This is a genomic window from Caballeronia sp. GAFFF2 (assembly GCF_023631485.1).
Taxonomy (GTDB): Bacteria; Pseudomonadota; Gammaproteobacteria; order Burkholderiales; family Burkholderiaceae; genus Caballeronia.
Window position 1 is genome coordinate 57,136 of the sequence record NZ_JALQDA010000003.1, and the last position, 57,671, is coordinate 114,806.

Sequence of the window (57,671 nt, forward strand, 5' to 3'; positions counted from 1 at the left end):
CGCGATGAAGCGCGTGCCCATGTAAGCGAGGTCCGCGCCCATGGCCTGCGCGGCGAGAATCGAGCCGCCGTTGGCGATGGAGCCTGACAGCACGATGGGGCCGTCGAACATGCGCCGCACTTCGCCGACGAGCGCGAACGGCGAGATCGTGCCGGCGTGGCCGCCCGCGCCCGCCGCCACGAGAATCAGCCCGTCGACGCCCGCTTCGAGCGCCTTTTGCGCGTGCCGCAAGTTGATCACGTCATGCAGCACGATCCCGCCGTACGAATGCACCGCATCGATCATTTCCTTTACCGGTGCGCGCAGGCTCGTGATGAAGATCGGCACCTTGTGCTCGACGCACACGCGAATGTCCTGTTCGAGTCGCGCGTTCGACTGGTGGATGATCTGATTCACCGCGATCGGCCCGATGACCGCATTCGGGTTCGCGGCCTTGTGTTCGGAGAGCGATGCCTGAATCTGCGTGAGCCATTCGTCGAGCAATTCGGCGGGACGCGCGTTGAGCGCCGGAAACGAACCGACGATGCCCGCTTTGCATTGCGCAAGCACGAGTTCGGGATAGCTGACGATGAACATCGGCGAGCCGACGACGGGCAATGCAAGGTTCTGCAGTACGGCGGGAAGTGCCATGGCGCGAGTCTCCGGGATTTCGTACTTATTTTACGGTTGGGGAGTCGTCTTCGAGCGGCTAAATTGAGACGCACGATCGTTCGATTATAGGCACAGGCGCCGCGGCCCTGTCATCCTCCGATTCCCGAGGAAATCCTCGGTTTTACTGTTTGTGTGCACGTTGCTCATCGAGCATTCGGAATGCCGCGCCTACAATGGACCGCTACGCCACGAACAAGAAAACACCATGTCCTTCAGAGGCTACGAGCCGTTTCGCGTGAATGCGGCGGGCGTCGAGATCGTCGGCGAGAAGGGCGGAGACGGCCCGCCGCTTTTGCTTTTGCATGGCTATCCGCAAACGCACGAGATCTGGCATTCATGCGCCGATGAACTCGCGCGGCACTTCACCGTGATCGCCACCGACTTGCGCGGCTATGGCGCATCGGCCAAGCCGCCGAGCGACGAACGCCACGCGCCTTACTCCAAACGCGCCATGGCCGCCGATCAAGTCGCGGTCATGCGTCACTTCGGCTTCGAACGTTTTCTCGTGTGCGCGCACGATCGCGGAGCGCGCGTCGCGCATCGCATGGCGATCGATTTTCCCGATGCCGTCGATCGCCTGATGCTGCTCGATATTGTGCCGACGCTTGCGATGTTCGAAGCCACTGACCGCGCGTTGTTGAGCGCCAACTTCCACTGGTTCCTGATGAACCAGCCATCGCCCTTTCCGGAAAAGATGATCGGCGCCGATACGACCGGGTTCATCGAACACTTGATGGGCCGTGGCCGTGCGGGTCTTGCGCCGTTCGCGCCGCACGCGCTGCAGGCATATCGCGATGCACTGGCCGCGCCCGATGCGGTGTTTGCGACATGCGAGGACTATCGCGCGTCGGCGGGCATCGACCTCGAACACGACCGGGACGACACCGAGCGCGGCGTGAAGATAGCGTGCCCAATGCGCGTGCTGTGGGGCGAGCAAGGCGTGCTCGAGCGCGCGTTCGATGTGCTTGGTCAATGGCGGCGCGTCGCGCGCGACGTAAGCGGCCGCGCGCTCGATTGCGGCCATTACGTGCCGGAGGAAGTGCCGCAGGAGTTACTCGTGGAGATGCGTGCGTTCTTCGAAGCAGAGTTCTGCTGACAAAGAGCCGATGATCTCAGACGCGGCGGCCTTACGCATGCGTCGAAAGTGCTTGGTTGGCTTCGGCCCGGACTTGTTCTATATCGGACGCCGCCAGCCAGTGGCAATAACCACCCAGCGTGGACCTGTCGATGTCCTGCAGCGCAATGTGGTTGTACGCGCCTTCGCGATACTTCAATTTCGACCAGTACTCTTCTGTTTGCCACGCATGAATATTCAGGACATCGCTGCCATGCGTAAGCGACGCGTAGGGGAAATGGTCGAGAAGTCCTATGGAGCAACGCTGCGGATACGTGCGGCGTAGCGCTAGCTCTCCTGCATACATGGTGATCACGTTTCTGCACCAGCCTGGCCACTCTCCACGGAAGTCTTTGAACTCCTCGTCGAGCAGGCGGATGCAACAGTCCATTTGAGCCGGCAAAAAGTCGCACACCATTGTCGATGGCCCCAGCACCGACGCACCGATATTGTGTAAGCCGGAATGAGGAAATCCCCACCGGGCACTGCATTCGTTAAGTTTCTGTCGGACCGACGCCTCATATGCGTAGGCTCCGAAACCAAAGCAAAGGCCGGCAGGATGAAACTTCGACAGCGCGGGCGTCACAAAGGTGTCGCAATCTGTTTTCAGAATGTAATCGAACTGCCGACAAACGTCTAAAACTGCTTTATCGCAGAGATTGGCGACAGAATTGATGTATCCATAATCCGACCATTCGCTGTTTTTCTGAGAATAAGGAATACTCGGAATAGCGACTATATTACTGTCTCGCGGCAGTTTAGATGTTGCTTCCGGATGGCACACGACAATTAACGTGCTTCGGTCAAACAAGCCTGTATGGATGATGCTCTTATAGAGCCAGCCAAATTCCTCAATGTTACTCGGAACATTGTCTACATACACCAGTATGCCGATATCTTTTCGTGCTTGATTCAAGAAAGACCTTTAACGATATATTTATTCAGTGCCAGCGGCGAAGTTGGCCTGCGCTTGCCGGCACTTGGCACTTCTGCTCGCTTAGATCACGGGAAAGATAGTAACGGGACCGCTACAGTGGATGCAGATACGATTTTTCTACGATTAATGTCCATTATGATTTTTATTGAGTTGTAAAAATGGAGGCTCAAAATTACTTAAATTCAAGTAATCTCGGGCGTTTTAATCGTAACGGAAGCAATTGCCTGCATCAATGCCGATTTTTCTTATTACTTGAGCAAAGTCGTGCCTGTTTTGTCCTTGAGCTTACGGCGTTATGCATCGCTTTGCCGCACATGCAAATCGCATTAAACGGCATTAAAATGAGTGTCGATAGCGCGAACATGGTTGCCTTTAGTGTGCGCGTGTCGTCAACTTACTGTAGGGAAAGCACCGATGCACGTGATATAGCGGCGGGTTACGATGGCGTCGACGTTGATCACGTCCATACTATTCCGCCGCTTGCCGTAGCTGACAAGCGGCTTTCTTTTTGCGCGCGGAGTTCATACCGCCGAGAGCATGTCGCCATCCACGTTGAGCGATCCGCCGCGCGCCAATTCCCCGACGATCTTCTCCAGCAATGCGCGATGTTGCGCGGGCGCGGCAAGCGCGTTCGCGGCGGCGCGCATGGCGCGGGCAGATGCGGTCATCGCGAGCAAGGTGTCGAAGGACATCGAACGCACGTCCATCAACTTGAAGACGATCAGCACTTTCAGCGCGTTCTTTGCGTTGCGGGCAGGGTCGGCACGCAGATAGTCGAGCCGCGACGCGGCCACGTCGAGTGCGCGCGCGACATCGGTGAAAGGCGCGCCGTGGCCCGGAACGACGACATCGACATCGAGTTGCGCGATGAGATCGAGCACCGCGCGTTCTTCCGCAAAACCGCTTTCGCCTTCGAGTTCCGGAAAAATCACGCCAAAGCCGTTTTCCCACAACGCGTCCGCGCTGATGAGGATGCGCGCCTCGGCGCAATACAGCATGAGCGAGTGCGGATCGTGGCCCGGCGCGCCCAGCACGGACCATTCGAAGCCGCCGAGCATGAGCGTGGCGCCATTCTCGACCGTGCCGTCGAACGTGAACCGGTCACAACGCTGCGCCGTGGCGTGAAACGTCAGCGCCTCTTCGTCCCAGACACGCACCGCGTGCGCTTCACTTTGCGGGATCAGCGTATTGCACGCATAGGTGCGTTGCAGCAGTGCGTTGCCGCCGCAGTGATCCGAATGCAAGTGCGTGTTGACGATCAGATCGAGCTTGCGCGTGCCGAGCGCGTGCTGCACGAGCGCCAGCGTTTGCGGCGCGTGCGAGACGTAGCCCGTGTCGATCAACGCCGTGCCCTCCTCGCTCGCGAAGAGCACGTTGTTCGACGACAACCAGCCGCGCTCGAACACCGTCATGGAAGCGGGCAGCGCGATCACGCCTGCTCCTTCGGCATGACGACGATAGTCGCCGTCGCCTCGATCACCGTCTCGCCAAGCTGATTCACCGCGCGGCCCGCGAGCTTCACCAGGTCGCCGCGAAGGCTCGTCTTCCACTTTGCATCGAGCACTTGCCAGCGCATGGCGAGCACGTCGCCGGCCTTCACCGCGCGCGTGAGCTTGATGCCGAACTCCAGTCCAAGCGGTTGCGCGTAAGTCGAGAAGTGTTCGGCGATCATCGCCATGAGATGCGCGGTCGGTTGCGTGCCCGACGCGATCAGCGAGCCGAAACGGCTGGCGCGCGCATACGCTTCGTCGTGATGCAGCGGGTTGGTGTCGTTGACGAGCGTGGCGAAGTGGCGAATGGAGTCCGCCGGCAAGGCAAGCGTCGCTTCGAACGATTCGCCGATACGCACCACGCGCGCGCCGCGACGACGGCTTTCGCCACGCGCGAGCACGTCGCGTTTCGCGTCATCGTCAATGGATGACCACGCCGCGATTTCGTCGATGGTGCGCAGGCAGCCGTCGCAATAGCCCGTCTCCGGATTCATGCGGCAGACGTCCACGCACGGCGACGCGACTTCGCCTTTCATGACGCGCGCAAGGCGACATCGACAACCGGCGCGCCCGTCAGCGACACGAGTTCTTGCGGCGTCAGATTGAACACCGCGTGCGGATGACCCGCCGCCGCCCACAGGCTTTCGAGCGTGAGCAAGTCTTCGTCGATGAGCGTCACGGGTTCGGTCGCATGACCGATCGGACATACGCCGCCAATGGCATAGCCGGTTTTCTCGCGCACGAACTTCGCATCCGCGCGCGCCAGTTCGCCGACGTGCGCCGCGACCTTCGCTTCGTCCACGCGATTCGCGCCGCTTGCGATCACGAGCACGGGCGCGTCGTCGTCGCGGCGCCGGAAGAGAATGGACTTGGCGATCTGCGCCACGGAACAGTTCAATCCCGCCGCCGCTTCCGCCGATGTCTTGCCGGTTTCCGGCAGCATCACGACGGGCCGCGCGTGACCGCGTTCCTGCAACAGAAGCGCGACGCGGCGCGCGGAATCGGGGAGGTCATCGAGATTCTGTACTTCGGTCATTGCTTTCCTTTCCATCGAACGATCAACGGGTCAGACGCAGGCGGCAACGGCGTCGCGCTGCTTGGCGAGCAGCGCCTTGCCCGCACGCGACGAACTCGGCTTGCCGATGGCGCGCGAAATGAAGTCGCCTGTCTCGACCAGTCGATCCAGGTCGATGCCCGTCTGGATGCCGAGTCCATTCATCAGATACACGACGTCTTCGGTCGCGACGTTGCCTGTCGCGCCCTTGGCATACGGACAGCCGCCGAGCCCCGCAACCGACGCATGAAATATCTCGATGCCTTCGAGCAGCGCCGCATAAATGTTGCCGATGGCCTGCCCATAAGTATCGTGGAAATGTCCTGACAGGCGTTCGCGCGGAAACGCTTTCGACGCCGCCGCCAACACTTCGCGCGTGCGCTTGGGCGTGCCGACGCCGATGGTATCCGCGATATCGATTTCGTCGCAGCCGAGCGCCTTCATGCGCTCGACGACATCCACCACCGACGCCACGCTCACCTCGCCCTGATACGGACAGCCGAGCGCGCACGAGATGCTGCCGCGCAGACGCAAGCCTGCGTCCTTCGCGGCTTTCGCGACCGGCTCGAAGCGCGCGATGCTTTCCGCGATGCTGCAATTGATATTCCTTTGCGAGAACGCCTCGCTCGCCGCGCCGAAGATGACGATCTCGTCGGCCTTTGCTTCGAGCGCGCCCTCGAAGCCGCGCAGATTCGGCGTGAGCACGGAGTAAATGGTGCCCGCGCGACGCTCGATGCCCGCCATCAACGCGCTGGCATCCGCCATTTGCGGCACCCATTTCGGCGAGACGAACGAAGTCGATTCCACATTGACGATGCCCGCACGCGCGAGCCGGTTCACGAGCTCGATCTTGGTTTCCGTGGCGACGAATTCCTTCTCGTTCTGCAAGCCGTCGCGCGGCCCGACTTCGACGATTTTTACTTGAGTGGGGATCATGTCTGTCTCCTTGCGATTCTCTGACGTCGGTTCGTTGCGTCAGCCAGTTTGCCACATCGGAAGCGAGCGCAAATGTCTGCTTGATTCAAGTAGCTTGGATGTATTGATTGCCGGATGGCAGTTAATGCTTTGATTGAATTGTAGTTTTTTGGCGTTTCACTTCTTTAACGAAAGGCCTGCTAACTATCATGGGCAGCCGAGAATGCCAGCCGGTCCGGGCGAGCGCGACGAGGCGAGGCGACTGGCTCGGTCACTTAGTCCCAAGGAACAACGCCGAACGGCAGAAGGTCATCATGAAGTTCGAAACTTATCCGCTTTCCCGAACGCAGGCGCGTGCGGCGAAGCAAACCGCCGCGGCACGCAATCTGTGCGCGGTCTTTCGACTGGACAACGTTCCCGACAGCGCGCGACTGGCGCGCGCGGTGGCGCGCGTGGCGCGGCACTCGCAACCGTTGCGCTGGCGCGTGATCCACGGCGACGATGGTCCGCGCTATCTGCTGCATGAAATCGGGTTGGCAGAACTCGAAGTCGTCGATATCGACGATGCCGATGAAGCCAGCGCATCCTCCATCATTCAGATGCTGTGCGCACGTCCGCTTCGGATAGACGCCGGCGCGCCTTGGGCGCTCACGTTGTTGCGCGGCGCATCTCGCGGCTATCTGGTCTTCGCCTGCCATCCCGCGCTGCTGGACCGCTTCTCATTGCAGCCGTTGTTCGCGGCGATCTCGCGCTCGTACGCGGGCGAGACGCTCGCAGGCGAGCTTTCGCTGGATCAGCGCGGCGTGCTCGTTGCGGAGCGCGCGTCGATGGAAGCGGAGCAATGGCGCGGCGATCTCGCGTTCTGGGTTCGGCAACTGGCCGATGGCGAATTCGCCTGGCAGCCGCCGCGCGTGGAAGGCGCGCCCGGCGAAGCGAGCTTTACGATGGCGCTCGGCGCCGCTACGAGTGGAGCGTTGCGTGAACAGGCCCGCGTGCTCGGACTGAGTATCGAATTTCTGCTGCAGAGTTGCCTGCATGTGCTGCTGCAGAAGATGTCGCGACAGTCGGCGGTGATTACGGCGCATCATCGGCGCGGGCGGGAGCAGTCATACGAGACGATGGGGCACGACGAGCGTCTGCGCTTCATCTGCAGCGAGTTCGACGACGCCATGACGTTGCGCCAGTATCTGCATCATGCGGCGTCGCGATTGGCGATGGCGGATTTCCACGGCAACATTCCCGCAGGCGATATCTTCGACGAACTCAAGCGCCTGCGTCCGGAATACGAACGCGCGACCACTGTGCTGTGCGAGCGCGATCATCTGCCGCATGACGCGCTCGTTCTCGGCGGCGCTCGCGGCGTGCTGCTCACGCGCTTCTGCCGCCGGCCCAAACGGCAGGACGTGGCGATCTATCTGCACGTGAGCGAGGACATCACGCTGCATGTGCAATTGCGTCATCCGCAAGCTTCGAACGGCCTTTCCATCGCCCTCGAACACTACGCGGCATTGTTGTCGGGACTCGCGGTACAACTCGACACGCCTGTCGGCGAGCTCGGTTTCGACACCGCATCGCTCGATGCGCGCCGTCGCGCGTGGTCGCATGGCGCGCCGCTTGCATCGCCGCCGCGCGATGTGCTTGCGTGCATCGACGAGATGGTGCGAACTCAGCCAGATGCGCCGGCGCTGAGTGGCCCCGATGCGCGTTTCACCTACGCGGAACTGGCGGAAGCATCGGCGCGTATCGCGGACGCGCTTGCGCCCCACGCGAAGGCCAATGGTCTTGTCGGCGTATGCGTGTCGCGCGGTGCGCGAGTCGTGGCGGCCATGGTCGGCGTGCTGGCGGCCGGCGCGGGATATGTTCCGCTTGATCCGTTGATGCCCGAAGAGCGGCTGCGTTTCATGGCCGAGGATGCGCAACTGTGCGCCGTGATCGCGGACACCGCGACGCAAGCGCGAGTGCGCGCCGCATTCGATTGCCCGGCGCTGCTCATCGAAGACATGTTTGATACACCGAGCGGCGGGCCATCGGCGCTGTTTCGCGGGACCGATCCGTCGCACGCTGCGTATGTCATCTACACCTCCGGCACGACGGGCCGGCCGAAGGGCGTCGTGATCGAGCGCGGCATGCTCGCGCACATGATCGCGTCGCTCGAAGGCCGTTACGCACGCAATCCGGGCACGCGCTGGCTGCAGTTCGCATCCGTCAATTTCGACGCCAGTGTCTTCGAGATTTTCAATCCGCTCGCACATGGCGGACAACTCGTGGTTGCACCGGACTCGGTTCGCGCCGATCCCGCCGCGCTGTTCGACTTTCTCGCGCAATCGCGCATCACGCACGCATTTCTGCCGCCGGCCGTCTTGCGCTTGCTGCCGCGCCGCCCGTTGCCGGAACTCGACACGATCATGTGCGGCGGCGAAGCAAGCGACGACGACACCGTGCGCTTCTGGTCCTCGGTCGTGCGCTTGTCCAACATCTACGGCCCGACCGAGGCGACCGTGCTCTGCACGGAGAACACCTTCGGCGACCAGAAGCTTGCCAATCAACTGGGCCGCCCGCTGCCCGGCTACGCCATTCATTTGCTCGATGCCAACGGGCGCGGCGTGCCGCTCGGCGGTATCGGCGAGCTATGCATTGGCGGAGAGTCGGTGGCGCGCGGGTATTTGCGTCGTCCGGAAATGACGGCGGAAAAGTTCATCGATGACGCAAACGCAAACGAAGGCCGGCTGTATCGCTCCGGCGACCTTGGCCGCTTCCTTCCCAATGGAGAGATAGAGTTCCTCGGCCGCAGCGACTTTCAGGTGAAGGTGCGCGGTTATCGGATCGAGATCGCCGAGGTCGAGCATGTGATCGCGACGCAGCCGGAAGTCAGCGCGGTGTGTATCGGCACGCACAGGCATCAGGGCAGCAACGCGCTGGTCGCCTGGTACACGGCGAACGGGCTCGCCGCCGCCGAGCTGCGTCAGCGGCTGGAGACGCTTTTGCCGGCCTATATGGTTCCCGCGTTCATCGTGCCGATTGCACATTGGCCGCTCACCTTGAACGGCAAGATCGATCGCGCGCGCTTGCCCGCGCCTTCGACGCCCTCATCGCAAGCGAGCGCACGCCAGTTCGATTCGCTCGAATGCGCTGTGCAATCGGCGTGGGCCGCGACGCTTGACGTGACGCCGGATGCCATCGACGAAAGCAGTCACTTCTTCGAGGCAGGCGGCCATTCGTTGCTGGCGACGCTGGCTTGCGGACGTATTGGCGCGGCGCTCGGCGTGAACGTGAAGCCCGGCCTTCTGCTTGCCCATCCCGGTTTCGATGCGTTCTGCCACGCCCTGCGCAATACGCTCGATGGCGACGACGCTCTGCCGCCCTTGCTTCACGATGCACGAGCCGCGCCGAGCGTCGCGATAACGAGCGGCATCGTCGAGGCGCTGTTTCATCGCGCGCGCATCGACCGGACTGACAACGCGTACAACATTGTCGTGCGCGCCGACTTCTCGCGCGAAGTGAATCCACTCGAACTGCATGCGGCGCTCAAACGGCTTTTCTCGCGCGATTCGCTCTTCAGTTCCACCCTCACGGATGCTCACGGTGAACTGCGTCTAATTTCGGTGGCGTCTCGCGACTCCGCGCTCATTCCGATCCAAAGCGCCACGGCGGAGACGATCCGCGCGCACATCGACGCATGGACCACGGCAGCGATTCATCCGGACGCAGCGCCTTGCTGGCGCGCGCACATGCTGCTCGATGCCGAAAGCGGCGTGAGCACGGTCCTTATCGGCGTCCATCACGCGCTGTTCGACGGCTGGTCGCTCAAGCTTCTGCTCGATGAACTCGCGGCGCTTTACGAAGGTAAGCCGTTTGCGCAGCGCACGCCGAACTGGTTCGACTACTGCGCGTGGATGCATGAGATAGCGAAAACGCCGGCGCATGCGCGCGCACGAAACTACTGGACGAACAAGCTGCGGGGCACGCCACTGCGCCTCGAATTGCCATTCGATTTCACCACGCGCCACGCCAACACGAACCGCATCGTTCCCGTTCACCTCACGCGAGAACGCGCCGACAAGCTGCGCCGTATCGCGCAGGATCGAGGCACGACGCTATCGCCCGTGCTGTTCGCGCTGCACCTCGCCTGGCTATGGCGCCTGAGCGGGCAGCCGACGATTGTGAGCGGCTACCCTCAGGCGGGCCGCGACATTCCCGGCAGCGAGAACGTCTACGGCATGCTCGTGTCGATGGCCGTGATGAAAGTGCGCATCGATCCGCGTCAGAGTTTCGGCGAACTCGTCTCGGCCGTGCACGCGCAAATGCTCGAAGACCGCGATCATCTGCTCGCCACGCCTTACGAGGCCGGCATCGAAGATATCGGCGCGCTCAACACGCTGTTCAGCTTGCAAAGCGGCATCGACTTGCAGGCGCGCATCGGCGCTGGCAGCGTCAGCGTGGAGGAGTTGCCGACGAAGACCTCGAAGGCCGATATTTCCGTGATCCTTTACGCGAATCAGCAAGGGGAAATCGATGGCCGTATCGAATACGATGGTTCGCTCTTCGAAGCGCGCTCGGCCCACGCAATGAAAGACGTGCTGGACACCCTCATCGACGCCGCCGCGAATCAGCCTTCCGCGCTCGTCGGTGAGTTCGCCTATCTGAGCGATGCGCAACGCGCGCTCATCACGGGCTTTTCGCGCGGCGCGCCGCTCGACGACGCGGCTTCGTCGATACCGGCGCGCTTCGCATCGATAGCGTCGCGCTTTGCCGATCGCGAAGCCATTCGCTTCGAGAACGAAACACTGCGCTATGACGAACTCGACGCTCTGAGCGAGCGCATTGCCGGCGGCTTGCTGGAACGCGTGACGGAGGGCTCGTGCGTCGGTCTGGCGATGGCGAAGGGCCCGCTTCTCGTCGCCGCGATTCTGGGCGTGCTCAAGGCCGGTTGCGCTTATGTGCCGCTCGACCCTTCCTATCCCGCCGAGCGTCTCACGCACTTCGCAACCAACTGCGCGCTTACCGCATGTATCGCCGATGCAGACGGCTGCGCCGGCCTCGAAGCCGCGCAACTCTCGCATCTCACCTTTCTCGATGCCGACATGCTCGCGCGAGCCGTCCCGCGCGCGCGCCCGGATGTATCGCCCGATGCACTCGCTTACGTCATCCACACCTCCGGCTCGACGGGCAAACCGAAGGGCGTGCTGATCGAACATCACAGCGTCGCGCGCATGGTCGCGGGCGCGGCGACGGCGCTCGGTTATGCGGCTGGCTGCATCAGCACGCTCGTGGCATCGACGAATTTCGACGCCAGCGTGCTCGAAATTTTCCTGGCGCTTCTGAATGGCGGCACGCTCGTCATCGCCCCCGAAGCGGCGCGGCGTGACCCCGAAGTCCTGCACGGCCTGCTCGAGCGCGAATGCGTGACGCACGCCATTCTCGCGCCGGTGCTGTTGCAAGGCTTGCCGAAACGGCCGTTGCCTGCCATGCAGATGCTTGCGTTCGGCGGCGATACCCTCGACGAAACCGCCGCGCGCTGGTGGTCCGGCCAGACGCGCCTCTTCACGCTCTATGGCCCAACCGAAGCCACGGTGATGGCAACCTGCGGCCAGATCGCGCCCGATGGCCGCGTGCGCGTGCTCGGCAAGCCGCTGGCCGGCTATGACGTCTATCTGCTCGACGCGCAGTCGCAACGCGTGCCGGTGGGCTCTATCGGCGAGATTTGTATCGGCGGGGCGAATCTCGCGCGCGGCTATCGCAACGAATCGACACTGACCATGCGCCGCTTCGTTGCCGATCCGTTCGCGGGCAAGCCCTATGCACGGATGTATAAGACCGGCGACCTCGGGCGCTATCTCGCGGATGGCGAAATCGAGTACTTCGGCCGCAACGACGAACAGATCAAGCTGCGGGGTTTTCGGATCGAGCTGGGCGAAATCGAGAACGAGCTTGCCAGCGTGCCGGGCGTGGAGAGCGTGGCCTGCGCGATGCGCGGCGAAGGCGAGCAACGCTACATCGCGGCTTATTACGTGCTGCAAGCGGATGCGTACGTCGATGAAGACAGGCTGCGCGCGCAGGTTGCGGCCGCGTTGCCGGATTACATGGCGCCCGCGCGCTATACCGAGCTTGCGGCTCTGCCCGTTTCGGGTTCCGGCAAGATCGATCGCCGAGCGCTGCCCGAGCCGGCGGCACGATCGAGCGGCGCACCGCCGCGCGCGGGAGTAGAAGCGGACATCGCCGCGATCTGGTGTGCGCTGCTCCATCTCGATACCGTCAGCCGCGAAGACGACTTCTTTCGTCTCGGCGGCAACTCCATTCTCGCAATGCGCATGCATGCGCGCGTGCGCGCCGAGACGGGCATCGATTTCGCGATTCCGGCGTTTTATCGCGCGCCGACCATCGCGGCTCTCGCCAATGGCGATGGTTACGACGACATCGCCCGCGCCGTCGCGGACGCCGCCTTGCCGCTCGCGGCGCCCGACGTTGCGCTGCCGCCGTGGCGCGAGAAAAACGGCGCGCGCATCGGCAGCGTCGTTCTGACGGGCGCGAGCGGGTTTATCGGCATTCATTTGCTGGCCGAACTGAGCCGTCGGACCGATACGATCTTCTGTCTTCAACGCTGCGCCGATCCCGCAGCGGGCCTTGCGCGTCTTGTCGATGAAGCGCGTGCAGCCGGTCTGGCAATCGATTTTTCGCGCGTGCAGGTGCTGTGCGCCGATCTCGGGCGGCCGCGTCTCGGTCTGTCCGATGCCGGCTGGCAGCAGCTCGCCGAGCGTGCGGATGCAATCCTGCATTGCGGCGCGCTCGTACATCATCTGCACGGTTACGGCAGTTTGAAGGCCGCGAACGTGGGCGGCACCGAGGCGTTGCTGCAACTTGCGTTATCGGTGCGCATGAAGCCGTTGTGCTTCCTTTCCACCATGTCCGTGCCGATGATGCAACAAGGCGCGACACGCGTCGAAGAGCGTATCGACGGCGCGAGGCCGCAGTCCGACAACGGCTATTTGCTTGGCAAATGGGTCGGCGAGCAGCGCGTGCTGGCGTATAGCCGCGCATACGGCTTGCCGGCCACGGTCGTGCGCGTGGGCAACGTCACGGGGCACGGGGAGAGCGGCTATAGCAACTATCGGCATAACCACTTTTGGCTCTTCAATCAGGGATGCATTCAGATGGGCGCGTATCCTGCCACGGGGCAGCCCGTGGAAATGACGCCGGTCGATTTGCTCGCCCGCGCCGTATGCGCGCTGGCGCTGCATCCGCGAGATGGATTGCATGTGGCAAATCTGCAGAACCCGGAGCGTATTGAACAGGCGGAATGGTTCGATGCGCTCGCCAGGCAAGGTCTGCGCGCGAATCCGGAAACGCCGGAAGCGTGGAAGCAGCGCCTCGCGACGATAGACCCGACTAACGGTCTGGCGCTTCTCCGTGATTTCTACACGGGTGACCTCGACTGGCACGACATGCCGGTCGAACAGATCGGCACGATTAGCCGGCTCGCGCAGTTCGATGTGAGTCTTACAATCGACCGTGCGCGGTTGATGCGCGTCTATGTGCGGTATTTACGCAATGAAGGCTTCATGCCGATCGAGGCAAAAACCATGTGAGGCCGGCGCTGCCGTCTCCTTCAGGCAAGACGGCAGCGCCGCTTACGGTCTTCGCATTCAATACCCTCGCGAAAAATCCACGATACCGCCAATGGTTTCCCCGCGCGACAGCGCCTTGATCTTCGCCGCGATCTGCACGATGCTCTCCTCGCGCAACGTCTCCGCCGAGATATGCGGCGTGACCGAGACGCGCGGATGCTTCCAGAACGGATGCTCCTTGGCCAACGGCTCGACATGAAACACATCGAGCGTCGCGGCGGCGAGCTGGCCGCTCTCGAGGGCGGCGAGAAGGTCGTCATCGACGAGATGCGGACCGCGCGCCACGTTCACGAGATAAGCACCGCGCGCGAGCTTCGCGAAAGTGCGCGCGTTGAGAATGCCTTCCGTGTCCGGTGTATGCGGCAGCAAGTTGACGAGCACGTGCACGCCATCTAGAAACGCATCGAAGCGCTCGGGACCCGCATAAACCTCGACACCTTCTATTGTCTTCGCCGTGCGGCTGTAGCCTCGCACCGGCACGCCGAGCTTGAGAAGCCCGCGCGCCACTTCACCACCGAGAACGCCGAGACCCAGCACACCCACCGTGAACGATGCGCGCGCATGCTGCGTAAGTTTCTGCCAGCGTCCCTCCCTTTGCAGCGCTTCGTATTCGTCGAAGCGGCGCAGGTAGCGCAGAACGGCATACGTCGAATACTCGACCATTTGTTGCGCCATGCCGGTGTCTTCCAGACGCACGAGCGTGGCGTTCGGCGGCAGCGTGCCGGGTTCCTTGCGCTCGACATCGAGGATTGCATCGACGCCCGCGCCGAGATTGAAGATGGCCTTCAATTCCGGCCGGTTCGCGAAGAGTTCGCGCGGCGCGCGCCAGACGATGGCGTAATCGGCGGGCGCGGTGTCGCCAGGCTGCCAGATGCGCAGATCGGCGTCCGGCAGTTCGCGGCGCAAACCGCCGAGCCATGCGTCGGTGTCCGCGTGCTCTTCGTAGAAGATGATTTTCAACGTCCGCCTCCGTCGTTCGATCCACCCATTCTAAAGGGTGCAAACGCGTGCGGCTGCATCCGCGAGCATATCGACATGACGATTGATTCGTTCGTCCTTGCCGCGCGCCACGCGAAAATGCAAGGTGAACAATGTCAGCGAGAACCGCACATGACGACCAGCAATCGAACACCGCGCCCCGCGCTGCTGACGGTGCCCGGCTTGCACGGCAGCGAGGGCGCGCACTGGCAAAGCTGGCTCGAGCATCAGTATGCCGATACATCGCGTGTCGAACAGGCAGACTGGGACGCACCGCATCTCGACATCTGGGCGAACGCCGTGCTCGCGCAACTCGCGACCATTCGCCGTCCTGTCGTGCTTGCCGCGCATAGCTTCGGCTGTCTCGCGACGGCGCACGCGCTCGCGCAGAATCGAACCGATGCCGAAGTCGTCGGCGTATTGTTCGTCGCGCCCGCGAGCCCGGAGAAGTTCCGTTTCGCCGGTCACTTCGAACCGACGCGTCTTGCCGTGCCTTCCATTCTCGTCGGCAGCGAAACCGATCCGTGGATGCCGCTCGACCACGCGCGCGATCTTGCAGCACGGCTTTCGAGCGCGTTCGTGAATCTCGGCGATGCCGGTCATATCAACACGGCGGCGGGTTTCGGTCCGTGGCCGCGCGCGAAATATTTCATCGACACGCTGGCTCAATATGCTTACCCTGCTGAAAGTTTCGCGGGCGAAGTCTCCTTGCACGAGCACGCGTATGGCTGATGCGCCCGGTTTCATCGACGAACATGAACCATCCGGCCGCCATCGCGCGGCCTTTCTTTTGCAATCGCATTCTTGAGGACGATATGGCGGGATACAGTAAGCGCGTGCTGATGGCAGCCGCGGCGCTCTATATGACGGCGGGCATCGCGCATGCCGATACTTCGTTGCTCAACGTCTCCTACGACGTGACGCGCGAACTGTACAAGGACATCGATACGGCGTTCATCGCCGACTACAAAAGCCGCGCGGGCGAAACGGTGACGGTGAAGCAGTCGCATGGGGCATCGAGCGCGCAGGCGCTGTCGGTGCTTCAGGGACTGCAAGCCGATGTCGTGACGATGAATCAGCCCAACGACATCGACCTGCTTGCCGAACGCGGTCAACTCGTTCCGGCCAACTGGCGCACGCGTCTTCCGAACGGCAGCGCGCCCTACACGACGACCATGCTGTTTCTCGTGCGAAAGGGCAATCCGAAGAACATCAAGGACTGGAGCGATCTCGCGCGGCCGGGCGTGCAAGTGATCATCGCGAATCCGAAGACTTCGGGTAATGGCCGCTACACGTATCTCGCGGCGTGGGGCTACAAGAAGCAGCAGGGCGCAACGGATGCGCAGGCGCTGGACTTCGAGAAAGCGATCCTCGCCAACGTGCCGACGCTCGACACCGGTGGGCGCGGTGCGACCACGACCTTCACGCAGCGCAATATCGGCGACGTGCTCGTGACTTTCGAGAACGAAGTCGGACTGATCGAAGCAGGCGTCGGCGCGAAGGACTTCGATGCGGTGTATCCGTCATCGAGCCTGTTGGCGGAGCCGCCGGTTTCCATCGTCGACAAGGTGGTGGACAAGCGCGGCACGCGCAAGGAAGCGCAGGCGTACGTGGACTTTCTTTACACGCCGCAAGCGCAGGAGATCATCGCGCAGCATCATTTGCGGCCGCGTAACGCGGAGGTGCTGGCCAAGCATGCAAGCGAGTTCAAGCCGCTCAAGACGTTCACGGTGGAGCAGATCTTCGGTAGCTGGCAGAAGGCGCAGCAAACCCATTTCGCCGATGGCGGGACTTTCGATCAGGTGGTCGAGAAGAAGTAACCGAAAGGGCTCGCCACGCGCGAGCCCTTTTCTTTTTACTCTCCGCTCAGTTCGAGCAGCCGCGTTCTTCCGCGCTGACGTTCTGCGCCGATTCCGCGCGCATTCCCAGACGCTCGATCAGCTTGCGGTCCGCTTCGGCTTGCGGGTTGCTCGTCGTGAGCAACTGATCGCCGTAGAAGATCGAGTTCGCGCCCGCCGCGAAACAAAGCGCCTGCAACGCTTCATCCATCTGCTCGCGTCCGGCCGAAAGACGGACCATCGCCTTGGGCATGGTGATACGCGCCACCGCGATCGTGCGCACGAACTCGAAGGGATCGAGCGGCGCGGTGCCCGTGAGTGGCGTGCCGGCCACTTGCACGAGATTGTTGATCGGCACCGACTCCGGATACGGCTCCATGTTGGCGAGCTGCGAGATCAAACCGGCGCGTTCACGCCGCGATTCGCCCATGCCGACAATCCCGCCGCAGCACACGTTGATGCCCACATCGCGCACGCGTTCGAGCGTATCGAGCCGATCCTGATACGTGCGCGTCGAAATGATCTGGCCGTAGAACTCGGGCGACGTATCGAGATTGTGGTTGTAGTAATCGAGGCCGGCATCGCGCAAGCCTTCTGCCTGATGCGGCTCCAGCATCCCAAGCGTCACGCAGGTTTCCAGTCCCATTGCCTTGACGCCGCGAATCATGTCCTTGATCGGCTCAAGATGGCGATCCTTCGGATTGCGCCACGCCGCGCCCATGCAAAAGCGCGTCGCGCCGTTGGCCTTGGCGGCTTCGGCGGCCTTCAGCACTTCATCCACGGCCATCAGCTTGTCGGCTTGCAGGCCAGTGTCGTGATGCACGGACTGCGGACAGTACGCGCAATCTTCCTCGCAGCCGCCGGTCTTGATCGACAGAAGCGTGGAGAGCTGTACGGCGTTCGGATCGAAATGTTCGCGATGCACCGTTTGCGCGCGATACAGCAGGTCGTTGAACGGCAGGTCGTAAAGCGCGACGATATCGGCGACTTTCCAGCGCGCCTGCGCGGGCGTTTGCGTCGGCGCGGAGGTTTGCGCGGCAGTTTGCAACGATGCGTTGGCAGTGATGGTCTGCGTCATGAATTCAGTCCTTGAGTAAAAGCCGGTCGAGCAGAAGGCGCGTGTCGAGATGATCGGCGGCGCGCGCGGCGTCGGATGGCGCGAAATGCGGAATCACGCCGATGAGCGGTGCATCGAGCCGGTGTTGCAGCGAATGAATGTTTTCTTCCGGATAAAGCATGTGCGGATCGACGCGATTGGCCACCCAGCCCGCGATGCGCAAGCCGCGCGACGTGATCGCCTCGGAGGTCAGCAACGCATGGCTGATGCAGCCGAGCCGCATGCCGACCACGAGCACGACCGGCAGCTTCAGCGCGACGGCGAGATCGGCGGTGTCATGGGTATCGTCTAGCGGCACGCGAAAGCCGCCCACGCCTTCCACGACGACGATATCCGCATGATCGCACGCCACGCGATGCGCCTTTACGATGCGCCCGATATCCAGCGCAATGCCTTCACGCGCGGCGGCGATATGCGGCGCAATCGGCTCGCGCATCATGAACGGCGTGCGAATGGCGGGCGGCAGCGCGACGTTGGCGGCGGCATCGAGTTGATCGGCGTCTTCGTTATGCAGCACGCCGTCACGTTCGATTGCGCCGGACGCGATGGGTTTCATCGCGGCGGCGCGCAAGTTCGCGCGCGCGAAGCCATGCAACAGCGCGCACGAGACGAAGGTCTTGCCGATCTCCGTATCGGTGCCGGCGACGAATAGCGATAAAGCGGTCATGTCGTTTCTTTACTGAGCGTGCCAAGTGCTTCGTCGAGTCGGGCGAGGTCGTCGTCGCCATGCGCGGCCGATAACGAAATGCGCAAGCGCGATGTCCCTGCGGGCACGGTCGGCGGGCGGATCGCGGGAACCCAGAGGCCTCGTTTGTCGAGCGCGGCGGCGAGCGCGAGCGTTTCGTCGTTGCCGCCGATGACGAGCGGCTGCACCGCCGTCTTCGATTCGACCGGCAACCAGCGTGTGCGTTTCAACATGCCGCGCGTCGTTTCGATGAGCGATGCCAGATGCTTGCGTCGCGCATCGCCGTCTTCGCTGCCGATCAACCCGATGCTCGCGGATACGGCGTGCGCCACGGCAGGCGGCGACGCGGTCGTGAAGATATAAGGCCGCGCGCGCTGGATCAACCATTCGATGACCGTCTCGCTTGCCGCGACGAACGCGCCGGAAACGCCCGCCGCCTTGCCTAGCGTGCCGACATAGACGAGATGCGGCGAGCGCAGCGCGAATTGCGCGAGCGCGCCGCGACCTTGCGGACCGAGCACGCCGAAGCCGTGGGCATCGTCGACGACGAGCCACGCACCGTATTTCTCCGCGAGTTCCACGAGACTTTGCAACGGCGCGATATCGCCGTCCATGCTGAACACGGTATCCGTCACGATGAGCTTCGTCGTCGCGTCCGCTTGCGATGCATCGAGCATGGCGTCGAGCGCTTCCATGTCGGCGTGCGGATAAATTTGCACCTGCGCGCGCGAGAGCCTGACGCCATCGATCAGCGACGCATGATTCAGCGCGTCGGAGAACACCATCGTGCCGCGTCCGGCGAGCGTCGAGAGCACGGCGAGATTGGCCATGTAACCGGTGCTGAAGTAAAGCGCGCGCGGGTTGTCGACGAAGCCGCCGGAAAACGCGGCGAGATCGTCTTCGAGTTGCGCGTGGGCGCGCGAATGGCCGCCCAGCAGATGCGAGCCGCCGCTGCCCGCGCCATACAGCGACGCGCCTTCGGCAAGCGCTTCCCGCAGCGCTTCGTGGGCGGCGAGACCGAGATAGTCGTTGCTCGCGAAGCCGATCATCGCGCGGCCATCGACGGTCATATGGGCCGAACACGCGCTGTCGATGGTTCTGCGACGGCGGCGCAAACCGCGCGCGTCGATATCGGCGAGTCCTTGCTGCAGCGTTTCGTAGAGCGCTTTCGATGTATCGCTCATGCGGTGGCCTCGGCGGCGGCCAGCGTGGCATCGAGCGTTTCGCGCGTGCGCTTGGCGAGCAGCGCGAGTTCGTCGTCGGTGAGCACGTATGGCGGCATCAGATAAACCGTCTTGCCGATAGGACGCAGCAACAGTTCGCGCCGCAGCCCCAACTCGAAGAAGCGACGCGAGAACGCGCGATCTTCGGTGACGACATCGAACGCGAAGATCGTGCCGCGCTCGCGCAGATTGCGCACACGTTCATGCCTCACGAGCGGCTGCAAGGCCTCGCGCAAAAGCGCGGCCTTGCGGCGATTCTCCGCGAGCACGTTGGCGCTTTCGAACAGATCGAGCGTCGCGAGCGCGGCGCGGCATGCAAGCGGATTGCCCGTGTACGAATGCGAATGCAGAAAGCCGCGCGTGACGTCGTCATCGTAGAAAGCGGCGTAGATGTCATCGCGCGTGAGCACGATGGAAAGCGGCAGATAACCGCCGCTGATGCCCTTCGACAAGCACACGAAGTCCGGCCAGATGCCCGCTTGCTCGCACGCGAAGAAGGTGCCGGTGCGGCCGCAGCCGACCGCGATCTCATCGGCGATCAAATGCACGCCGTGTTCATCGCACAGGGCGCGCAAGCGGGTGAGATACGACGCGTCGTACATCGCCATGCCGGCCGCGCATTGCACGAGCGGCTCGACGATCACGGCGGCGAGATGCGCGGCGCGTTGTTCGAAGAGCGCGCGCATGGCGTCGATGGCTTCGTCTTCGCCGCTCGCCGCCGGCGATGCGACCACATGCGCGTGGCGGATCAGCGGATCGTATGCGTCCTTGAAGAGCGCGACATCGGTCACGCCGAGCGCGCCGATGGTTTCGCCGTGATAGCTGTTCGCCACGCACACGAACTCGCGCTTTTCACTTTGCCCACGGTTGCGCCAGAAGTGAAAGCTCATCTTCAACGCGATCTCGACGGCGGACGCGCCATCGGACGCAAAAAAAGCATGACCGAGCGTGTGCCGTGTGAGCGCGGACAGCCGTTCGGCCAGTTCGACGGCGGGCGCATGCGTGCAGCCCGCGAGCATCGCGTGTTCGAGCGTATCGAGCTGATCCTTGAGCGCGCGGTTGATGTCGGGATTCGCGTGGCCGAACAGATTGACCCACCACGAACTGATGGCGTCGAGATAGCGGTTGCCCGCCGGGTCGTAGAGCCACGCGCCCTTGCCGCGCGCGATGGGCACGAGCGGCATGCGCTCGTGGTGTTTCATCTGAGTGCACGGGTGCCACACCGCGGCGAGCGAGCGCGCGACCCAGTCCTGATTGTCTTCTGTGTTCAAAAACGGCTCCCAGGCGGCGCATGGCGCCAGCCGGATACATCGGGCAAGCCGCGAGGGCCTGCGCTATTCGAGGATTGCGCCTGACTTCGCGCGCTTCGATTATGGCGAAAATATCCGGAAGCTTCGCTTTTCGGCCGGGTCCTGGATCGCCTGCGCACGCTTCCACGAAGTTATGAAAAGCGCGATCGCGGCTAACTTCGCCGAACGGACCGCCAACACGGGCGAAAGACGCAAAACGCCGGCGCAAGGCCGGCGTTCGAAAAATTTGGAGGGAAGAAGCGTATCAGCGCGATGCCGTCTGCGTTTGCTCGCCCGCTTCGTTCCACACGACGGCGTTATCCACCGCGTAGAGCTTGCAGGGATCGGCGCTCTGCTTCTGGCAACTGGCGAGCGCGACGGACATCGGGTCGTCGCCGCCTTCAGCCCACGACCACGCGCCCGAGTTCGACACGGCGAACGCGCGGCTCGAATATTGGCTCAGGAAGTTGCGATAGCCATTGCGGCCGCTTTCATCGATGAAGGGCACGGATTGCACGGCATCGAGGTTCGCAAAGTCGGTGGCCTTCGGCGAATGCGGCTCGGCGACCTGATATTGCACCGTGGTCGGCATGCCGACTTGCGCGAGGAACGCCTTCACGCGCGGCCACCAGACCTGCACGCCGTCGCGGTCGCCGACGAGCCGATGCGCGTCGTTCTTGTAGGTGCCGAAGTCGGTCATCTGCGCGCGTGCGCCGTGCGACACGAACGCGGCATACATCTGCGTGGACAAGTCGCCTTGCCACACCGAATCGTTGTCACCATAGAGCCACAGCGAAGGCAAACGAACGTTCTCGCCATAAGCGCCGAAGGCATCGACGAGATTTTTTTGCCAGCCGGCGCATTCGTCCTGACGCAGACCGCCCGAGAAATTGATGAGACCGCGCACGCCCGGCGCCGCGACCGCTTCGCGCGCACCGTAGGCCATCGTCGTCAAGCCGCCGTGCGAAGTGCCGCCCACGACAATATGCGTCTTGTCGACATAAGGCTGCTGGCTCATGTACGCGACCGCTGCGGCGACGTCTTCCGCCTGCGCGAAGCCGTTGGCTTCGACATCGCAACCATGGCCGGCGTAGTCGCCGCCCGATCCCGCGAAGCCGCGACGATTCGGCACGACCACGACATAGCCATGACGCACGAACTCGCGTGCGAGCGCGACCGGCCGATTACGCGGTTGGGCGTGCGAGTCGCCGGGGAGCTTGCCGTGGTTGAAGACGATCATCGGGAAAGGACCCGCGCCGTCCGGTTTGAAAACGGTCGTTTCGAGCGAGATGTCGGCTTCGGGAATTTGAACGATGCTTTCGTTCAGACCATTGCCGACGACCGGAAGGTGAGCGTCGAGCGCGTCGGGTATTTGGCCGAAGACGGGGGCTGAAAGCCCTTCGGAGGGACGAACGCCGCCGATCGGTTCGGCTTTCACGACAGTCGTGATGAACGATGTCGCAAGTGAGCACACCATGCTGCATCCGACCAACCAGGTTCTGATCGCCATCCCTTAACTCCGCCTCGCTCCGATTAAGGCTTGATTGGCTTGGCCCCAAATGCACGATTGAAGTCACAAACCTATCTCGCTGCTCATGATGAGCAGTATCGAATGCGGGTTCCGGGAGCCATGCCTAGAAAAGGCATGACAATTGGCTTCAATACGGGGCTTCGCTGCGAACATCGGGGCGCGGCAATGACTGCGCCCTGACGTGAAGAGAGATTAACTGTTCAAAATTGCACTGCACAATAAGCGTAACCCCGTAACCATTTAATTTGAAAGGAGAAATCAAGGAAATTAATACTGAATCGGATTTATATGTTTTAAAGAGACATTTACTTTTCTTTTACGTCACCGTCGATATAGACCCAGTGGCCGGCGTTGTCGCGGCAAAAGCGGCTGGCTTCGTGCAAGCGATGCGCTCGCCCTTCGACCTTGTAGCGCGCGACGAATTCGACTTCCTCGTGTTGTGTATCGATCACAGCGTGACGTTTGATTTGCAAACCGAGCCAGCGTGTGTGCGCGTCGTTCGAGACATCGAGATCGGGCGGGCGGGTTTTGTCGTCCCAGGTCGCGCGCAGGTAGGTCGTATTGCCGAGGACGTAAGCGGTATAGCGCGAACGCATGAGTTCCATGGCGTTCGCCGGAAAGGCGCCGGCTTCGATAAAGCGCCCGCAGCACGCTTCATAACGCGGCGCGCGGGCGTTCGGATGTTGATTGGGCGATGCTCCGCCGCAAGGACATTCCACCGGCTTCATTGATCCACGCTCGGCATGTCGATGCGCCCCGGCTGGTTCTTCACGCGCGCAAGCCACGCGCGAATGGCCGGATAGCTAGCGAGATCGAGACCGGCTTCATCCGCGACATGCGTGTATGCGTAAAGCGCGATATCGGCCACCGTGTAGCGCTCGGCGGCGAAGAACGTGCGCGTGGCGAGATGCTGCTCCATCACGTCGAGCGCGCGGTACGAACCTGCGATCTTGTCGGGCAGCCGCGGATCGTCGTGCTTCTTCAGGAACTGCTTGATGAAGCGCGCCACCGCGACATATGGCTCGTGACTGTATTGCTCGAAGAACATCCATTGCAGCACGCGCGCGCGTTCGAGCCGGTCGGCGGGCAGGAGCGGCGTGCCATCGGCGAGATAGCAGAGAATGGCGTTCGATTCGGTGAGCGCCATTTGTTCGTCGATGACGAGCACCGGAACCTTGCCATTCGGATTGAGCTTCAGGAACGACTCGGTGCGCGTGGCGCCGTTCATCATGTCCACTTCGTGCCAGACGTAGGGCAGATTCAGTTGTTCGAGCGCGAGCCGCACCTTGTAGCAGTTTCCCGATGACGAAACGCCATGTACCTGATAAGTCACGTGCAATCTTCCCTTGTTATGGATGGTCGTGGCACGGCGCCAACTCTTTAGACCAGTTCGATACCCATGGCCGTCGCTTCGCCGCCGCCGATACACAAGCTCGCAACGCCGCGCTTGAGCCCACGAGCCTTCAGCGCCGCAAGCAAGGTCACGAGAATGCGCGCGCCGGACGCGCCGATAGGATGTCCGAGCGCACACGCGCCGCCGTTCACGTTGACCTTGTCGTGCGGCAGATCGTGCTCGCGCATCGCGGCCATGGCGACTACGGCGAAGGCCTCGTTGATTTCGTAGAGATGGATATCGCCGGAACGCCAGCCGTTCTTCTCGAACAGCTTGCGAATGGCGCCAACCGGCGCGGTCGTGAACAACGCGGGCTGCTGCGCGAACGTGCTGTGACCCACGACTCGCGCGAGCGGCGTCACGCCCAACCGCTTGGCGGTGGATTCGAGCATCATCACGAGCGCGGCAGCGCCATCGGAGATGGACGACGAATTCGCGGCCGTCACCGTGCCGTCCTTGGCAAACGCGGGCTTGAGCGATGGAATCTTCTCGATGTTCGCCTTGAACGGCTGTTCGTCGCGCGCGATGACCGTATCGCCCTTTCTGCCTTGCACCGTGACAGGCGCGATTTCCCAGGCGAAGGAACCGTCGTCGTTGGCGCGCTGAGCGCGTCGCAACGACTCGACGGCAAACGCATCTTGCGATTCGCGCGAAAACTCATACGACGACGCGCATTGCTCCGCAAATGCGCCCATGAGACGCCCCTTGTCGTAAGCGTCTTCGAGGCCGTCGAGGAACATGTGGTCGAGTACCTGACCGTGACCCATGCGCATGCCGCCGCGCGCCTTCGGCAACAGATACGGCGCATTCGTCATGCTTTCCATGCCGCCCGCAACGATCACATCGGCCGAGCCTGCCAGCAGCATGTCGTGCGCGAACATGGCCGCGCGCATGCCGGAGCCGCACATCTTGTTGATGGTCGTGCTGCCGGTGGAAAGCGGCAAGCCCGCGCCGAGCGCCGCTTGCCGTGCAGGCGCTTGACCTTGGCCCGCAGGCAGCACGCAGCCCATGATCGCTTCGTCGATCCGCGCGGGTTCGAGACCCGCGCGTTCGCATGCCGCGCGAATCGCGACCGCGCCGAGCTGCGGCGCGGTCATCGCGGCGAAATCGCCCTGAAATGCGGCCATCGGCGTGCGTGCCGCCGATACGATGACCACGGAATCCTTCGATGTCTCACTCATGTTTCAGCTCCTTGATGACGCCTTGAATGACGGCGGGAACGTCGCCGAGCCGCGCCGCATCCGACGCGATCACATCGTTCGCCGCGGCATGCGCGCCGCCGCGCGTCAACGCGGCGAGGCATGCCTGATAGGTTGAATCCACTTGGTCTTGCGCGCTGATCATCATGCCCATGTTGCGCAAGCGGCCATCGTGCACGCCATAGGTCCAGCCGTGCACGGTGAGGTCCTGACCGCGCGCCCACGCGTCGTTGACGATGGTCGTGCGGCACACGTTGAGCGTCTGCTCGATGGTATTGAGTTCGACCAGACGCCGATGCCGCGCTTCTCCAACCGGCCATTCATCGAGCAGCGCCGCGTGTTTTTCGCGCACGTCCTCGACGTGCCGCAACCAGTTGTCCGCGAGACCCACGCGCTGGCCGACGAGCGCCGCACCCACGCCCGAGCAGCCGTAGTGGCCGACGACCATGATGTGCTTCACCTTCAGCAAGTCCACCGCGAACTGAATGACGGACAGCGCATTGAGGTCCGAGTGGACGACCACGTTCGCGATGTTTCTATGCACGAACACTTCGCCGGGCGGCAAGCCGATGATCTGGTTCGCCGGCACGCGCGAGTCGGAGCAGCCGATCCACAGATACTCCGGCGCCTGCTGGTGCGCGAGGCGCGTGAAGAACTCCGCGTCGTCGGATAGCTTGCGTTCGACCCACGCCTGATTGTTGTCGAAGAGATGGGCGAGGGGATGGAAGGCTTGGTCGTTTTGCTCAGTCATGGTGATGGTCGTGTTTCGGGTACTTGCGCGCTCGATGATGTATCAAGCCGCGCGTATCGATGCCGTTGCCTTGTCGAAACGCTCCGGATAGCGGATGCAGAATCGCAGGGCCCGGTCGTAGGGGAAAAAATCGGCGAGTTCGCCTCGTTGTAGCTGCTCCTTGTGACGCTGCCACAGCGCGGGATCGAAAAAATCCGCGTGATGACGCATGAATGCTTCGCGCACGCGCGGATCGCCGAGCAGGAACGTGCCGTACGTCTCCGGAAAGATGTCGTGCGGCCCGACGGTATACCACGGTTCCCCGGACAGCTCGTCTTCCTCGTAGCGCGGCGGCGGCACGCTACGCACGTTGCAATCGGTCAGATACTCGATTTCATCGTAATCGTAAAACACGACACGCCCGTGGCGCGTCACGCCGAAATTCTTGTACAGCATGTCGCCGGGAAAGATGTTCGCCTGAATCAACTGCTTGATTGCGTCGCCATATTCGCGGATGCCGTGATCGACGTCCGCGTCGCTGCCGCCTTGCAGAAAGAGATTGAGTGGCACCATGCGCCGTTCGATATACACGTGCTTGATGACGAGCTTGTCGCCTTCGTATTCGATCATCGAAGGCGCTTCTTTTTCAAGTTCGCAGATCAACGCATCGTCGAGGCGCGCAAGCGGCAGCGCGACGCTCGAATATTCGAGCGTGTCGGCCATGCGGCCCACGCGGTCGTGACGCTTGACGAGTTGATACTTGCCCTGAATCTTCTCGCGCGTGGTTTCCTTCGGCGGCGGAAACGCGTCCTTGATGAGCTTGAATACGTAAGGAAACGAAGGCAGCGTGAACACGATCATCACGAGCCCCTTGATGCCGGGCGCCACGATGAAGCGATCGCTCGAATGTTTCAGATGATGCAGCAGGTCGCGATAGAACAGATTCTTGCCCTGCTTCTGCAAGCCCACCGAGGTATAGATTTCGGCCTTCGGCTTGCCCGGCATGATGCTGCGCAAGAACTGCACATACGCGGACGGCACTTCCATGTCGACGAGAAAGTACGAATGCGAGAAGCTGAAGATGACGAGCAACTGCTCCCGGTTCAAAAGCACGGTGTCGAGCGCCAGCAAGTGCGGCTGCGTGTGACGGATGGCAACCGCGAACGGAAGTAAGGCATCGCCATTGATGATGCGCCCGACGACATACGCCGCCTTGTTGCGAAAGAACAGCGACGAGAGCACGTGAATCTGAAAGTTCGGCGCGGGCGTGAGTTGGCCAAAGGCCTCTTCGATTGCATCCACCACGCAATGCACGTCGCGCGGCAAATCCTCGAACGAAGGCTCCAGCTGAAAGTTCGTGACGATGCGTTCGAGCGTGGCCTGCAGCCCGTCTTTCTCGGGGTAATACGCGCGATACGTCGGCTTGGCGGCGGGCTCGTCGTTCTCGATGTATTCGGTCGAAATGGCGGGCCGCACGAAGATGAAATCGTTGTTGAAATACGAGCGATGCAGGATCTTGCAGCACACCGAGTTGAAGAACGTCTCGGCGCATTCCGGCTGCCGATGCGTCGTCAACAAGCCGATGAAGTGCAGCTTGATCTGCTGCCAGATTTCATCGTCGATGGTCTCGGCGTCGTACTCGTCTTCCAGCGACGTCACGCATTCCGCGACGCGATCGTCATAAGACGCGATGCGGTCGCGTGCGCGTTGCGCGAGCGCTTGCCAGTTGCCTTCCTCGAACAGATGCTTCGCCTCGACTGCCGCTTCGCGAAAGACGCGGTAATGGCGATCGAAGCCGTCGAGTATCGTCTGCGCGACATCGAAGCCTATTTGCGACGAGAGCAGCTTGGGGAAGTGATTCATGTCGGCTGGGCGTCTCGTTGGCCATCATGCGGCTTTGGCTCTGCGGGCGCGCTTTTCGACGCCAGCGGCAAGGAGCGCGCGGCCTTGCTTCTCGTATGTTTCGAGTTCGGCGAGTGTCGTGGTGAGATCGACGAGTTGCCGCTCGAGCACTTCGCGATGCGCCGCGATGGTATCGACAAAAGCCTGCAACTGCCGCGTGCCGCCCGTGGGCGAGTCGTACAAGTCCAGCAGCGTGCGAATCTCCGACAACGTAAAGCCGAGCCGCTTGCCGCGTAGCGTGAGTTTCAGGCGCGTGCGATCGCGTGACGAATACACACGCCGCAGGCCGTTCGCGCCGTCGCGCTCGGGCGCGAGCAGACCGTGGTCTTCGTAGAAGCGAATGGCGCGCGACGTGATGTCGAACTCGCGCGCCAGTTCGCTGATGGTGTAGTGAATGGCTTGAGTCATTGCCGGCGCCGGAGCACGTGATCACACATGCGACGTTAGAATGAGGTTTACGTTATCGTCAACCTGACGAAATTGCAACGTGGCTTGAACCCGCATTCATGCACACTTCAGAGGCGCAAAAGAATGAACGCACTCGAACATCAACTCGATTATGTTTTTGCCGACGAATTGCCCGAAGCGGGGCGCGTGAAGGAAGTCGCGCCTGGCCTTTACTGGCTGCGCATGCCTTTGCCGTTCGCACTCGATCACATCAATCTGTGGCTATTGCGCGATGAGATCGATGGCGTGCAGGGCTGGACCATCATCGATTGCGGCATCTCGAACGAAAATATTCGCGCGAACTGGGAAAGCGTGTTCGACAGCGCGCTCGACGGCTTGCCTGTGCTGCGCGTGGTCGTCACGCATTGCCATCCGGATCATCTCGGTCTTGCCGACTGGATTTGCAAGGGTGGCGACAAGGCGCGCTGGAACGTGCGTCTCTGGATTGCGCTCGGCGAGTATGCAATGGGCCGCGTGATGGCCGCGGGCGATGGCTCGAACGCCGGCGGCGAGCGCGCGGCGAAGCACTTTGGGGCGCATGGTCTAACGGACGAGGCATCGCTCGATGCATTGAGAAAGCGCGACAGCTATTACCCGACGCTCGTGCCTTCCATCCCCGCCGAGTTCCGCCGTATCCGCGATGGCGACCGTATCGCGATTGGCGGACGCGAATGGCAAATCATTTCGGGCTACGGTCATTCGCCCGAACATAGTGCGCTGTATTGCGCGGCGGACAAGTTGCTCATTTCCGGCGATATGGTTTTGCCACGCATCTCGACGAACGTGTCCGTGTTCGCTATCGAGCCGGAAGGCAATCCGCTTGCGCTATATCTCGAATCGTTGGGACGCTACGAACACATGCCCGCCGACGTGCTCGCCTTGCCTTCGCATGGCAAGCCGTTTCGCGGCGTGCTCACGCGTATCGGTCAGTTGCGGGACCATCATCGCGCGCGGCTTGCGGAAGTGGTCGAGGCGTGCACGCAGCGTCCGTGCAGCGCGGGAGATATCGTGCCGATCATGTTCAAGCGCAAGCTCGATATCCATCAGATGACCTTCGCACTTGGCGAAGCGCTCGCGCATCTGAACTTGTTGTGGCTGGATGGCACGCTTACGCGCGAGACGGGCGAAGACGGGGTGATCCGGTACTCGCCTGGTTGAATTCATGAGCGATGCGTCTTGATGATTTTCGGCAGGGTAGGAAAGTCGATCCGCGGAAAGACGCGTCACGCTCGAGACTAACGTATTGCAATGAAGCCTTATGCACACACGGCGTTCCACGTGCTACGCTCCCACCACACAAAATTTGGTAGTTAAAAAAAATAGCCGAGGGGCCTATGGCGAAGGTGCATGTGCAAGCAAAGCGAGACTTCATTAAGTCGCAGACCTCTGCGACCCCGAGGTCCGCCCTTTCTGAATTAATCTGGAACGGTTTTGACGCCGGAGCAACACAAGTAAGCGTCACGTTAAAGTTCAACGAGCTTAATTGCCTAGAGACAATCATTGTTAGCGATGACGGGGGTGGTATCAACCATTCTGACGTGAATGCGTTTTTCGGCAGTCTGGGTGATTCTTGGAAAAAGCTTAAGGGCAGACAGAACGGTCGAGCGTTGCACGGAAAGAATGGCAAAGGCCGTTTCAAGGCCTTCAGCCTTGGAGAACTCGTTCAGTGGAGTACCGTCTACCAAGACAAACGTGGCCTGAGGGCGTATCGAATTGTCGGCCACGTGAACGAGATTGATGACTTCGACGTAAGCGAGCCAGAGGTAACTCGCGCGTTGAAAGGAACTGGGACGGAAGTAGTAATAGAAAATCTAAGCCACGACTTTCGCTCGTTCAGGGACGGGACGATGTTAATGGGCTTGACAAAGAATTTTGCGGCTTATCTTCCTGAATATCCTGACTTGAGGCTCGAGTTCGATGGCTCGCGAGTGAATCCCGAAGACGTGCAGCAATGCCGATCGGACTACCATTTGCGTAACGTGATTCTCGCTGACGGCCGAGAGATATCTTCCTCGATGTCGATAGTCGAATGGAAGGTACCGACCGAACGTGTGCTCCATCTGTGTGATGCAAACGGAGTTACGCTGCACGAGTTGTCCGTTGGGCAGCACATAAGAGCTCCTGGTTACCACTTCACAGTCTATGTGAAAGCTGACCTATTCCGCGAGTTGGATCAGACGAACCAACTTGCCCTCTCGGAAATTCATCCGGACGTACAACAGGTATTAAAGGTTGTACGTTCAAGAACGAAAGATCATTTTCGGCGAAGGCTCGCAGAGAATCAGAGTGAGGTCGTGTCCAAGTGGAAGGCAGAGAACATCTATCCCTATGAGGAGAGAGCCGACATCGGCCCGATTGAGACGGTTGAGCGGCAGGTCTTTGATATCCTTGCTGTGAACGTGCAGAGCTATCTCCCCTCATTCGAGGAAGCCGACACGAAGTCGCGACGATTTACATTTCAACTTCTGGCGCAAGCTATTCGCCAGAATCCTGAATCAGTTCAAGTCATCATCAGTGAGGTCTTGGGGCTGAAGCAGGAGGCGCAAGACGATCTAGCCGCGCTGTTGAAGAAAACAAGTCTGTCGTCAATCATTAGTTCGGCAAAGGTCGTAGCTAATCGACTAAATTTTTTAACCGCGCTGGAGACTCTTCTTTTCGACCGTGACAGTAAGGCTGCGCTGCTTGAGCGTGACCAACTACATAAAACGCTTGAGGCCGAGTCCTGGTTGTTTGATGAAGCGTTCACTCTGGCAGGCAGCGAGCAGCGACTCGAAGACGTTCTCAAAAAGCATCTATTCAAGCTAGGAGACAGAGAAGACGTCGAAGTAATAACACCGGTCGACGTAGGCTCTGGCAAACGCGGCCGTGTCGATCTGATGCTTCAGAAAGTGATACAGCCGAGAACAGGCGAGTATGAATACTTGATCGTCGAGCTTAAGCGTCCGTCCAAGAAGATTGACGACGAAGCTATCACCCAGATCAAGAAGTATGCGATGGCGGTTGCGGCCGATGAGCGATTCCGTGACGTGCCGGCCAGGTGGACTTTCTTAGCCGTTTCGAATGATCTCGACGCTTTCGCCAAGCGAGAGGCAAACCAGAGGAATCGCCCAAAGGGTCAGGTATTCGACGACGCTGAGTTAAACATTACGGTGTGGATCAGGTCTTGGGCGGACGTGATTAATGATGCGCGCTCCAAGCTTCGCTTCATCAACCAGCAACTTTCCTACGAAGCTGATCTAGATAGCGCCAAGGATTATCTGCGCTTGGCACATGCGAAATTCATTCCTAATGTGCCTTGTTTCGACGATGTCGAGGCAGAGGCGGAAGAGGCGCTGCTAGAGGTTGATTCCGAAGAGTAGCACGCGTGGATAGCTTGCACCTCCTCGGTCGATGTCAGCCAGTCGAGACGGGATGAAGCATCAATGCAGATGCTTCATCCTCGTGTGTCATTCGTCGATGCCTTCTCTAAACCCTCACTGCACCGACACAGCCCCGAAGTTCTGCCGCCCGAACGGACTCACGTTATAGCCGCTGACGTTGGCACGCGTGATTGCCGCCGCAGTCGGATAAACGAGCGGAATCCACAGTGCCTGATCGTGGATGATCTTCTGCGCGTCCACATAAGCCTTCGTGCGTTTCGCGACGTCGGAGGTGACCTTGCCATCCGCGATGAGCTTATCGAGTTGCGGGTCGCAGAAGCGCGCGAAGTTGATGCCCGACTTCACCGCATTGCAACTGAAAAGCGGCGAGAGGTAGTTGTCCGGATCGCCGTTATCGCCGGCCCAGCCCATGAAGAGCATGTCGTGCTGGCCCTGCTTGGCTTCCTTGATGAGTTCGCCCCACTCGATGATCTTCACCTGCGCCTTCACGCCGATCTTCGCCAGATCCGCCTGCAGCAGTTCGGCGCCAGCTTTCGGATTCGGGTTCAGCACACTGCCGTTCGGACGCACCCAGATGGTCGTTTCGAAGCCATTGGGCAAGCCTGCATCCGCGAGCAGTTTCTTCGCGGCATCGGGCGAATACTTGTACGCCGCGATGTTCTTATCATAGCTCCACGTGTTCGGCGGATACGGGTTCACAGCGGGCGTTCCCGTGTTTTCGAACACCGTCTTCGTATAGGTGGTGCGGTCGAACGCCATGTTCAACGCCTGCCGCACCTTCGGGTTATCGAGCGGCTTCTTCTGCGTGTTCAGCGCGACGAACGCGGTCATGAATGCGGGCGTCTCGCTAACCTTCAGCGACTTGTCCTTCTTCGCGTCGAGCACGTCCTGCGGCTTCGGCGACAACGCGATCTGACATTCGCCCGCCTTGATCTTCTGCGCGCGCACGGCGGCGTCCGGCGTGATGGCATAAATCAGGCGATCGATTTTAGGCTTCGGCCCCCAGTAGCTCTGATTCACGTCATAACGGATCACCGCGTCTTTCGTATAACTCTTGAGCACGAACGGACCGGTGCCGACAGGCTTGCTGTTCAGATCGACTTGCTGGTTCGCTTTCAGCAGCTTGTCCGCATATTCCGCCGAATAGATCGATGCGAAGCCCATCGTGAGGATCGGCACGAAGGTCGCGTTCTGCTCGTTGAGTTCGAACTTCACCGTTTTGTCATCGACCTTGGTCACGGCCTTGATGAGCTTCACGAGACCCATCGATTGCGCATGCGGAAAGCCGCTCGCGCCCGCGATCTTGTGCCAGGGGTTGCTGTCCGACAACATGCGCTCGAAGGTGAAGACGACGTCGTCGGCATTGAGCGGACGCGTCGGCTTGAAGTAGTCGGTGGTCTGGAACTGCACGTTCGGACGCAGATGGAACGTGTAGGTGAGACCGTCGCTGCTGAGGTCCCACTTCTCGGCGAGCGCGGGCGCGACTTTCTTCGCGGCCTCGTCGTATGACACGAGCGTGTTGAAGATGACATCCGCCGACGCGTTGGTCGTCACGAGCGAATTGAACTGCACGACATCGAAGCCGTCCGGGCTCGATTCTGTGCAGATGGTGAGCGGCTTGGCCATTGCGATAAGCGGCGCGGCGGCGAACGTCGCGGCGATGGCGGCAGCGAAAAGTGTGTTGCGCATGAGATCTCCCGTGACCCGGCTGGTCACATTACGATTGTTCTTGTGGCTGGTTTTACCCTGTGCGCGTGTGGCGAGCAAGTAGCGCATCCGCGCGGCTAGGTTAGCGAAGCGCTCGCCGCTCGACAACGAATCGTTGCGCATACGCTTATGCCTCGAACGCGCCGTGCGGGTTGCCGAACCGGGCGGCTCAGGCTACACTGCCCCGGTCTTTGGGGAGTAGCCTTCCTTCCATCAGCGAAGGAGAACGCGTCAACATCCTCGGCCTTGCTGCCGTGGCGCGTTCGACCGGTCGGTGCTGTCGCATTCCGGCGGTTTGGCGAGACCATCGATGCGCTTTGTCGTTCTTGGTCGGACGGCGCATGGCGCATCGTGGTTCGCTGAACGTCCGACCGTGGAATCATCGTGTCCCCACAACTACAAAAATCCCTGTCTCTCTGCGCGCTCATTCGCGCCCGCGCGTTGCATCGTTTCCCGCGAGGTGCCGCATGACGATGCTTTTCGTCGAACTCGCGTTGATGCTCGCGGTCATTCTCATCGCATCGGAACTCTTCACCAATGCGCTCGAACATCTCGGCGAACGGCTCGGCATATCGGAGGGCGTGACTGGATCGCTGTTCGCGGCGGTCGGCACGGCGCTGCCGGAAACGACCGTGCCGATCATCGCGCTGCTGGGCGGCACGGCGAGCCATTCGGTTAACGAAGAAATCGGTGTCGGCGCCATTCTCGGCGCGCCACTCATGCTCGCGACGCTTTCCACTTTCCTGATGACGCTCGCGGTCATCAAATCGCGTGGCTTGCGCGGCCGGATCGTGCCCGAGCGCAGCGGCTTCACGCGCGACCTGAACTTCTTTCTCGTCGCGTTCCTGATTGCGGCCGGCGCCATGTTCGTGCCGCATCATGCGTGGCAGGTGCGGGCGATGTTCGCGGTCGGCCTCGTCGGCTTATACGTGATCTACGTGATCACCACGTTCAAGGCATCGGCGAGTCTTGTCGAAAGCGGACACGGCACGGAAGCGCCCGAGCGTCTCTTCATCACCCGCGTGGGTTTGCCGAACGGTATCGGGTCGATCATGCTGCAGTTCCTGATCGGCATCGTGCTGCTCGTCGGCGGGGCGAAGGGCTTCATCCACGGTGTGGAAGGCGTGTCGGCGGCGCTTGGCATATCGCCGCTCTTGCTCTCGCTCATCATCATTCCGATTGCAACCGAACTGCCGGAAAAGGTGAACAGCATTCTTTGGGCGCGACGCGGAAAAGATACGCTCGCGTTCGGCAACATCACAGGCGCGATGGTATTTCAGGGCACCTTGCTGCCGGGCATCGGCATCATGCTGACGCCGTGGGAGCCGCGCGTGGAAGTGCTGACCGGCGTGCTGATCACGCTCGCGGCGGCGGCATGGCTGCGCTTCAACGCGCGCGGCAATGGCGTGGTGTTGTGGGCGTTGCTTGGCAATGGCATCTTGTACGCGGCTTATTTGACCTTAACCCTCGGCCGCTGAAGCCTTCGAGCGACGCAAATAAAAAATGCCCGCGCGAGGCGGGCATCAAGAGCGAAGCGCCGCGTCATGTCTGACGCGTTCTTCTCGTTGTTCTTATTAAGGTTATCGGCGCGTGCCGGAAAAACTTTAGAAGCGCGCGGCTTGTTGATATCGTCCGGCGGCTTTCGCCTGATCCATCGACTTGCGGTACGCGGTCGACAGCATGGCTTGCGCGGCGTTCGCACGGCCCATCGTTGCTTCGATGCTCGCCTGAATCCGGCGAATGGTCGCGAGCGATTCAGCCGGCTGATTCGCTTCCACGGCCATCAGGAGCGGCGTACGCGCCTCTGTGAGTTCGGCCGCGCGCGCCCAGTTTTCTTCGTTGACCGCTGCTTCGATCGCCTCGGTCAGTGCCCAGGCGTGTTGAATCATTTCTTGCTGGTTCATGTTCGTTCCTTACGACTTGTTGCTTGCCAGCGCGCCCGCGCTGTTGGTGCCGCCGAAGAGCGCGGTCAGGTAGCTGCCCTGCGTCGCCATCTGCGACATCAGCGTGTTGAGCGCGGTGAACTGATCGTTGTAGGTCGTGGTCAGTTGCGCCGTGTAGGAAGCGAGCGCGGTTTGCTGGTCCGTGATGCTCGAAAGATCGGCGGTGAGCGCGGTCGTGCGCGTATCGACGATACCGCCTGTCGCGAGAAATCCGGTCAGGCTGTTGTTCAGTTGCGCGGCTACGCCCGTGCTCGAATTGAAGAGCGATGCCACCGCGCCCGAGTTGCTCGACAATGCCGCGGTCAACGCGTCTTCGTCGGTCTTGAGCGTGCCGTCCGGTTGCAGCGTAATGCCGATCGATGCGAGGTTCACCTGGCTCGTGCCGGAACCCACGCCCTTGGCAATCGTGCTGGAAAGGGCGTTGCGAATGGTGTTCATCATCGAGTCGCCGAGCAGCGCGCCGCCTTGCGAACCGGCTGCCTGGGTCGAATCGAACGAAGTCAGCGACGCGGCCGTCGTGATGAAGTTGTTGTACGCGGTGACGAAACCATCGATGGCCGTCTTCTGCGTAGCCGTGTCCTGCGCGATGGTCAAGGTCTGCGTCGTGTTGACCGCATCCGACGTGAGATTCAGCGTCACGCCGGACAGCGCCGTCGTGACCGCATTGGTCGAGCTGCTGGCAGGCGTGCCCGCGATGGTGAAGTTGGCGTCCATGCCGGCCGTCGTCTGCGTCCAGTTCGACGAGCTGATGGCCGTCTGTGCCGGAACCGCATTGCCGTTCGAATCTGTCGTGGCGGCGCTCAACGTCGATGCCACGTTGAGTTTGGACAAACCGTTGTCGTCGGGCGTCGTGCCGTCGGACTGCATGTTCGGCGTGACCGCCACGGTAATGCCGTTGGCCTGGCCCGTCGACGCCGAGCGCAGCACGAGGTGCGCGCCATCGGTGCCGTTGACGACCGCCGCCGTGATGCCGGGGTTACCGCTTGCCTTGTTGATCGCGGACGCAATGCCCGCGAGCGTGTTGTTCGAAGAGTCGATGCTGATCGACATGTCCTTGCCGCCCACCGACAGCTTCATCGTGCCCGTGCCGAGTTGCGCGGTGCTGGTGAACGCGGTGGAGGTAAGCGATTGCGAGGTGGCGATGTTGCTGACCGCGACCGAATAAGTGCCCGCGACCGCGCCGGTGCTGGCCGTGCCGGTCAGACCCTTGCCGCTGCCGGTCGCCGTGAAGGCGCCGAGCGTCGTGCCGTCCGCGAGCGAACTCACCGAGCTTTGCAAAAGCGACAGCACGGACTTGAGCGTGCCGACCGCGGTGAGCTGGGTGTTGTCCTTGGTTTGCTTGGCTGTCAGCGCATCCGTCTGTCCGGCGACCTTCGCGTTGACGATGGCGGTGACGAGCGAGTTCACATCCATCGTGGAGTTGGTCGAGCCACTGATGATCGACTGCGCGGCCTGCTGGACGGCGCTGGTCGGATCGACCGTGGATGCCGAAGTGGTTGCTACCGTGGACATGTATGGCTCCGTTTCTGGCTTCTTGCCGTGAGCGGTTGAAGATGCGTTTTACTGCGCCGTCAGCAGGCGATTCGTCATGAAGGCGCCTCTGGCGGAAATGCAAATCGGGAGGCAAGCCTCCCTGGGTACGTCGCCGGCGCGCCGTGATCGAGACGCGCCGGTTACTGCGTCGGCGATGCTTAGCCGAGGAGCTTCAGAACCTGCTGGGGCATCGAGTTCGCTTGCGCCAGAACCGAGATACCAGCTTGTTGCAGAACCTGAGCCTTCGAGAGGTTCGCGGTTTCTTGCGCGAAGTTCGCGTCGGTGATCTGCGACTGAGCGGACGACAGGTTGGTCGACTGCGCGGTCTGGGTAGCGGCAACCGAGCTGAAGCGGTTCTGCACGGCGCCCAACTGAGCTTGCAGCGAGTTCACTGCATCCAGTGCGTTGTCGACTGCCTCGATTGCGGACGATGCGCCGTTCGCCTTGCTGATGTCGATTTGCGACACTTGCGGCGGCGTGTTGTTCGCGGTCAGCGCGCCGACTTCGGACGTTTGAGCTGCGGTTGCCGAAGGAACGTTGGTGCTGTTCAGGCTGATGCTCGTGCTGCCTGCGGACAGACCCGTGAACACGTTCGACGAGGCGAACGAGCTGCCGAGTGCCTTGTTGTCCTGGTCGGTGAACGTGTAGCCGCCGGAGCCGTCAGCGATGACGTTGACCGACGTGATCGTTGCCGAACTGGCAGCTGCGGATGCACCCGTGTCGCCCAGGCTCAGACCGTCGACCGTGCCGATGACCGTGCCCTTCTGCGGGTTGCTGCCGCCGAGCGACAGAGCCGAGACGTTTGCTGCCGAGCCGAGGTCGATCGTGATCGACTGGCCGACGTTCGCGCCAACCTGGAACGTCTTGCTGCCGGCGGTGCCGTCGAGCAGGTTCGTGCCGTTGAACGTGGTTTGCGACGAGATACGGTTGATTTCGCTGATACGCTGCGTCACTTCTTGTTGCAGCGAGGTCTTGTCAGCCGTCGACAGCGAGCCGCTCGATGCTTGCACGGCCAACTGACGGATACGCTGAAGGTTGTCCGTGATCTGCGACAGACCGCTCGAAGCCGTCTGAACCATCGACACGCCGTCGTTCGCGTTCGAAACGCCTTGGTTCAGGCCGTTGATCTGCGAGGTCATGCGCGAAGCGATTGCGAGGCCAGCTGCGTCGTCTGCTGCGCTGTTGATGCGCTTGCCCGACGAAAGACGCGTGATTGCCGACGACAGTGCGCTTTGCGTGCCGTTCAGGTTTTGCTGAGCGACCAGCGAGTTGATGTTGCTATTGATACCGATCATTTTGTTTCTCCGATGAGGCCTGGCGCATTTATCTGAGTTGATAACGCCATCGTTTGGCGGAAGCGTCCGTCGTTTGTTTGTTTGGCCGCTTGTTTAGGTTTTCGGCCCGTGCTAGGCAAACTTTAGTGCTCGTTTCGATTTGCCTGATAAATACCTGGAAATCCGTGCTAAAGCTTGCCCAGCGGGGCTCTGCTGCCGATGCTCGCGGTTTTTGAATGCCCCGTCTGAGAGCTTTAACGGCAGACGGAGCGACTTCTTTCGTTAAAAAATTCGCTTCAGACGTCGAACGTGGCCGCAGCCTTGCCGGCGCACCAGCGCTGCCACATCTGGCGCATGCTGGCGGAGAGCGCGCGGGCCACCGTGTCGGGCTGGAAGCCCGGCGATTGCAGGCAGCGCTCGCGCATGCCGGCGCGGATCTGCGCGAGTTCTTCGACCCGGCCCGCCCATTCGATGCCCTTCGCGACGAAGTCCGCGCGGTCGCGAGCCACGAAGTCGCCGAGGCCCGTGTTGGAAAGCACCGACGTGCTGCCTCGGCTCGCGATCAGTTCGCCGGGCAAGGTGAGCGTGGGCACGCCCATCCACAGCGCCTGCATGGTGGTGACGCCGCCCGCGTAAGGGAACGTGTCGAGCGCGATATCGGCGTCGAGGTGATGCGCGAGATAGCGCACGAGCGACGAGCGCTGACGAAACTCGAGCCGGCTCACATCGATTCCTTCCTTCTCGAACCAATCGATCAGAATCGTGTGGCTGTTGTCGCGCGGCACGCCTGCGATCAACATGCGCGCATCCGGCACCGCGCGCAGCAGTTCCGACCACAGCGCGATGGTGCGCGGACGCAGTTTGTTGAAGCGGTTGAAGCTGCCGAAAGTGATGTGGCCGTTGGTGAGCGCGGGCAACGCGTTGAGCGCCGGCGCATGTTCCGAGGGCTTGAAAGGCGCATACGCCGGCAGATACGCCAGCTTTTCGACGAACTGACCGTCGATCTGTTCTTCAGGCACATAGTGGCGATCGCCGATGTAGTAATCCATCGCGGTCATGCCGGTCGTGCCGAGATAGCCCATCCACGTCGCCTGGATCGGCGCGGGTTTGCGCGCGAAAGTCAGCAGGCGGTTATAGGCCGTGTGCCCCGAAAGATCGATCAGCACGTCGATGCCGTCCGCGCGAATCTTGTCGGCGAGCGCGGCATCGCTATAACCCGAGACGTCGTGCCAGCGCGGCACGATATCGCGCAGCGTGCGCGTGACCTCGTCGGTCACCGAGCGGTTGTAGTACGCGTGCACCGTGACGCTGGGATCGTTCACGAGATAGCGGAACACCGGCTCGATGAAGACAGCCACCGGATGCTGGTTGTAGTCGCCCGAGACGAAGCCCACGCGAATGCAGCGGTTCGGGTCCGGCTGGTTCCGATGCTTCTTCCACGTCGATTGCAGCGGCTTCGCGCATTGCTCGGCGAAGTACAGATGCTGCTCGAAGTACGCCTTCCGGTCGATTTCTTCCTTGTGCGACAAGCAGAACAACAGGTTCTCGTGCGCGCTGTCGCAAGTTGGATCGAGTTCGATCGCGCGACGCGAATGCTTCTCCGCGTCGTCGAACCGCGTCTGGTCCATCAGCACCACGCCGAGCGTTTCGTGCGCTTTCGCCGACAACGGCGCGAGTTCCACGGCGCGACGGCAAGCAGCTTGCGCGTCGTCGAGGCGCATCAGCGAGCGCAGCGTCACGCCGAGAATGCGGTGCGCTTCCGGATAGTTCGGGTCCTGCTCGATCATGCGCCGGCATTCGGCTTCCGCTTCGAAGAACTTGTCGAAGAGGCGCAGGGAGTCGGCCAGGATTCGGCGAACGTCGATTCCATCCGGCTTCAATTGCAGATAACGGCGTAGCGAGGGAATGGCCGACTGCAGGTCCATCAGGCGAACCTGGGCCACGCCCATGACTTCCCATCCCAGCAGAAAAGTGGGGAAGCGCTGCGTCAGGGTCTTCGCGAGCGCCACGGCTTCTTCGAGTCGCCCGCCATTGAAGTGCGCATGCAACTGCTGTACTTCCTGCGGCGTCGGCGTCGTGCGGCCGTTTGGCGCCGTGATGCCTTCGCGCGACTTTGTCGCATCGCGCAGTTCGGCGGCCAGTTTCTCGATTGCCGGCCCGCTCATGCCTTGCGCGACCGCGACTTCGAACACGATATTCGCCGCCGCGACCTGACCGCTGCGCGTCAGCACGTCGATATACGTAGCCCAATAGATATGCTGCGTCGGGTCCGTGCCGATCGCGGTTTCGAAGAACGGCACGGCTGCCTCGTATTGACCGCGCTGCGCCATCAGCATGCCGAGGTTGAAGTTGGCGTCGGCGTGTTGCGGCCGCGCGTCTAGAACGAGGAGATAGAGCTTTTCGGCCTCGTGCAGGTTGAGCGTCTGATGCTGCAGGATCGCGGCTTGCAGCACATCGGCGAGATCGGCCTCGAACTGCTGGTCGGCGTTCGTCGCGACGTGTGCGGGCGTTTGGTCCAGTGCTTCGAAGGTGTTCATGGTCTCGGCATTTCGGTAGCGTTGCACGGATTATCGAGCCGTCCACCTTGAGCCGAAGGGCGGAACTGGCGGGGAAAAACCGCTCAGTTCGGCGCTTTTGCGCGAGGCACCGAAAAGCGCGCCGAGCGCACGGGCGCGTTCCCGCGTATCCTTTTCGATCCGTACCCATCAAGCATCCGGAGCACATATGCAGACACGCACCATCGGCAAATCGGATCTCAAAGTCGCGCCGCTTTCTTTCGGCGGCAACGTGTTCGGCTGGACCGCGGACGAGCGCACGTCGTTCTCCATCCTCGACGCGTTCGTTGATCACGGCCTCAACTTCGTCGATACCGCCGACGTTTACTCCGCGTGGATCGACGGGCACCAGGGCGGCGAGTCGGAGACGATCATCGGTAAGTGGTTCAAGGAAAGCGGCAAGCGCGACAAGATCGTGCTGGCGACCAAGGTCGGCATGCTGAGCACGCGCTCGGGGCTTTCGGCGGCGAATATCGCGGCGGCGGTGGACGACTCGCTGCGGCGCCTGAAGACCGGTTACATCGACGTGTACTACTCGCATCGCGACGACGAAAACACGCCGCTCGAAGAAACGCTCGGCGCTTATCAAAAGCTCATCGCCGCAGGCAAGGTGCGCGTGATCGGCGCGTCGAACTATTCGGGCGCGCGGGTGGAAGAGGCGCTGAAGATCTCGAAGGAGTCGGGACTGCCCGCATACGAAATCCTTCAGCCGGAATACAACCTCTACGATCGCGAAGCCTACGAGACGGATCTCGAACCGGTCGTCGATGCCAACAAGCTCGCCGTGGCGACGTACTTCAGTCTTGCAAGCGGCTTTCTATCGGGTAAGTACCGCTCGAAGGAAGACACGCAGGAAAAGGCGCGCGGCTCGCGTGTAGAGAAGTACCTGAACGACCGCGGTTTGAAAATTGTCGATGCGCTCGTTGAAGTCGCCAGACGCAATGACACGGCGCCGGCGACGGTCGCACTTGCGTGGATCATCGCGCGTCCGAGCGTGACCGCGCCTATCGCCAGCGCGACGTCCGTGCAGCAACTGGAGAGCCTTGCAGAAGCCACGCGCCTGCAACTCACGCCGGAAGATGTCAAAGCGCTCGACGAAGCCAGCGCCTGGCAAAAATAATTCCGCTGCATCAAAGGCTTGCAGTGAACCGAGGTGTTGGCACGGGCGCGAGGTTCTGGTAACATCGCGCCCGAATCGAGAAATGTGTCCGATTTTTGCCTTTGCCGTCGAGCGTGAAAATGCTCAATGTGCAGCAGACGGCTCCAAATGCGCGTTCACGTCTTTCCAGCGAGCGCGCAACTGAATCTCAACTCTCTCTCTTTTCCGGCCTCCGTGGCCGCTTTGCTCGTGTCCGCCGTGTTGGGTGGACGATCGGAGTGCCGGCGCGCGGCGGGTTTGTCCGTCGTGCAGTTAGAAATACGTTTAGCGAAACAGGATTTACATGACCACCATTACCCTTAAAGAAAACGAGCCGTTTGATGTCGCGATTCGGCGTTTCCGTCGCACGATCGAAAAGAATGGCCTGATCGCGGAACTTCGCGAGCGCCAGTCGTACGAAAAGCCGACCACCGCGCGCAAGCGCAAGAAGGCAGCAGCCGTTTCGCGTCTGCGCAAGCGCCTGCGCAGCCAGATGCTGCCGAAGAAGATGCACTAAGCGTCTTCGCCTCGGGCCGGGTGCGAATCTGGTTCGGCAAAGGCAAACGGCGGTGCGACCCGTAAGGGCCCACCGCCGTTTTGCTTTCTACCGCCGGTCTTTAGACGAACGCGTGACGCTTGCCGAGTACCGCGAGCCGATGTGGCCATTCCTCGACGCTCGAGTCGTCGTGAATCTGCTCCAGCTCCATCAATAGATCGATCACGTTCGGATCGTACGCATTCACATTCGACGCATACAGCGCGCGCAATAGCTTGCCGTCGTGCGCGTGCCGGTAGTACGAAATTCCCACGCCTTCGAGCGCCGGGTCGTAATGCTCGTCGCGCACCAGCGAACCGATTGCGCATTTGCGCCCGTTCGCGCTGCGCAGGCGGCAGGAACCGTTGTCATCTTCCGATACCGCGCCTTGCTCCAGCAAATGCCGGCTGACGCGTTGGTAGATGTCCTTTGGACTCAACATCGTGATTGGGCTCAACATCTCGACACCCGAAGCGCTTATGCAGCCGTTTTCAGGAGCTCGGCCGACAGACCGAACTGGCGCGCGATCGAAGCAAGACGCTCGCGCCATTCCCATTTGCCGAAAACGTCATGCACGTTCTGCAGGCAGGAGAGCAACTCGACGGTGTTGGGATCGAACACGTTGATACGCGCGCGCAAGAGCGCACGCTTGAGACCCGCGACGCCTACATCCATATACGCCGGCACCACTTCGGGCGCCTTCGCGATGTAGCGAATGGGAATGCCTTCCATCGCCGTGATGTAGTCGCGCGGCTGAATGAAGCTGCCGATCGGGCAGCCGCCGCAGTATCCGCGATACGCGCCGCCGCCGTGTGGCAGCAATGCGGCTTGTCCTTGCACGAGAAGATGCTGGACTGCGCGGTTGAAAATGTCCTGATGTGTCAGGAAGTTAAGGCTTTTCATATTCATTCTCCCCTGCGCCCCTGCGCAGCGGCCAAGCGTTGAGTAGTTCGAGCAACCTGCACTTGCGGCACCGGAACAGCGGCATTGTTGCGACTGCTGTCCGGGTACTGCTTCGAGCATGATGGTTTTCCCGGCCTGGACGCCTGGGTCTCATAGCGTCCTTATGCTCGCGTCGGATTCTTGATTCCTTGAACGATCCGCTTACCGACAGTTATAACGGTTCGGCTCGGTAAAAAGGTGCGGTGGCGCACGCGAGGACGCCATTTTTACATGAACCGCACGTTCGTGCAGTGCGGAAGAAGCATCGGAAACCCTTATCCAGTAAGGTTTTCGCGCTGCTTCACTGCAAAAAAACGTCAGCTATAAGGATCTTCCCTTATACGTAGTTTTTGCACTCAGGCATGTTGCCAAAAAGCAAAGATTTTCCATATCGGACTGGGCTCATTGCTTGGTCTTGGCGGGCGCTTTCCGTTTTGTCTTGATTTTTTGCCGCGCCTGACACGTCGCCACGTGGTCGTTGACCATGCCGGTCGCCTGCATGAACGCATAGCAAATGGTCGTGCCGATGAACTTGCAGCCGTACTTCTTGAGCGCGCGGCTGAGTTCGTCCGACTCGGGCGTCGATGCTGGTGTTGGATTGACCGCGCTCCGGGGCGTGTCGATCGGCGCGTCGCCGACGAACGACCACACGAAGCTGGCGAACGACCCGTGCTCCGCCTGAATTTGCTGGACCGCGCGCGCATTGAGCACCGCCGATTCGATCTTCATGCGGTTACGCACCACGCGCGCGTCGCCGACGATCCGCTCGATGTCCTTCGCAGTGAAGCGCGCGACTTTCTCGATATCGAAGTCCGCGAACAGCGCGCGGTAGCCCTCCCGTTTGTTGAGAATGGTCGACCACGAAAGCCCGGCCTGCGCGCCTTCGAGCACCAGCATTTCGAAGAGGTGACGATCGTCGCGGGAGGGCACGCCCCATTCGGTGTCGTGATAGTGGACCATTGCGTCCGTCGTGGCGGTCGCCCAGGAGCAGCGGGTTGCGTCGGTATCGGCCATTGCGTTTCTCGGTTTTCGGATCGCGTCAGGATAGCCGAAGGGCCGCTTTCCGCCACCTCGGCCATTCGGCCAATTGGCGCGCGCCGCCAGCACCGGTAAGCTTGCGGCCATGACTACCTCGACTCTTACTTCTTCCGACGGCTTTCTGCTGGGCATCGACGGCGGCGGCAGCGGCACGCGCGTGATTCTTGCCGATGCTGGCGGCGCCGAACTCGCGCGCGCGAGCGGCGGTCCCTCGGCGCTCGCGCTCGGCGTGGAGCGCGCGTGGCAGGCTATCGGCGATGCCTGCCGGCGCGCCTTCGAAAGCGCCGGTCTGCCGTTCGACTGGAACGCATGCTCGCTCGGCTGCGGTTTGGCTGGCGTCAATAACGCAGACTGGCTCGCGGGCTTTCTTGCTCACGCGCCACGCGTGCGCGCACTGAACGTCGAGAGCGACGCCTACACCACGGTTCTGGGCGCGCACGGTGACGACGCGGGCGTGATCGTCGCGCTCGGTACGGGCAGCATCGCGGCATCGCTCGATGAAGCCGGTGTATGCCGAATCGCCGGCGGTTATGGCTTTCCGAGCGGCGACGAAGCCAGCGGCGCGTGGCTCGGCCTGCGCGCGGTCGTGCATCTTCAGCGCGTTCTCGACGGTCGCGCGGATGCCGACGGCTGGTCGCGCGCACTGCTCGAACGCACCGGCGCAAGCGATCGCGACAGCCTTGTCGTGTGGCTCTGCGCCGCCAATCAGACGGTGTACGCCACGCTCGCGCCGCTCGTCTTCGAGTTCCGCGATCATCCGGCGGCGGCGCGTTTGCTCGCGCAGGCCGCACGGGAGATCGAGACGCTCGTCGGCGCGCTCGATCCCGCGGGCAAGCTGCCCGTTGCGTTGTGCGGCGGACTTGCCGCGCTTTACGAGCCGTTCGTGCCTGCCGCCTTGCGCGAACGCGTGCGATCCCCGCGCGCTGATTCGGCCGCTGGCGCGTTGGAAATGGCGAGACGTGCGCATCGTCGGGCGCGATAAAATAGCCCGCTTCGCGGCAGCTTCGATCCGCTCACACAGGGCAGTTCATGTACTCGGCCATTGCAACCGATCTCGACGGCACGCTTCTCAATAGCGACCACCAGCTCGACCCCTTCACCGCGACCACCGTTCGCACGCTCGCGTCGCGCGGCGTGCCTATCGTGATCGCGACGGGGCGGCATTATCGCGACGTCGCGGGTATCCGCGATGTGCTCGGCGTCGACGCCTATCTGATCACGTCGAACGGCGCACGCGTGCACGCGCCCGGCGACGAACGCATCTACTCGCGCGATCTCGATCCCGCCGCCGTTCGCCGTCTGGTGCAACCGGATCTCGCGGGCGGCAATGGGCGCGTGATCGTCAACCTCTTCGCCGACGACGCGTGGCTGATCGACCGTCACGCGCCGCAATTGCTCGTTTTCCATCAGGATTCGGGCTTCAAGTACGAGGTGATGGATCTGCGCGAGCACGACGGCGAGAACATCGCGAAGGTGCTGTATATCGGCGAGCCGGCCGATCTGAAAGAGACAGCGGCAAATCTGGAGCGCGAATTCGGCGACTCGCTGTACGTCACTTATTCGCTGCCGGACTGTCTTGAGGTGATGACCTCGGATGTGTCGAAGGGACGCGCGCTGCGCTACGTTTTGCAGCGACTGGATATCGATCCCGCGCAATGCGTCGCGTTTGGCGACAACATGAACGACATCGATCTGCTCGAAACGGCGGGGCATCCGTTCATGATGAAAAACGCGAATCCCGATCTCATCAAACGGCTGCCGGATGTACCGCGCATTGGCAACAATTTCGAGGCGGGTGTCGCGCATCAGTTGCGCAAGCTTTTCGGGATTCGTGACGAAATTGCGGGTGCCTGACCTGTTGATGGAGCGTGCGGGGCGGCGGTGGCTCGTGCTGCGACTTCAACCGCCATCGCAACTGCGACCGCTAGTGCCATCGCAACTGCGAAGGCGAACGCCACCGTAAGTGCGACTGCGACTTCAACTGCCAACGCAACTGTGACGGCAATGGCGACCGCGAGTGCCATCGCAACTGCGAAGGCGACTGCCACCGTAAGTGCGACTGCGACTGCGACTCCAACTGCCAACGCAACTGTGACGGGCAACGGCGACCGCGAGTGCCATCGCAACTGCGAAGGCGACTGCCACCGTAAGTACGACTGCGACTGCCACCGTAAGTGCCACCGCGACCGCCACCGTAAAGGTCACCGCCACCGCCACCGCCACCGCCACCGCAGCTCCGGCCGCTGCAGCTCCGGCAACCGCAGCCGCAGCCGACTGCGCCATCATTCTTATCCGCGACGTCCCCAGCCATTGTGATTGCCGTTGTCATGCCAGCCGGCACGATTCCATCGGCCATTGTCGTGGCCGTAGTTGCCATGCCAGCGCGGTTCGTCATGACGATAATAAGGTCGGCCATACACCGGCGCCGGGCGCACATAAACCGGAGCCGGCGCCACATACGCGGGTGCGCCGAGCGAAACGCCGATGTGAAGATCACTGTGGGCCTGAGCCGCTCCAACCGCACCGATCGCGAGGCCGACAGCTACGAGCATGTGGGTGACGATGCGCTTCATGGTGTTCTCCTTTAGAGCGACGCGTGTCGCATGAGTCCAATGTAAGCGCCGCGCGTCTTACAAGCCTCGACGAGTTGTTACGGTATGAAAGCGCGTCGTAAAGACGATGAAGCAAGCTGGAGCCTTGTCCAGCAAGGCTTTCAAGCAAGGGAACGGCGCGCCGAACGAAGATAGTAAGCATGCTTCGTAATTGTCCATTACATTTGTCTCGCCGCTTTAATCTAAGAGCACAGAATTCGCGCTGGAAAAGCAAAACGGGCGCACGAGGCGCCCTTCTTTGAAGCATGATCAAACGTACTTAGGCAGTGATCAGTGCCTTTCTGCGTTCGCTCGTCAGGATCGGGTACACCACGCCCGCGACGATTGCACCGGCCAACGGCGCGATCCAGAACAGCCACAACTGGTCGAGTGCCCAGCCGCCGACGAACAATGCCGGGCCAGTCGAACGCGCCGGATTCACCGACGTGTTGGTGACGGGAATCGAGATCAAATGGATGAGCGTGAGGCACAGGCCGATGGCGATCGGCGCGAAACCCTTCGGTGCGCGGTCATCAGTGGCGCCGAGAATGACGAACAGGAAGAAGAAAGTCATTACGCCTTCGCAAACCAGTGCCGCGAGCATCGAATAGTTGCCCGGCGAGTGCTCGCCGAAACCGTTCGCCGCGAAGCCGCTGGCAACCAGATTGAAGTCGGGATTGCCCGTGGCGATCAGCGACAAAACCCATGCGCCGAGCGTCGCGCCGATCACCTGAGCGATGATGTACGGACCGAGATCACGTACCGGAAAGCGGCCCGCAACCGCGAGACCGATGCTGACCGCAGGGTTCAGGTGGCAACCCGACACATGGCCGATGGCGTAAGCCATGGTGAGCACGGTGAGACCGAACGCCAGCGAAACGCCAGCCAGGCCAATGCCGACATGAGGAAAGGCCGCGGCAAGCACGGCGCTTCCGCAACCGCCCAGCACAAGCCAGAAAGTACCGAAAATTTCAGCGCCGAGACGCTTCGACAATTGCATGATCCTGCCTTCGTGAAAAATATGAACAACCGTCGACAAGATGCAAGAAAGCTCAACTCCTCTTGCGCAGCGGAGTTTAAGCGCGATTCTTTGGCAAAACTGTCAAAAATGGTTGATTTGCAGTCAATTCACGCGATAACGGCAGAATCTTCGGAATATCCTTAGCGGGTCGAATTGGGCTCACACAATGAAAAACCGCCCGTTGTCGGGCGGTTTTTTTAAACGATACCTAAGGTCTGGCGCGCCGCGTATTAGCCCACTGCGACCTGACGAAGCACCGGACGCTTGGCCGCCTGAAGCATGGCCGTGTAGCTATCGACGTAATTTTGCGCCATGGTCTTCGCGCTGAAACGACGCTCGAACTGCGCGCGGATTTCCGTGCGCGATAGCTCATCTATCCGATGCAGCGCGCCCACTGCGCCTTGCACGTCTTCGCAGATAAAGCCGGTCACGCCATGATCGATCACTTCCGGCACCGAGCCGCGATTGAACGCGATCACCGGCGTGCCGCATGCCATCGCTTCGATCATCACGAGGCCAAACGGCTCGTTCCAGTCGATCGGGAATAGCAGCGCCTTTGCGCCCGACAAGAATTCCGGCTTCTGCGCTTCATTGATCTCGCCGATGAACTCGACATGCGCCTGCGACAAGAGCGGCTCGATGGTCGACTTGAAATATTCCTGGTCGACCTTGTCCACTTTCGCGGCGATCTTCAGCGGCAAACCGCTTTGCGCCGCGATCTTGATGGCCAGATCGGCGCGCTTTTCCGGGCAGATACGGCCAAGGAACGCCAGGTATTCCGGCTTTTTGTGCGGCTGCGGCGTGAGCAAATCTTCCGGCAGACCGTGATAGACCGTGTTTAGCCAGTTGGCTTGCGGCAGCGGCGTGCGTTGATTGTCCGAGATCGAGATCACGTTCGCCTTCGTGAACGTGTTGAAGATCGGCTGGAGTTCAGGCAGGTCGAGACGGCCGTGCAGCGTCGTCACGAAAGGCGTGTCCATCTGCGTGAACAGCGGGAACGGCATGTAGTCGAGGTGGAAGTGCAGCACGTCGAATTCATGCGCGCGGCGGCGGACGGTTTCGAGCAGGAGCATGTGCGGCGCGAGCGCGTCGCGCACGGTCGGGTCGAGGCGCAGCGCGCGCGGCCAGGCCGCATCGAGAGTCGCCTTGGTTTGCGAATCGCCGCTGGCGAACAGAGTTACATCGTGGCCGAGGTCGACGAGTGCGTCGGTCAGATACGACACGACGCGCTCGGTGCCGCCGTAAAACTTCGGGGGAACTGCTTCGTGCAACGGTGCAATTTGTGCGATTCGCATAACGTGACTCTCCTGTTATTTAAGGCATTGCAGTCACGCTCCGGTCGAGCGCTCGACGCATGCCGTTCGGGCGGGCCGCGTTCGTATAGAAGACGCCGCCCGAGACTGGCCCGGACAAGAAACTGTTCAACCGGGTTATCCCTTACTGCTCATTATCGGGATCGAGCGCGGCATTACACTTCATTTTTCAAACGCTTAACCTTGTTACAGCACGAAACAACGGCTGTTACGAAGTCAAAAAGTGCATCGATATCAATGACGTAGACGAATTCGACGCACGCAGGGCATTGCCGCGAGGCATTGAAGTAGCACGGATCGGGCCTAACGCATATGGGCCGGTTCTGCGCATGGCACGGGGCGATTCGTGCTCACAGCGTGTCAAGTCAGATGAAAAGCAGCCGATAGTTGAGTTTGGTGCTCCCGATTCGCTCAAACAGCCGTTCAACTATTTCGCGTAGGAATTTTTCTTACACGACGTCGCGGGCTTTTCCGTCGGTAAATCGGTCGATTTATCCGATTGGCGCGCGCTCGAAGCCTCATCGACAATCGAATCCACACCATGAGCGGGGCCGAATCGCCGCAATCCAGAGCGATCCGAGCAAACGTTTCCCGCACGGCCTGACGAGCCGGGTATCGATTCGGGGAAAAGATGACGGCCAGCACAACCACCACGCTCGCGGAGATTCGCGAGCTTAATCTCGCGTACTTGCTTCTGGCGCAGCAGCTATTGGTTGCGGACCGCGCTTCGGCCATGGCTCGGCTGGCGCTTTCGGACGACGTGGCGCAGTTATTGGCTTCGCTTTCACCCGCGCAGGCGGTGAGGGTGGCGTCGTCGAGCCATTTGCTGTGCCGCTTTCGCTTCGACGATCACGCCATCCTTTTCGTCACTCGACGAAAAGGACAAAAGCGCAGCGCCGGACGCGACCCTCCTCGCGGATGCATTGGCGATAGAGGCCGGCTGATCTGCGCGTTGATTCGAGCCGATCACGGCGGCGTTTGCGTTCCACGCTCACAGCGCTGACCGAACGCAACGGCGCGCAGCCGGCATGAACCGATCGGACGAGCGGCCGCCGTGCCGACACCTCGTAAGTTGGTCGGCATACGTCTGCGGCCCATGACAGGCCATTCATCCCAGTGAGCCGCCTCGCTGCCAGATCGACGCACGTCTCGCGGTCAACTCGCCTTCTACCACGAACAACTGGCTTATCGCGAAGAGCTATACGCCGCCGTTGCGCGCACGAAAAGGCATTCGCACCGTAGCGTCCCCGCGCGCCATGCGCCATTGCGCCGCATGTCGTCAGAGCCCCATCCCACGCGGGTTTTAGCGTTTGCCTCACCTCCCGGTCATGCACCAAAGTTTTCCCTTGCCGTGCCGTAAACCCACATAACGGCGGTCATCCCGCAACTACCTTGAGGACTCGACTGTGCTGATTTTCGTTGGAACGCTCGTGACATTGCTGTCCGTATTCGGCGGTTACGCGCTCGAAGGCGGCCACCTTGGCGCGCTCGTGCAACCGGTCGAAATCTTGATGATCGCGGGCGCGGGTGTCGGCGCATTCATCCTCGGTAACGGCATCAAGACGATCAAATCGACGCTGCGCGTCATTCCCACGCTGTTCAAGGGCTCCAAGTACAACAAGGATGTGTACATGGAACTGATGGGCCTGCTCTACGTCCTGCTCGCCAAGGCGCGCAAGGAAGGCACGCTCACCCTCGAAAGCGATATCGACGATCCCCATAAAAGCCCGATCTTCGGTCAGTACCCGAAGATTCTCGCGGACGAGCACATCGTCGAATTCCTGACGGATTATCTGCGGCTGATGGTCGGCGGCAACATGAACGCGTTCGAGATCGAAAGCCTCATGGACGAGGAAATCGAGACGCATCACGCCGAAGGCGAAGCGCCCGCACAAGCGCTGCACAAAGTGGGCGACGCCATGCCCGCGTTCGGTATCGTCGCGGCCGTCATGGGCGTCGTGCACACGATGGCTTCCGCCGATCAGCCGCCCGCGATTCTCGGCGAGATGATCGCGCAGGCGCTCGTCGGCACCTTCCTCGGCATTCTGCTTTCGTATGGCTTCATCGGCCCGCTCGCGGGCGTGGCGGAGCAGCGCGTGGCCGAGCAGACCAAGATGTTTCAGTGCATCAAGGTGACGATCCTTGCGAGTCTGAACGGCTATGCGCCCGCCATCTCGGTGGAGTTCGGCCGCAAGGTGCTGTTCTCGACCGAGCGCCCGTCGTTCTCCGAACTGGAAGAACACGTGCGCCGGGTCCGCGCGAAGTGAAGCGAGGAACGACGCCATGAGTTCACCCGACAAAGACCGGCCAATTTTCATCAAGCGTATCGTCGCGGGCCGCAAGGGACATCACGGCGGCGCGTGGAAGCTTGCCTACGCGGACTTCATGACCGCGATGATGGCGTTCTTCCTGCTCATGTGGCTTCTGAGTTCGACTTCGCCGGTGCAACGACGCGGTATCGCCGAATACTTCAACACGCCGCTCAAGGCCGCGATGGTCGGCGGCAAGACCGTCGGCATGGACTCCAGCATCATCATGGGCGGCGGGCGCGATCTGTCGAGCCCCGAGCCCGGCACGGTGCGCACCACCGAAGGCAATACGCCGTTCGCGGTGCGCTCATCGGCAAGACCCGATGAAGCCGCGTTGAGACAAGCCGAAGGCGAGATCGAACGCCGCGAGCAAGAGCGCCTGCACGACCTCCAGGTGAAGCTCATGTCGGCCGTCGAGGCCAACCCGACCTTGCGCCAGTTCAGGCAGCAGATACGCATCGATTCGACCCAGCAGGGCTTGCGCATCGAGATTGTCGATACCCAGAAGCGGCCCATGTTCGCGCTCTCCAGCGACTCCGTGCAGCCGTACATGCGCGACATTTTGCGCGAGATAGGCAAGACGCTGAACGACGTGCCCAATCGAATAGTCGTGCAAGGACATACGGATGCCGTGAAGTACGCCGGCGGCGACAAGGGCTACAGCAACTGGGAACTGTCGGCGGACCGCGCGAACGCGTCGCGGCGCGAGCTGATCTATGGCGGCATGGACGAAGCGAAGGTGCTGCGCGTGCTCGGGCTTGCATCGACGCAGAACCTGAATCGCAAGGACGCGATGGACCCGGAAAACCGGCGCATCAGCATCATCGTGCTCAACCGGCGCGCGGAGAGCGCCATGTTGCGCGACGACGGCGCGCCGCCCGCGACATTCGACAACGCGGCGGGCGCGGCTCCCGTGCTGGACAAACTCGCGCCCGTATTCCAAGCGCGACCGCAATAAAAGCGAAATCCGCGCGAAAGACTCTCAAGACTCCACACGTTTTAGCCGTCAACCCGGCAAGACCGCAAGAGACACACATGATCAAGAACATTCTGGCAATCGACGATTCCGCCGCCATGCGGCAGATTCTCTCCGCCACGCTGACGACGGCGGGCTACGAAGTGACCGTCGCGTCGGACGGCAACGAAGGGCTCGAATGGGCCCTCGCCGAGCGTTTCGATCTCGTCCTGACGGACCAGCACATGCCCGGCAAGAGCGGGCTCGATTTGATCGCGGAGTTGCGGGTGAATCACGCCTACCAGGCAACGCCGGTGCTCGTGCTGACGACCGAGGACAGCGAAGCGTTCAAGGACGCGGCGCGCGCGGCGGGAGCGACCGGCTGGATTCAGAAGCCGCTCGATCCCGAGCTCTTGACCGAGTTGGTGGCGGCACTGTCGGAACCCGAAGAGCAGCACTGAGCAAGACGAAGCAAACCTCGACCGAATAACGCGACTGAACAGCATTTCTGCGGTGACTCAAGCATGACACTCGACATTACCCAGTTCTATCAGACCTTCTTCGACGAAGCAGACGAACTGCTCGCGCAGATGGAGCAGCTGCTGCTCGTTCTGGACATTGCGAATCCCGATCCGGAAGACCTCGCGGCGATCTTTCGCGCGGCGCATTCGATCAAGGGCGGCGCGGCGACCTTCGGCTTCACGGCGCTCACGGAAACGACGCACATCCTCGAATCGCTTCTGGACCGCGCGCGCAACAATGAACTCGTTCTGCGCCGCGACATGATCGATACCTTCCTCGCGACGAAGGACGTGCTCTCGGACCAGCTCGCCGCGTATCGCGCGAGCGCCGAGCCGGATGCGGCCGCGGCGGCCGCGATCTGCGCGAAGCTCGAGCGTCTGAAGCACGAAGACCCGGAAGCGCCGGCGGCACCGGTGATAGAAGAAGCCGCCGCCGTCATCGAGAAGGCGCAACAACACGAACCCGCCTACGAAGGCCCGAACGCTCCGCCCGCGCATGTCATCGCGCAGGCTGCGGAAGCGATCGAGGACGACGGCACGTGGGACGGCGCGTTCGAAGTCACGGACGGCGCACCGATTGCAGGAACCGCTGCGGCAGCATCGGCAGCGGAAGCAGGACCCCACCTGAAAATTACGCTACGGGGGGTGGGCGAGAAGGACCTGGCGACTTTGACCGAGGAGCTGGGTAACCTGGGAAGTATCGTCGGAGAAAAGAAGACTGACGCCGAACTCGTGCTTTGGCTCGAGTCGGACGTGAGCGCCGACGACATCGTGGCCGTGTGCTGCTTCGTGATCGATGAATCGCAGATCGGAATCGGCCGTGGCAATGCGGCGGATCAGTCGGCGCAGTCGCCGGCCGCATCCGTCGAAGTACCGCCGGCAACGGCGGCGCATCACGCGCTACAGCAACAGCCGGACGCATCGCAGGCGCTTGACGCGTCTGCATCCACGGCGCAACAAAAACAACAAGCGGCGACGGCGGCGGTCCCGGAGACTGCCGCCCAACCGTCACAGAAACCGGCCAACGCCAATACGAACGATGCCGATAAAAAGGCGCGTCCGGCAGCGGCCGCATCGGCGGAAGGCAGCTCGATTCGCGTCGGCGTGGAGAAGGTCGATCAGCTCATCAACCTGGTGGGCGAACTGGTCATCACGCAGGCGATGCTCGCGGAAACGACGAGCACGTTCGATCCTGCATTGCACGACCGTCTTTTCAACGGCATGGCGCAGCTCGAACGCAATGCGCGCGATCTGCAAGAAGCCGTCATGTCCATCCGCATGATGCCGATGGATTACGTATTCAGCCGCTTCCCCCGGCTCGTGCGCGATATCGCGGGCAAGCTCGGCAAGGACGTGGAACTCGTCACGTTCGGTCAGGCGACCGAACTGGACAAGAGCCTGATCGAACGCATCATCGATCCGCTCACGCACCTCGTGCGCAACTCGCTCGATCACGGCATCGAAACCGTGGAAGCGCGTCGCGCGGCGGGCAAGTCGACGACCGGCCAGCTCGTGTTGTCGGCGGCGCATCACGGCGGCAACATCGTGATCGAAGTCAGCGACGACGGCGCGGGCCTGCGCCGCGACAAGATTCTCGCGAAGGCGCAGAAGCAGGGCATGCAGGTTTCCGAGTCGATGAGCGACGAGGAAGTGTGGCAGCTCATCTTCATGCCGGGCTTCTCGACCGCCGAACAGGTGACGGACATTTCCGGCCGCGGCGTGGGCATGGACGTGGTCAAGCGCAACATCCAGTCGATGGGCGGCCACGTCGAAATCAAGTCGCGTGAAGGCGCGGGCACGACCACCAAGATCGTGCTGCCGCTCACGCTCGCGATTCTCGACGGCATGTCGGTGAAGGTCGGCAGCGAAATCTTCATTCTGCCGCTCAATTTCGTGATGGAGTCGCTTCAGCCGGTGGCCGAAGACATCTACACGGTCGCCAACGGCGAGCGCGTGGTGCGCGTGCGCGGTGAGTATCTGCCGCTCGTGGCGCTGCATGCCGTGTTCGACGTGGAGAACGCGCGCACCGAGCCCACGCAAGGCATCGTCACCATCATGCAGACCGAAGGCCGGCGCTTCGCCATGCTGATCGACGAACTCGTCGGCCAGCAGCAAGTGGTCGTGAAGAATCTCGAAACCAATTATCGCAAGGTGCACGGCATTTCAGCCGCGACCATTCTGGGCGATGGCAGCGTCGCGCTGATCGTCGACGTGGCCGCGCTCAACCGCGAATCGCGTGTGCAGCACAGCGCGCACGCTCATTAACACCCGCATCGAAGGAGTTACCGTGGCAGACATTCAAAACATCCATTCCGCGACGTCTTCGCGTCGCGACGCGCAACACGCGGAAGCCGCCGGACAAGAGTTTCTGGTGTTCACGCTCGGCGCCGAAGAGTACGGCATCGACATCCTGAAGGTGCAGGAGATTCGCGGTTACGACAACGTGACGCGCATTGCCAATGCGCCTTCGTTCATCAAGGGCGTGATCAATCTGCGCGGCATCATCGTGCCGATCGTGGACATGCGCATCAAGTTCAATCTGGGTCGCGTCGAGTACGACAACCAGACGGTCGTGATCATTCTGAACGTCGCGCATCGCGTGGTCGGCATGGTGGTCGACGGCGTCTCGGACGTCCTCACGCTCACGCAAGAGCAAGTGATGCCCGCGCCCGAATTCGGCGCGACGCTGACCTCCGAATATCTCACGGGCTTAGGCACCGTGGATGGCCGCATGCTGATTCTGATGGACATCGAGAAGCTCATGACGAGCCGCGAGATGGAATTGATCGACTCGGTTGCCGCTTAAAACAACCGCGTTCGTGTACCGAAGCGCGGGCTCAGGGAAGAAAGACATGTTCAAGAAGTTGTCGATCCGCACGATGCTCACGCTCGTCGGACTGCTATTCGTCAGTTGCGCGGCCGTGATCGGCGCGCTGTCGCTCGTCGGCCTGAACTCGGCGAGCCATTCGCTCACGTCGCTCGCGCAGGAAGACATGGTCGCGATGCGCGCGCTCGCGGAGACCTCGTCGTATCTGCTGCGCTCGCGCATCACGCTCGACCGCGTGCGTTCGCTCGCCGAAGCGGGCAACGACGCGGAAGCGAAGAAAGCGCTGGACCGCGGCCAGTATCTGCTCGACAAGAGCAACGAGAACTGGAAGCTCTATCTCGACACCCATAAGCCGATGCTGCCGAAGACCACGCTCGATGAGCTCGTGGCGCAGCACGACACGCTCGTGAAGACGGGCGTCGAGCCGGAATTCACCGCGATCCGCGCGAACGACATGGCCGCGTATCACGCCATCGCGGATACGAAGATCAGCCCGATGTTCGTGTCCTTCGATCAGGCGGTAGTCGCGGCGGTGGCGTTCCAGCAGAAGCACGCGGAAGAATCGCGCTCGAACACGGCGTCGCACATCTCGACGCTTAGCCTGACCATCGGCGCGCTGCTCGCGTTGTCGGTGCTCATTCTCATCGGGACGCGCATCGCGTTGCGCGGCCTTATCGTGCAGCCGATCAACGACGCCGTCGATCACTTCGACCGCATCTCGCGCGGCGATCTCACGAAGTCGGCGCATACCGACAGCACGAACGAGATCGGGCGTCTGTTCGCGGGCATCGAACGCATGCGAACGGACCTGACGCATATGGTCGGTGCGGTGCATCGCGGCGCGGAATCGATCGATGTCGGCGCGCATGAAATTTCGAGCGGCAACACGGACCTCTCGCAACGCACGGAAGAACAGGCGGCGTCGCTGCAGGAAACGGCGTCGAGCATGGAAGAGTTGACGAGCACGGTCAAGCAGAACGCGGACAACGCGCGTCAGGCGAGCCAGCTTGCGGTGAACGCGTCGGATATCGCGTCGCGCGGCGGCCAGGTCGTCGAGCAGGTCGTCGATACGATGAACGCGATTGCATCGAGTTCGAGCAAGGTCGTGGACATCATCGGCGTGATCGAAGGCATCGCGTTCCAGACCAACATTCTCGCGTTGAACGCGGCCGTGGAAGCGGCGCGTGCAGGCGAGGAAGGACGCGGCTTCGCGGTCGTGGCGGGCGAAGTGCGCTCGCTTGCACAACGCAGCGCGGCGGCGGCGAAGGAAATCAAGGCGCTGATCGGCGACTCGGCCGGCAAGGTGCAAAGCGGCTCCGAACTCGTCACGCGCGCCGGTGAAACCATGGGCGAGATCGTGCAGGCGGTGCGCCGCGTGACCGACATCATGGGCGAGATCAGCGCGGCATCGGAAGAACAGTCCGATGGCATCGAGCAGGTGAATCGCGCCGTCACGCAGATGGACAGCGTCACGCAACAGAACGCGGCCCTCGTCGAGGAAGCGGCGGCAGCCGCGGCATCGCTCGAAGAGCAGACGCGGCAACTGAAGGACGTGGTCGGCCAATGGCGCATCGAAGCAGGCACCAAGACCGTTGCCGCGCCCGCTACACGCGTGGCGCCGAAGGCTGCCGTCTCGAAGGCGAAGACGTTCAAGCGCGCCGAACCCACAAAAGTTTCGCACGAGGCTAACGTCGCGCGCGAACCGGCCGTTATCAAGGTAACGGCAAGCGAAGCGCAACAGCCAGCGAAGAAGCCCGCGCCGCGTATGGCAGCGAAAGCCGCCGTGAGCGCACCGCGCGCCAAGGCGGCGACTGCGGACGACGGCGACTGGGAAACCTTCTAAGCCGGGTTTGCAAACAGCAGCGACCATGCAGGCTTTCGACATGAGCTCCGTTCGCGGAGAACAGCGACGACAAAGCCACGCAAGATCGCATTCAACGACACAACGGCGCGCGTCGCCGAAGAAGACGCCAG

Annotated in this window: 47 protein-coding genes and 1 riboswitch (1 of these 48 running past the window's edge); of the genes, 18 read left to right on the forward strand and 29 right to left on the reverse strand. The window is 61.6% G+C overall.

What is annotated here, in order from left to right; all coding sequences use genetic code 11:
- Positions 1–630, reverse strand: the 5' portion of a protein-coding gene (locus tag NCT04_RS00775) for an NAD(P)H-dependent flavin oxidoreductase (RefSeq protein ID WP_250462630.1). The gene continues 333 nt to the left of window position 1, outside the view; only the first 630 of its 963 coding nucleotides appear in the window; the start codon lies at positions 628–630; the stop codon falls past the left edge of the window.
- A gap of 226 nt (positions 631–856) precedes the next feature.
- Here NCT04_RS00775 and NCT04_RS00780 point away from each other — a divergent pair, with 226 nt between their 5' ends.
- Entirely contained in the window at positions 857–1,747 is an 891-nt protein-coding gene (locus NCT04_RS00780) for an alpha/beta fold hydrolase (RefSeq protein WP_250462632.1), read from the forward strand.
- Positions 1,748–1,778: 31 nt separating this feature from the next.
- Here the strand turns inward: NCT04_RS00780 and NCT04_RS00785 are convergent, their stop codons facing one another.
- From NCT04_RS00785 to NCT04_RS00805, 5 genes are all read right to left on the reverse strand, one after another.
- Positions 1,779–2,681 carry a DUF7164 domain-containing protein gene (locus NCT04_RS00785; RefSeq protein WP_250462634.1) on the reverse strand — a complete coding sequence of 301 codons (903 nt, stop codon included), beginning with the start codon at positions 2,679–2,681 and terminating at the stop codon, positions 1,779–1,781.
- A 542-nt stretch (positions 2,682–3,223) separates the two neighbouring features.
- Positions 3,224–4,135, reverse strand: a complete 912-nt coding sequence (locus tag NCT04_RS00790; protein ID WP_250462636.1) for an MBL fold metallo-hydrolase — start codon at positions 4,133–4,135, stop codon at positions 3,224–3,226.
- A complete protein-coding gene (locus NCT04_RS00795; protein ID WP_250462898.1) occupies positions 4,132–4,686 on the reverse strand; it encodes an FAS1-like dehydratase domain-containing protein in 555 nt (184 codons plus the stop codon). The genes NCT04_RS00790 and NCT04_RS00795 overlap by 4 nt, the downstream gene beginning before the upstream one ends.
- 38 nt (positions 4,687–4,724) lie before the next feature.
- Positions 4,725–5,228, reverse strand: a complete 504-nt coding sequence (locus NCT04_RS00800) for a YbaK/EbsC family protein (RefSeq protein ID WP_250462638.1) — start codon at positions 5,226–5,228, stop codon at positions 4,725–4,727.
- Between the two features lie 30 nt (positions 5,229–5,258).
- On the reverse strand, positions 5,259–6,182 hold the full coding sequence (locus NCT04_RS00805) for a hydroxymethylglutaryl-CoA lyase (RefSeq protein WP_244826780.1): 924 nt from the start codon (positions 6,180–6,182) through the stop codon (positions 5,259–5,261).
- A 293-nt stretch (positions 6,183–6,475) separates the two neighbouring features.
- On the opposite strand from NCT04_RS00805, the gene NCT04_RS00810 reads away from it, so the two are divergent.
- The gene (locus NCT04_RS00810) at positions 6,476–13,744 is read left to right on the forward strand and encodes a non-ribosomal peptide synthetase (RefSeq protein ID WP_250462641.1); all 7,269 of its coding nucleotides are present in this window, start codon (positions 6,476–6,478) and stop codon (positions 13,742–13,744) included.
- 57 nt (positions 13,745–13,801) lie between these two features.
- Here the strand turns inward: NCT04_RS00810 and NCT04_RS00815 are convergent, their stop codons facing one another.
- Entirely contained in the window at positions 13,802–14,743 is a 942-nt protein-coding gene (locus tag NCT04_RS00815; RefSeq protein ID WP_250462643.1) for a 2-hydroxyacid dehydrogenase, read from the reverse strand.
- A 150-nt stretch (positions 14,744–14,893) separates the two neighbouring features.
- On the opposite strand from NCT04_RS00815, the gene NCT04_RS00820 reads away from it, so the two are divergent.
- Positions 14,894–15,493: an RBBP9/YdeN family alpha/beta hydrolase gene (locus NCT04_RS00820; RefSeq protein WP_244826782.1), complete on the forward strand. Its 600-nt coding sequence runs from the start codon at positions 14,894–14,896 to the stop codon at positions 15,491–15,493.
- A 110-nt stretch (positions 15,494–15,603) separates the two neighbouring features.
- Complete coding sequence (locus NCT04_RS00825) at positions 15,604–16,581, forward strand: sulfate ABC transporter substrate-binding protein (protein WP_250462899.1); 978 nt, start codon at positions 15,604–15,606, stop codon at positions 16,579–16,581.
- Between the two features lie 46 nt (positions 16,582–16,627).
- Here the strand turns inward: NCT04_RS00825 and bioB are convergent, their stop codons facing one another.
- From bioB to NCT04_RS00880, 11 genes are all read right to left on the reverse strand, one after another.
- The gene (gene bioB / locus NCT04_RS00830; RefSeq protein ID WP_244826783.1) at positions 16,628–17,677 is read right to left on the reverse strand and encodes a biotin synthase BioB; all 1,050 of its coding nucleotides are present in this window, start codon (positions 17,675–17,677) and stop codon (positions 16,628–16,630) included.
- Between the two features lie 4 nt (positions 17,678–17,681).
- Positions 17,682–18,383 carry a dethiobiotin synthase gene (gene bioD, locus NCT04_RS00835; RefSeq protein ID WP_250462645.1) on the reverse strand — a complete coding sequence of 234 codons (702 nt, stop codon included), beginning with the start codon at positions 18,381–18,383 and terminating at the stop codon, positions 17,682–17,684.
- The gene (gene bioF, locus NCT04_RS00840) at positions 18,380–19,585 is read right to left on the reverse strand and encodes an 8-amino-7-oxononanoate synthase (RefSeq protein ID WP_250462647.1); all 1,206 of its coding nucleotides are present in this window, start codon (positions 19,583–19,585) and stop codon (positions 18,380–18,382) included. Before bioF ends, bioD begins: the two co-directional genes overlap by 4 nt.
- Entirely contained in the window at positions 19,582–20,895 is a 1,314-nt protein-coding gene (locus NCT04_RS00845) for an adenosylmethionine--8-amino-7-oxononanoate transaminase (protein WP_250462650.1), read from the reverse strand. Before NCT04_RS00845 ends, bioF begins: the two co-directional genes overlap by 4 nt.
- Before the next feature lie 283 nt (positions 20,896–21,178).
- Positions 21,179–22,423, reverse strand: coding sequence for a dienelactone hydrolase family protein (locus NCT04_RS00850; protein WP_250462653.1), 1,245 nt, complete (start codon positions 22,421–22,423; stop codon positions 21,179–21,181).
- A gap of 326 nt (positions 22,424–22,749) precedes the next feature.
- Positions 22,750–23,172 (reverse strand): YchJ family protein, encoded by a 423-nt coding sequence (locus NCT04_RS00855; protein ID WP_250462656.1) that lies wholly within the window; start codon positions 23,170–23,172, stop codon positions 22,750–22,752.
- A complete protein-coding gene (locus NCT04_RS00860; RefSeq protein ID WP_250462659.1) occupies positions 23,169–23,777 on the reverse strand; it encodes a glutathione S-transferase family protein in 609 nt (202 codons plus the stop codon). Before NCT04_RS00860 ends, NCT04_RS00855 begins: the two co-directional genes overlap by 4 nt.
- 47 nt (positions 23,778–23,824) lie before the next feature.
- Complete coding sequence (locus NCT04_RS00865; RefSeq protein WP_250462662.1) at positions 23,825–25,018, reverse strand: acetyl-CoA C-acetyltransferase; 1,194 nt, start codon at positions 25,016–25,018, stop codon at positions 23,825–23,827.
- A complete protein-coding gene (gene can, locus NCT04_RS00870) occupies positions 25,011–25,787 on the reverse strand; it encodes a carbonate dehydratase (RefSeq protein WP_250462664.1) in 777 nt (258 codons plus the stop codon). The genes NCT04_RS00865 and can overlap by 8 nt, the downstream gene beginning before the upstream one ends.
- Positions 25,788–25,829: 42 nt before the next feature.
- Positions 25,830–27,629: a bifunctional isocitrate dehydrogenase kinase/phosphatase gene (gene aceK, locus NCT04_RS00875; RefSeq protein WP_250462667.1), complete on the reverse strand. Its 1,800-nt coding sequence runs from the start codon at positions 27,627–27,629 to the stop codon at positions 25,830–25,832.
- A gap of 24 nt (positions 27,630–27,653) precedes the next feature.
- Positions 27,654–28,076, reverse strand: a complete 423-nt coding sequence (locus NCT04_RS00880) for a MerR family transcriptional regulator (protein WP_250462670.1) — start codon at positions 28,074–28,076, stop codon at positions 27,654–27,656.
- A 123-nt stretch (positions 28,077–28,199) separates the two neighbouring features.
- Here NCT04_RS00880 and NCT04_RS00885 point away from each other — a divergent pair, with 123 nt between their 5' ends.
- A complete protein-coding gene (locus NCT04_RS00885; protein WP_250462673.1) occupies positions 28,200–29,273 on the forward strand; it encodes an MBL fold metallo-hydrolase in 1,074 nt (357 codons plus the stop codon).
- A gap of 176 nt (positions 29,274–29,449) precedes the next feature.
- On the forward strand, positions 29,450–31,474 hold the full coding sequence (locus NCT04_RS00890) for an ATP-binding protein (protein ID WP_250462676.1): 2,025 nt from the start codon (positions 29,450–29,452) through the stop codon (positions 31,472–31,474).
- A gap of 114 nt (positions 31,475–31,588) precedes the next feature.
- On the opposite strand, the gene NCT04_RS00895 is transcribed toward NCT04_RS00890, so the two are convergent.
- Entirely contained in the window at positions 31,589–33,184 is a 1,596-nt protein-coding gene (locus NCT04_RS00895; protein ID WP_250462678.1) for an ABC transporter substrate-binding protein, read from the reverse strand.
- 199 nt (positions 33,185–33,383) lie between these two features.
- Positions 33,384–33,548: riboswitch (yybP-ykoY riboswitch) on the forward strand.
- Positions 33,549–33,669: 121 nt separating this feature from the next.
- On the opposite strand from NCT04_RS00895, the gene NCT04_RS00900 reads away from it, so the two are divergent.
- Positions 33,670–34,680, forward strand: coding sequence for a sodium:calcium antiporter (locus NCT04_RS00900; protein ID WP_250462681.1), 1,011 nt, complete (start codon positions 33,670–33,672; stop codon positions 34,678–34,680).
- Between the two features lie 126 nt (positions 34,681–34,806).
- Here the strand turns inward: NCT04_RS00900 and NCT04_RS00905 are convergent, their stop codons facing one another.
- From NCT04_RS00905 to NCT04_RS00920, 4 genes are all read right to left on the reverse strand, one after another.
- Positions 34,807–35,106, reverse strand: coding sequence for a flagellar protein FliT (locus NCT04_RS00905; protein ID WP_244826797.1), 300 nt, complete (start codon positions 35,104–35,106; stop codon positions 34,807–34,809).
- A gap of 9 nt (positions 35,107–35,115) precedes the next feature.
- Positions 35,116–36,657 carry a flagellar filament capping protein FliD gene (gene fliD / locus NCT04_RS00910; RefSeq protein WP_250462684.1) on the reverse strand — a complete coding sequence of 514 codons (1,542 nt, stop codon included), beginning with the start codon at positions 36,655–36,657 and terminating at the stop codon, positions 35,116–35,118.
- Between the two features lie 179 nt (positions 36,658–36,836).
- The gene (locus tag NCT04_RS00915) at positions 36,837–37,973 is read right to left on the reverse strand and encodes a flagellin (protein WP_244826799.1); all 1,137 of its coding nucleotides are present in this window, start codon (positions 37,971–37,973) and stop codon (positions 36,837–36,839) included.
- Positions 37,974–38,248: 275 nt separating this feature from the next.
- On the reverse strand, positions 38,249–40,489 hold the full coding sequence (locus tag NCT04_RS00920; RefSeq protein WP_244826800.1) for a tetratricopeptide repeat protein: 2,241 nt from the start codon (positions 40,487–40,489) through the stop codon (positions 38,249–38,251).
- Between the two features lie 187 nt (positions 40,490–40,676).
- Here NCT04_RS00920 and NCT04_RS00925 point away from each other — a divergent pair, with 187 nt between their 5' ends.
- Positions 40,677–41,627 (forward strand): aldo/keto reductase, encoded by a 951-nt coding sequence (locus tag NCT04_RS00925; protein ID WP_250462689.1) that lies wholly within the window; start codon positions 40,677–40,679, stop codon positions 41,625–41,627.
- Between the two features lie 322 nt (positions 41,628–41,949).
- Positions 41,950–42,162 carry a 30S ribosomal protein S21 gene (rpsU, locus tag NCT04_RS00930; RefSeq protein WP_244826802.1) on the forward strand — a complete coding sequence of 71 codons (213 nt, stop codon included), beginning with the start codon at positions 41,950–41,952 and terminating at the stop codon, positions 42,160–42,162.
- A gap of 100 nt (positions 42,163–42,262) precedes the next feature.
- On the opposite strand, the gene NCT04_RS00935 is transcribed toward rpsU, so the two are convergent.
- The 3 genes from NCT04_RS00935 to NCT04_RS00945 form a co-directional block, all read right to left on the reverse strand.
- Positions 42,263–42,622 carry a phospholipase D-like domain-containing protein gene (locus NCT04_RS00935; RefSeq protein WP_250462691.1) on the reverse strand — a complete coding sequence of 120 codons (360 nt, stop codon included), beginning with the start codon at positions 42,620–42,622 and terminating at the stop codon, positions 42,263–42,265.
- A gap of 35 nt (positions 42,623–42,657) precedes the next feature.
- Positions 42,658–43,083 (reverse strand): hypothetical protein, encoded by a 426-nt coding sequence (locus tag NCT04_RS00940; protein WP_244826804.1) that lies wholly within the window; start codon positions 43,081–43,083, stop codon positions 42,658–42,660.
- A gap of 441 nt (positions 43,084–43,524) precedes the next feature.
- A complete protein-coding gene (locus tag NCT04_RS00945; protein ID WP_244826805.1) occupies positions 43,525–44,136 on the reverse strand; it encodes a DNA-3-methyladenine glycosylase I in 612 nt (203 codons plus the stop codon).
- A 109-nt stretch (positions 44,137–44,245) separates the two neighbouring features.
- On the opposite strand from NCT04_RS00945, the gene NCT04_RS00950 reads away from it, so the two are divergent.
- Both NCT04_RS00950 and NCT04_RS00955 read left to right on the forward strand, forming a co-directional pair.
- Positions 44,246–45,142 carry a glucosamine kinase nucleotide-binding domain-containing protein gene (locus tag NCT04_RS00950; RefSeq protein WP_250462693.1) on the forward strand — a complete coding sequence of 299 codons (897 nt, stop codon included), beginning with the start codon at positions 44,246–44,248 and terminating at the stop codon, positions 45,140–45,142.
- A 47-nt stretch (positions 45,143–45,189) separates the two neighbouring features.
- Positions 45,190–46,014 carry a Cof-type HAD-IIB family hydrolase gene (locus NCT04_RS00955; protein ID WP_250462695.1) on the forward strand — a complete coding sequence of 275 codons (825 nt, stop codon included), beginning with the start codon at positions 45,190–45,192 and terminating at the stop codon, positions 46,012–46,014.
- A gap of 434 nt (positions 46,015–46,448) precedes the next feature.
- On the opposite strand, the gene NCT04_RS00960 is transcribed toward NCT04_RS00955, so the two are convergent.
- The 3 genes from NCT04_RS00960 to NCT04_RS00970 form a co-directional block, all read right to left on the reverse strand.
- On the reverse strand, positions 46,449–46,733 hold the full coding sequence (locus tag NCT04_RS00960; protein ID WP_250462698.1) for a PXPV repeat protein: 285 nt from the start codon (positions 46,731–46,733) through the stop codon (positions 46,449–46,451).
- A 298-nt stretch (positions 46,734–47,031) separates the two neighbouring features.
- The gene (gene aqpZ, locus NCT04_RS00965; protein ID WP_244826809.1) at positions 47,032–47,751 is read right to left on the reverse strand and encodes an aquaporin Z; all 720 of its coding nucleotides are present in this window, start codon (positions 47,749–47,751) and stop codon (positions 47,032–47,034) included.
- Positions 47,752–48,002: 251 nt separating this feature from the next.
- The gene (locus tag NCT04_RS00970) at positions 48,003–49,067 is read right to left on the reverse strand and encodes a glycosyltransferase family 4 protein (RefSeq protein ID WP_244826810.1); all 1,065 of its coding nucleotides are present in this window, start codon (positions 49,065–49,067) and stop codon (positions 48,003–48,005) included.
- A 649-nt stretch (positions 49,068–49,716) separates the two neighbouring features.
- On the opposite strand from NCT04_RS00970, the gene flhD reads away from it, so the two are divergent.
- The 7 genes from flhD (at position 49,717) to NCT04_RS01005 (ending at position 57,540) form a co-directional block, all read left to right on the forward strand.
- Positions 49,717–50,088, forward strand: coding sequence for a flagellar transcriptional regulator FlhD (flhD, locus tag NCT04_RS00975; protein WP_250462702.1), 372 nt, complete (start codon positions 49,717–49,719; stop codon positions 50,086–50,088).
- A 403-nt stretch (positions 50,089–50,491) separates the two neighbouring features.
- Complete coding sequence (gene motA, locus NCT04_RS00980; protein ID WP_244826812.1) at positions 50,492–51,352, forward strand: flagellar motor stator protein MotA; 861 nt, start codon at positions 50,492–50,494, stop codon at positions 51,350–51,352.
- Between the two features lie 16 nt (positions 51,353–51,368).
- Positions 51,369–52,352, forward strand: coding sequence for a flagellar motor protein MotB (gene motB, locus NCT04_RS00985; protein WP_244826813.1), 984 nt, complete (start codon positions 51,369–51,371; stop codon positions 52,350–52,352).
- A 77-nt stretch (positions 52,353–52,429) separates the two neighbouring features.
- Entirely contained in the window at positions 52,430–52,810 is a 381-nt protein-coding gene (locus NCT04_RS00990; protein ID WP_244826814.1) for a response regulator, read from the forward strand.
- 63 nt (positions 52,811–52,873) lie between these two features.
- Positions 52,874–55,135, forward strand: a complete 2,262-nt coding sequence (gene cheA, locus NCT04_RS00995) for a chemotaxis protein CheA (RefSeq protein ID WP_250462705.1) — start codon at positions 52,874–52,876, stop codon at positions 55,133–55,135.
- A 22-nt stretch (positions 55,136–55,157) separates the two neighbouring features.
- Positions 55,158–55,676: a chemotaxis protein CheW gene (cheW, locus tag NCT04_RS01000; RefSeq protein WP_244826816.1), complete on the forward strand. Its 519-nt coding sequence runs from the start codon at positions 55,158–55,160 to the stop codon at positions 55,674–55,676.
- 46 nt (positions 55,677–55,722) lie between these two features.
- Entirely contained in the window at positions 55,723–57,540 is a 1,818-nt protein-coding gene (locus NCT04_RS01005) for a methyl-accepting chemotaxis protein (RefSeq protein ID WP_250462708.1), read from the forward strand.
- Positions 57,541–57,671: the final 131 nt, after the last annotated feature.

Excerpts from the sequence above, each read along its gene's own strand:
- aqpZ (WP_244826809.1), bottom strand. The coding sequence starts at position 47,751 with ATGCAATTGTCGAAGCGTCTCGGCGCTGAAATTTTCGGTACTTTCTGG.
- NCT04_RS00805 (WP_244826780.1), bottom strand. The coding sequence starts at position 6,182 with ATGATCCCCACTCAAGTAAAAATCGTCGAAGTCGGGCCGCGCGACGGC.
- motB (WP_244826813.1), top strand. The coding sequence starts at position 51,369 with ATGAGTTCACCCGACAAAGACCGGCCAATTTTCATCAAGCGTATCGTC.
- rpsU (WP_244826802.1), top strand. The coding sequence starts at position 41,950 with ATGACCACCATTACCCTTAAAGAAAACGAGCCGTTTGATGTCGCGATT.
- can (WP_250462664.1), bottom strand. The coding sequence starts at position 25,787 with ATGACTGAGCAAAACGACCAAGCCTTCCATCCCCTCGCCCATCTCTTC.
- NCT04_RS00880 (WP_250462670.1), bottom strand. The coding sequence starts at position 28,076 with ATGACTCAAGCCATTCACTACACCATCAGCGAACTGGCGCGCGAGTTC.
- NCT04_RS00800 (WP_250462638.1), bottom strand. The coding sequence starts at position 5,228 with ATGACCGAAGTACAGAATCTCGATGACCTCCCCGATTCCGCGCGCCGC.
- NCT04_RS00850 (WP_250462653.1), bottom strand. The coding sequence starts at position 22,423 with ATGGCGATCAGAACCTGGTTGGTCGGATGCAGCATGGTGTGCTCACTT.
- NCT04_RS00900 (WP_250462681.1), top strand. The coding sequence starts at position 33,670 with ATGACGATGCTTTTCGTCGAACTCGCGTTGATGCTCGCGGTCATTCTC.
- NCT04_RS00865 (WP_250462662.1), bottom strand. The coding sequence starts at position 25,018 with ATGAGTGAGACATCGAAGGATTCCGTGGTCATCGTATCGGCGGCACGC.
- bioF (WP_250462647.1), bottom strand. The coding sequence starts at position 19,585 with ATGAGCGATACATCGAAAGCGCTCTACGAAACGCTGCAGCAAGGACTC.
- fliD (WP_250462684.1), bottom strand. The coding sequence starts at position 36,657 with ATGTCCACGGTAGCAACCACTTCGGCATCCACGGTCGATCCGACCAGC.
- NCT04_RS00855 (WP_250462656.1), bottom strand. The coding sequence starts at position 23,172 with ATGAAGCCGGTGGAATGTCCTTGCGGCGGAGCATCGCCCAATCAACAT.
- flhD (WP_250462702.1), top strand. The coding sequence starts at position 49,717 with ATGACGGCCAGCACAACCACCACGCTCGCGGAGATTCGCGAGCTTAAT.
- NCT04_RS00915 (WP_244826799.1), bottom strand. The coding sequence starts at position 37,973 with ATGATCGGTATCAATAGCAACATCAACTCGCTGGTCGCTCAGCAAAAC.
- NCT04_RS00950 (WP_250462693.1), top strand. The coding sequence starts at position 44,246 with ATGACTACCTCGACTCTTACTTCTTCCGACGGCTTTCTGCTGGGCATC.
- NCT04_RS00820 (WP_244826782.1), top strand. The coding sequence starts at position 14,894 with ATGACGACCAGCAATCGAACACCGCGCCCCGCGCTGCTGACGGTGCCC.
- bioB (WP_244826783.1), bottom strand. The coding sequence starts at position 17,677 with ATGACGCAGACCATCACTGCCAACGCATCGTTGCAAACTGCCGCGCAA.
- bioD (WP_250462645.1), bottom strand. The coding sequence starts at position 18,383 with ATGACCGCTTTATCGCTATTCGTCGCCGGCACCGATACGGAGATCGGC.
- NCT04_RS00955 (WP_250462695.1), top strand. The coding sequence starts at position 45,190 with ATGTACTCGGCCATTGCAACCGATCTCGACGGCACGCTTCTCAATAGC.
- NCT04_RS00825 (WP_250462899.1), top strand. The coding sequence starts at position 15,604 with ATGGCAGCCGCGGCGCTCTATATGACGGCGGGCATCGCGCATGCCGAT.
- NCT04_RS00895 (WP_250462678.1), bottom strand. The coding sequence starts at position 33,184 with ATGCGCAACACACTTTTCGCTGCCGCCATCGCCGCGACGTTCGCCGCC.
- NCT04_RS00905 (WP_244826797.1), bottom strand. The coding sequence starts at position 35,106 with ATGAACCAGCAAGAAATGATTCAACACGCCTGGGCACTGACCGAGGCG.
- NCT04_RS00780 (WP_250462632.1), top strand. The coding sequence starts at position 857 with ATGTCCTTCAGAGGCTACGAGCCGTTTCGCGTGAATGCGGCGGGCGTC.
- NCT04_RS00940 (WP_244826804.1), bottom strand. The coding sequence starts at position 43,083 with ATGAAAAGCCTTAACTTCCTGACACATCAGGACATTTTCAACCGCGCA.
- NCT04_RS00890 (WP_250462676.1), top strand. The coding sequence starts at position 29,450 with ATGGCGAAGGTGCATGTGCAAGCAAAGCGAGACTTCATTAAGTCGCAG.
- NCT04_RS00945 (WP_244826805.1), bottom strand. The coding sequence starts at position 44,136 with ATGGCCGATACCGACGCAACCCGCTGCTCCTGGGCGACCGCCACGACG.
- cheA (WP_250462705.1), top strand. The coding sequence starts at position 52,874 with ATGACACTCGACATTACCCAGTTCTATCAGACCTTCTTCGACGAAGCA.
- NCT04_RS00810 (WP_250462641.1), top strand. The coding sequence starts at position 6,476 with ATGAAGTTCGAAACTTATCCGCTTTCCCGAACGCAGGCGCGTGCGGCG.
- NCT04_RS00935 (WP_250462691.1), bottom strand. The coding sequence starts at position 42,622 with ATGTTGAGTCCAAAGGACATCTACCAACGCGTCAGCCGGCATTTGCTG.
- NCT04_RS00920 (WP_244826800.1), bottom strand. The coding sequence starts at position 40,489 with ATGAACACCTTCGAAGCACTGGACCAAACGCCCGCACACGTCGCGACG.
- NCT04_RS01005 (WP_250462708.1), top strand. The coding sequence starts at position 55,723 with ATGTTCAAGAAGTTGTCGATCCGCACGATGCTCACGCTCGTCGGACTG.
- NCT04_RS00795 (WP_250462898.1), bottom strand. The coding sequence starts at position 4,686 with ATGAATCCGGAGACGGGCTATTGCGACGGCTGCCTGCGCACCATCGAC.
- NCT04_RS00990 (WP_244826814.1), top strand. The coding sequence starts at position 52,430 with ATGATCAAGAACATTCTGGCAATCGACGATTCCGCCGCCATGCGGCAG.
- NCT04_RS00925 (WP_250462689.1), top strand. The coding sequence starts at position 40,677 with ATGCAGACACGCACCATCGGCAAATCGGATCTCAAAGTCGCGCCGCTT.
- NCT04_RS00960 (WP_250462698.1), bottom strand. The coding sequence starts at position 46,733 with ATGAAGCGCATCGTCACCCACATGCTCGTAGCTGTCGGCCTCGCGATC.
- aceK (WP_250462667.1), bottom strand. The coding sequence starts at position 27,629 with ATGAATCACTTCCCCAAGCTGCTCTCGTCGCAAATAGGCTTCGATGTC.
- NCT04_RS00970 (WP_244826810.1), bottom strand. The coding sequence starts at position 49,067 with ATGCGAATCGCACAAATTGCACCGTTGCACGAAGCAGTTCCCCCGAAG.
- NCT04_RS00885 (WP_250462673.1), top strand. The coding sequence starts at position 28,200 with ATGAACGCACTCGAACATCAACTCGATTATGTTTTTGCCGACGAATTG.